Source organism: Alteromonas sp. CyTr2 (assembly GCF_947311905.1).
In the GTDB taxonomy this organism is placed as follows: Bacteria; Pseudomonadota; Gammaproteobacteria; order Enterobacterales; family Alteromonadaceae; genus Alteromonas; species Alteromonas macleodii.
The window spans coordinates 57,672-115,342 of sequence record NZ_CAMZMZ010000005.1; the positions used below are offsets into that span (position 1 = coordinate 57,672).

A 57,671-nucleotide genomic window follows, 5' to 3' on the forward strand; every position below is an offset into this window, starting at 1 on the left:
ACGATCAACGAGCGCTTAGGTGCACAGCCGGAAAATGGCTACGTTATTGCTAAGCCCATTGATGCAGCGTCTGTTCGCGTGTCGGCCCCGCGAGACGTCGGTCAGCGCGTGGGCTTTTTGGCTACCTTAGAAAACTTCGAATTTACACCAGCTGATGCGCCAGCGCGTGTGGTAATAAACAGCCGCACAGGCACCATTGTTATTGGCAGTGACGTTCGCTTGTTACCAGCAGCAATTACTCACGGCGGGCTAACGGTGACCATCTCTGAAAATCAGCAAGTTTCTCAACCTAACGCGTTTGGTGAAGGGCAAACTGCCGTTACCACTCAGTCGATTGTTGATGTCGATTTGGCAGATAGCCGCATGTTTAAGTTTGAGCCAGGCGTTACTCTGGACCAGCTTGTGCGCGCGGTAAATGAGGTGGGCGCTGCGCCGGGCGATTTAATGGCAATTTTGGAAGCATTACGTCAAGCAGGCGCATTGCGTGGAGAGCTCGTTATTATTTAAAACGAGCAAAGAGCATTTACGAGACGTTAGTAAAATAAAGTCACAGCGGAATAAGCACGATGGAATCACTTAGCACAAAAAGTCAGCTTGATATGGCTCGCAATGTCCACGATATGGGCAGCATAAACAAAATGCGTGAAGCCATTGCGTCGGGCGACGAGACGGTATTGCAAGAAGCTGCCCAGCAGTTTGAAGCGATATTTGTGCAAATGATGTTGAAATCAATGCGTAAAGCGCAAGATGCCCTTGCTGACGAAAATAGCCCATTTAATTCACAGCAAGTTAAGTTTTATCGTGATATGCACGACCAACAGCTAGCGACAGACCTCACTTCCGGTGGCGGTTTAGGTCTCGCTGATGTCATTGTTAAACAGTTAGGTCAAACTGAGGATAGCTATACGCCTGCCAGTGTAATCAGAAGTGACGGAGACTTATCATCACTTAACAGAAACCGTGTGTACAACGTAACTGAGGCGCAGGATATTGCCCTTTCTTCACAGTCTATTCGCAGCCAGTCAGCACAAAAAGATGCCATGTTCGAAAGTCCCGAGCAGTTTGTAGAGAGCCTAATGCCAATAGCTGAGAAAGTGGCAGCAAAATACGGAATGGATCCTAAAGCAATAATTTCCCAAGCCGCGGTTGAAACCGGGTGGGGCAAATTTGTTATCCATAAAGCGGATGGGGAAAGCTCGCACAACTTATTTGGCATCAAAGCAAATAAGGGATGGCAAGGAGAGCAGGCTGTAGTCGACACGTTGGAATTTAACAATGGACTACCGCAAAAACAAAAGGCTGCTTTTAGGTCCTACTCGTCAGTAGAAGACGCAATGGAAGACTATGGACGCTTTATCACATCACAGCCTCGCTACAGCCATGCTGTCGAGAATGCTTCTGACGCAGCGCGCTATACCCATGCGCTTCAAGAAGCGGGCTACGCTACCGACCCTGAATACGCGCGCAAGATAATGGCAGTGTATAACAGCGATCGTCTCAGCACGTTAATGCCATAGCATTGGAGATTACATTGTGAGTTCTGTCGATTTATTCTCATTAGCCACCAGTGGTGTTAACGCCAGTAGTAAGCTATTACAAACGACCAGTAACAATATTGCCAACGTCAACACGCCAGGCTATGTTCGCGAGCGCACTGAGCTTCAAAACAGCCAAGTCTTCGGTGTAGAGATCGGCAATACCGAACGTATCATCAACGTATTTGCTCAAAATCAACTGCGTCGTGATATTACATCGGTAGGTGAACTCGAAGCCTTTTCTAGTAAAACTACGGCCATTGATAACCTGTTGGCAAGTGAAGCGAACTCAATTTCAAAAGGACTAAGTGAGTATTTTTCTGCTTTACAAACGGCAGCAGATGACCCAACCAATTTGGCGTCACGCGAACAAGTACTGAGTAAATCTGAGTCTTTGTATAACCGAATGAGAACGTTATCGGATTATATGCTAGAAAAAGAGGAAGAGCTCAACCTAGAGTTCACGTCGATGGTGAATCGAGCAAATACCTTGATTGGTAATATTGGTGACTTGAACCGCAACATAGTTATTGCCAATGGTAACAATACGAGCGATCAACCAAGCGCTCTGCTCAACGAAAGAGACCAAGCTATCGACGAGCTTGCTTCTATCATGGGTATTACGGTTAAAGAGAGCACTACGCAAAATGGTGCTGTAACAATTAACCTGACCTCAGGTGAGTCACTCGTTCTTGAAAACGGTGCATTTAATCTTTTTGAGTTAAGCTCTAGTGCGGATTTAACGACGAAAGAAATTAAGTTAGAAACTGACTTTGGCTCACAAACCAAAAACAACGCATCATTACGAATTTTGGAAAGTGATCTTGGCGGCGCATTGGGTGGGTTGTTTGAGTATCGCAATGAAGTGTTAGGGCCAACAATGCGTGATGTAGGTCAGCTCTCCGTCGCTTTCGCCGATGCAATGAATACTCAAAATAAATTGGGTATGGATTTAGACGGTCAAATCGGCACTAACATTTTCGATATTCCTTCGTTCAGAGGCTTAGCCTACGAAGATACCAATGGCGACTATGTTGTTACTGCGCAGATTACCGAGGGTAAAGGCGCTGAATTAACTGACGCCGATTATAAAATTGAAGTGACGGCAGTTGCTGCAGGCGTTCCCAGCGAAATAGAAATCACATTTTTAAACCCAGATGGCACACCGAAAAAAGATGGTTCAGGTAATGACATTATTTTTTCAAACTTTGCTGTAACCGCTGGTTTTAACGAACTACCTGGTGGCATTGAAATCGACTTTACAGGCAGTGACCCTTACACCGTTGGCAATGAGTTTCTAATTCAACCCACTAAAGACGTGGCTTCAAAAATAAGTCTAGCCACTAATCGCCCCGAAGATTTGGCTTTTGCTAATCCCGTAAGAGCCGGGGCCGATAGCACAAATTTAGGCAGTGCCAATATTGTAGATGTAACAGTGTCAAATACGGAAGTGGGCACTTCTGCCTTTGACGGAGCGGGCGGCCTTTTAAACTCAGCACCAGCTCAAATTAGCTTTACGGCTGCAGATACCTATGAGGTATTAGATGGAAGCGGTACAGTGATAGCAACTGTTACAGGAACAACAAATTTAAATAACCTTATTAGTCAGGCGGGAATAAGCCCAGCCCCTGGTTTTGATTTAAGCTTAGATGGCGTGCCAAAAGCTGGGGATAGTTTCTCGATCAGCTATAACACAGATGGCTTTAACGATAACAGTAATGCGCTTAATTTAGCGGCTATTCAAAACGAAAATACAGTGCAAGTGAGCAGTGAGGCAACGAATACACCACGTACCTTCCAAGATGCTTATGCATCTATGGTTGGCCGAATTGGTGAAGATGCCTCGATGGCAAAAGTAACACTTGCTTCAGCGGAAGCCATGAGGGTTCAATCGCAGAATTGGTTTGAGTCTGTCTCTGGCGTTAGCTTAGACGAAGAAGCCGCAAATTTGATAAAGTATCAACAAAGCTACGCTGCCGCAGCGCGGATTTTGTCTACGGCGCAAGAATTGTTTAATACCATTTTGCAGTCGGTAAGGTAGGTGAGTGATGCGTATATCAACGAATCAAATTTATGATCAAAACATGCGCTCGATTATGCAAAATCAGGGCGATTTGGCAAAGACTCAAGAGCAGTTAGCTTCTGGAAAACGCATTCTCACTCCGAGTGACGACCCAGTTGGTGCGGCAAAAGTATTACGTTTAACTGAAGAAATCGATGAGCTAACCCAATTTCAGCGCAACAATGATCTAGTAACAGGTTCGCTTGAGCAGCAAGAGGCTGTACTGACAAACATTACTAATTCAATTAACCGTGCGAGAACGCTAGTAATACAGGCAGGAAGCGGTGCTCTAGATTCTCCTGACAGAAAGGCTATTGGGGCTGAATTAGAACAAATCAAACTTGAAATATTTGATCTTATGAATACTCAAGATGCCGACGGTAATTATTTGTATGCGGGTTTCCAATCTGGCAATCAGGCGTTTGAATATAACCCCACAGCGACAGGTAACGCTATTACCTTTACCGGTGATGCCGGTGTAAGCTTTGTTCAGCTCTCAAATAGCTCTAAAATTCAGTCAACAAGCAATGGATACGAAGTGTTTGAAAATGTGATCTCACGCTTTAAATTTTCAGTAGACCCTAGTAGTACAGCAATGGTTAATAATGCATCTGTAAAGCAACAGGGAACGTTCGATACGTTTTTCGATAAAAATTACGATCCGGTAAATGCGGCGAACAACGATTATCGCATAAACTTTCTTGCGACGGGACAGGCTGAGCTCGTTAATCAAGGAACTGGCACCGTTGTCGATTCAGTTTCCTATACCTCTGGTCAGTCTTTTACTATAAAAGGAATGGAATTTAACGCTACTGCTGCACTGGGAGACAGCATCGACTTATCGTTTGATGCACCAGAGAAAAAAAGTATGGCGCAGTCCATTCATGAAATCCAAACTATCTTAATGGAATCCACTATAGACAATTCTGCTCTGCAAGAGTCGATAGCTGACGCACTTGTCGGATTAGACAATGGCCTTGAAAAGCTTTCTCTCGAACGAGCCTCTCTGGGAAGTCGATTAAATATTGCTGAAAGTACTTATGAAAGCAATTTAGACATGGAAATTGCAGCCAAGGCACAGCGCTCATCAATTCAAGATGTTGATTATGCTGAAGCGTCAACAGAATTCGCAAAGCAAGAAACGGCATTAAGCGCCGCGCTTGCTACATTCCCTCAGGTTAGTAACTTATCGCTATTTAACTATATCTAGAGGCGTTAATTAGTTAATGCTTCAACGCCGGTTAAGTGTCCCATGTACACTCTCGCTTCGTTGTCGATATGGCTGGAGTAATAAGAGACATAAAGGTTGTCGCCTTCAATCACCAAGCCAGGATAACTTGTGTCTCCTCCGCTTGGCAGCGTTTTTAGTTCAGTAAACATTTTTGTTACGCTATCAGATAGCCATACCTTGGTTGTAAATTGATGTGAGCCCCAATCAACATGTCTTCCTGAAACGATATATAGGTTTTCACTTAACGCCACAGCTGCGGGACTACCAATATAGATACCTAAATCATGCCAGTGCCATTTGGTATATGGTGGTCTCGACGTACCAAATTGTGCTTTCGTTTGGATAACCTTTGTCGTGTTTATCTAAACAAAAAGCCTCTGCCTTATGAACGTGCATTGAGCGCGTTGGGTCGCCCTTATAGAGCGAAACTGAGTTCGCTCGTCGATTTTACGCAAAGCCATAAGATTCTGAATTATAGAAAGTACTGTTCCACGGCCACCAACCGCTTCTACCGTGACTATTCCCTGCAGACCAAGAATAGTCGATGGTTGAGAAAAAAGTCACCATTTTTGTGACTACTATCAAGGAAGGATTTCACATAGGTAGTAAGCATGAGACAAGAGGCATCTTATGAGAACTCCAGATCTCGTAGATCGGAATTATCTTCTCTAATAAATATTCCGTTGCGAACTTGAAACGAATCTTTATCAAGAGTTAATACAATAATCACTCCGTCAGTACTACATGGTCAGTAGCTTGTCGGTAAAAGCACATCAAGGTTTTACGACTTTTGTCGAACGGATTTTCAATTATATCAGTGAAAGCGCAATGGGTTGCACGCTTGGATATGCCCTTTATGATGAACAGCATCAAACTATATTCCACGCGAAATCTCCCTGAAAAACCCATCAGTTATGTCGGTTGTTATCGTCACTTTACGGCAATATCTTACCGCCTATCGGCAAAATATCGTAATTTATCCTAAAGGGAATCTGTTTGATGTCGATACAAATTCTGAGAGAGCCAGTTCATCAATTACCCCTCAGGTTTTGATGACTACTTATACTAAAATTTCGGTTAGCCCGATTGCCAGCCGTCGCTGGATCAAAATGTAGGAGAGACAACATGTCTTTATTTGTCAACACCAACGTATCTTCATTGAATGCCCAGCGTCAGCTTTTTGATGTTGGAAATTCACTAAGTACTTCTTTTGAACGCCTATCTTCAGGCTTCCGCATCAACAGTGCTGCCGATGATGCTGCAGGCCTGCAAATTTCAGATCGTTTAACTTCACAAATTCAAGGGTTAGATCAGGCGAGACGAAATGCTAACGATGGTATTTCAGTTGCACAAACTGCGGAAGGTGCGTTACAAGAGACCACGAATGCACTTCAGCGTATCCGTACTCTTGCCGTTCAGGCACAAAATGGGATCAATAGCACTGCTGACAGAGTGGCTTTGAATGAAGAAGTCACCGCACTTAAAGATGAAATCACACGGATCAGCACAGATACTGAGTTTGGTGGTTTAACGATACTGAGTGGAAGTTTCAACGCTAGTTTCTTAGTTGGTGCCAATGAAAATCAGACAATTGATGTGGCAATCGGAGGAGGTACTGGTTTTAGTGCCGCTAACCTATCGTTGGCAGCCGATGTAACAACATCCGCTAGTGCTACTTCACTTATGACGGAGGTGGATAATGCCATCTCCAGAATAGGTTCAACTAGGGCTGAGCTTGGTGCTATTCAAAATAGATTTCAGTCTACAATCCGAAATCTTAGCAATATATCAGAGAATGTGTCTGCAGCACGTGCACAAATAAGAGATACCGATTTTGCTGCTGAGACCGCTAACTTAACCAGAAACCAGATCATTCAGCAAGCGAGCACAACCGTGCTGTCTCAGGCTAACCAGAGACCTCAAGCGGCGCTATCACTTCTAGGTTAACAATCCCCATAAGTCATGCTAGGAGGTAGTGCTCTAGCAAAAGAAGGTCAGTAGTATGTACTGGCCTTTTTCTATAAGTTATCGATTATACTGATAGCCCGACATAGTCGGCCATATTAATAAGATGTGGGTATTCGTCGCTTCTCCCCCCAAAACCACATCGACTCCAGCTCCCAACCCTGTCTAAGTAAAAAAGTGTATTTTTTTATAAAAAAAGCTCAAGCAATCTCACTTGTCGGACGATAACTATCACAAAGGGGAGATAAAGTTACATATTTCTTATCAAGGTTCAAAAGATAAGGTTAATGTTTATTTTTCTACTTCTTTTTATTACTTTTTTGATTTTTTATTTTCGTTAAAAAACAAATGTTTAAGGTTTTATGTTTTTCAGTATAAGAACATCTAAAGTAATTTTTTGAAAAGCCGATGAATAAAAAGAGTCGATGATTCGCGCTAAGTCTGCTAACTGGCGAGAGTGAAGCCAGGAGGTAGTGAGAGGTTTGATGTCTGAGTACACAAACTCACCAGCTAGCAAAGAGAATAATATTCTCTTTTTAGCAAGCTCTATTGGTAGTGTGCCAATAGAACGTCAGAATATTCTGACATTAAATTTGAAGCATGAATCATACCAAAAAGATTGCGCAAAATAATAATAATAGCGTTAATATTTTAAATAGTTAGGAGAAGAAAATGAGTCTGTTCGTAAATACTAATGTTTCGTCACTAAACGCACAGCGTCAATTGTTTACATCAGGGAATAACTTAAGTACGGCGTTTGAAAGACTGTCATCAGGTTTTCGTATTAATAGTGCAGCAGACGATGCCGCTGGTTTACAAATTTCTGATAGACTTACTTCGCAAATACAGGGGCTGGATCAGGCACAGCGTAATGCTAATGATGGCATATCCCTCGCACAAACGGCTGAGGGCGCATTACAAGAAACTACTAACGCACTTCAACGCATTCGTACTTTGGCTATTCAAGCGCAAAATGGCATTAATAATACTGCTGATAGAGTTGCTTTGAATCAGGAAGTAACTGCACTCAAAGATGAGATTACGCGGATTAGCACAGATACCGAGTTTGGTGGTTTAACGATACTAAGTGGAAGTTTCAATGCTACTTTCTTAGTCGGTGCCAATGAAAATCAGACAATTGACGTTGGTATTGGGGGAGGAACTGGTTTTAGTGCAGCTAATCTATCGTTGACAGACGATGTAACAACATCCGCTGGTGCTAGTGCCCTTATGACGAACGTAGATAATGCTATATCTAGAATAGGTTCAACGAGAGCTGAATTAGGCGCGGTACAAAATAGGTTTCAATCTACAATAAGAAATTTGGCTAATATTTCGGAAAACGTTTCATCGGCAAGAGCGCGTATTAGAGACACTGACTTTGCCGCAGAAACGGCAGAATTGACCCGTAATCAGATATTACAACAAGCTACGACGACAATATTGTCTCAGGCTAATCAGCGTCCCCAAGCTGCATTATCTTTATTAGGCGGTTAATAAGGTAGGCATCTAAAATAATGAAAAGAAGTTGAGAGGTCGTTCCTAATTGAAAATGACGGCCATAAAGGCCGTCATCATACAAAATAGCCTACTAACATAAATCAGAAGTTTTGGTTGAGAGGCCAGCTCATCATAATAAATATTTGTTTGTAGACTTAAACAGAGTTTGCTCAATCTCCTAACTAGAGCAATTTGGCCGGGACATCATGTCTCGGTTTTTTTAATTGTTACCGAAATACCCTGCCAAACGAAAATTTAGTTGAGCATCAACCGCTTCAAATAGAATCTAGCAAAATACGCACCACTTCGACTTAAAATCGGTGGCGTAATATCATCTGCCCGTTCAAAAAAGCAAGTACCGATAATAGTGTAGGTATCTATTGTTGCTCTCTATAAAAAACATACGTTAGCGTAAAGCCACACCTATCGAATCTTGAATGTGTTACTCGACTCATAATGAACATTTATTACTCGTAATAACCCCCTTAAAAATCAGTGAGGTAAGAGTTGATTAGAAAAATAACAAAAAAATGCTAAAGAAGTTGAGAGCGGTGTCGATAACATTGTTGAGGGGTAATTCGCTTTACTTTTAAACGGGAGTTGGGACGGAGTAGTGACCGAGTCAACTCAAACTGAAAGGATTTGACAACGCGAAGTCGTATGTCAGGTCGCCAGGAGGTAATTTATGTCTTTATTTGTAAATACTAATGCGTCGTCATTGAATGCACAGCGTCAGTTATTTGACGTGAGCAACTCGTTAAGTACATCGTTCGAGCGTCTTTCGTCAGGTTTCCGTATCAACAGTGCCGCAGATGATGCTGCGGGCTTGCAGATTTCGGATAGGCTTACATCGCAAATTCAAGGTTTAGATCAAGCTCGTCGTAATGCGAATGACGGAGTTTCTGTTGTGCAAACTGCGGAAGGTGCGTTACAAGAAACCACGAATGCACTTCAGCGCATTCGTACTTTGGCTGTTCAGGCACAAAATGGAATAAATAGCACCGCTGATAGAGCAGCTTTGAACGAAGAGGTGACTGCACTTAAAGACGAAATTACGCGCATTAGCACTGATACTGATTTTGGTGGCCGCACCTTATTGAGTGGGAGCTTCAGCTCTAGCTTCTTAGTTGGTGCCAATGAAAATCAGACAATTGATGTGGCAATCGGAGGAGGTACTGGTTTTAGTGCCGCTAACCTATCGTTGGCAGCCGATGTAACAACATCCGCTAGTGCTACTTCACTTATGACGGAGGTGGATAATGCCATCTCCAGAATAGGTTCAACTAGGGCTGAGCTTGGTGCTATTCAAAATAGATTTCAGTCTACAATTCGAAATTTAGGAAATATTTCCGAAAACATCTCATCTGCAAGAGCGCAAATTAGAGACACCGATTTTGCATCAGAGACCGCCAACCTGACAAGAAATCAAATCATTCAGCAGGCGTCTCTTTCTGTATTAAGCCAGGCAAATCAGCGCCCGCAAGCCGCGTTATCTTTACTTGGTTAAGTTTACTTTCAGATAGTATACTTAAATATAAATGCAACGGGTGTTTACTACTATGTGGGCGCCCGTTTTGTTGTTTGAGTGAGGAGGTTGGTCGATGGATATTAAAAATATTCAAGATGGTCAGGCTATTGCTGCAGCTTTGTCGACTAGAGTTGAAGCTTCAGCTCAATCGCCACAAGTTCAGCAAAATGAAACAAGCGACAGTAATGAGCGCAGTTTACAATCGGTTTCTGAAAGTACTGATAATCAAGGAAACGTAATACAAAATTTGTCTCAAGTTCTTCAAGCTACGTCCGATATAGAGAACAGAGCAGGAAACGAAATGCAGTTGGATGATGCAATATCTCGCGTAGAATCATTTCTACAGGGTCAAAATCGCAACTTAACGTTTTCTATAGACGAAAATACTGAACGTTCGGTGGTTACTGTATTAGACTCTGATTCTGGTGATGTAATAAGGCAAATTCCTTCAGAGGAACTGCTTGTGCTTGCAGAACGTATCCAAGAATTACAGCAAGATGTCGGAAGCCGTGTCGGAGTGTTGATAAATAATCAGGTTTAATAAGAGGTGAAAGATGTCGATAAGTTCTTTAGGTGTAGGCTCGGGCCTAGCGCTCGATGATTTAGTACGACAACTCATTTCAGCTGAGAGGCAGCCTCGAGAAAATCGTCTTAATGCGAGAGAGCAAGCTGTAGACGCGGAAATTTCGGCATTGGGGCAGATTAAGTCTAAAGTGTCTGACTTTCAAAAGGCTGTTGATGAGCTTCGCAGTGGCAGCAGTTTAAATAGTCGTGAGCCAACCATAACTAATCCCTCTGACGATGATGATGTTTTGTCCGCTGATGCGTCAAACTCTGCATTACGCGGGTCGTATGAAATCGTCGTTCAGCAACTAGCCTCGGGCAGTAGAATTACAACTGATGCTGGCGCTTTTACATCAAGTTCAGATGCGCTGCTATCTTCAGGAACCGGGTCTCTTACGTTTAGTATAGGTGCTGACGATAGCTTCACAATTAACGTTGATGACACAACCACTCTTACAGAGCTTCGAGAACTGATTAACAATTCAGAGGATAATTTTGGCGTAACGGCAAACATCATTGAGACAGGTACTGGTGATGGGCCGCGTTTAGTCATATTGTCCGATAAAGTGGGTGATGGTAATAATTTGGTCATAACCAATGACAGCGGAAATGCCGAGTTAGATCGCTTATCTACCACTGGCGGAACAAACAATATCGACGTCAATAATATCCAATCTGCACAAAATGCAATTGCATTTGTTGATGGTATTGAAGTGCAAAGTGCCAGCAATGAATTTGAGAATACAATTCAAAATGTCTCTTTTAAAGTTAACGAAATCTCTCCATCGAATAGTAACGGAGATCAGCTGGCGACCAACTTGACGATTGGCTTTAATAAAGAGGGCGTTGAAGAGGATATCAAGAGTTTTATTAGCAGTTACAACTCGCTTGTTGATGAAATAGAGCGCTTGACACGTTATGGCGCTACATCTGAAGATAGTGATGGTCCACTTGCTGGTGATTCTTTATTACGCGGGTTACAGTTGAATATTAGTACGATTGTTGGTGAAGAGGTCTCGGGCTCTGAGCTAAGTAGCCTCTTTCAGTTAGGGATAGAGCTTAACGAAGAAGGTAGACTTGAAATAGGAACTGAGGACTTTGGTCTTGGTTCTGGTCAAAAACGCTTAGATGAAGCCCTAGAAGACAACTTCGATGATATATCAACACTATTCAACAATGAAAACAATGGTATTGCTGTAAGGCTATACGACTTGGTAGAGCAATACTCTTCGTCTAGCGGTCTTATAAGTCTCAGAGAGCGTAGTGCGCAAGATGAAAAAGACAATGTTGAAACAGCGCGAGAAGCATTAGAACTCAGAATGACAAACTTTGAACAAACCGTGCGTTCAAGGTATGTGAACCTGGATAGAACTATTTCCCAGTTGAACCAAACAGGTTCGGCGTTATTTGCAGCACTTATTTAAAGACTGGAGTTATTATGTCGTTACGTGGAATAAATGCTTATCAAAAGAATAATGTTAAGCAAGCTGTCTCAACAGCTGACCCGCATAAGTTAACACTATTACTGTTGCAAGGTGCCATGGATCGTATTGCCTATGCTAAAGGGGCTATGGAACGAAAAGACTTTGTTAATAAATCAAAGTTTGTGACCAAAGCCACATCAATTGTTATCTACCTAAGAGACACCTTAGACATGAATGTTGGTGGGGAAATAGCGGAAAACCTTTTTGCGTTGTACAACTATATTGTCGAAATTGTTAATGAAGGTCATTTTAATGACGATAAAGCGAAGCTTGATGAAGCATATAGTCTATTAGAACCAATAAGGGACGCATGGATTTCTATACCTGAGAGTGCCAAACTAGAGGCATATCAACAAAAGGAATTGGCTGCATCAAATGAACGATGAGCATTCGATCTGCCTCAATCACTCACTAACACCTGTTTTTCTTCGTGTAATAAACAATAGAATCGAATCGACATTAGTGTCTGATGATGACCAGTCTGCTTTGTTACTGAAACTAGTTGTGTTAAGACACAAGCTAGTGATTAGAGAATTGAATAAAATAACTGCTGAATTTAAACAGCAGTTTGTTACCTTTGAACTAAAGAGAAATAAAAGACTTGAAGAAATAAGTTCAAGTTTGCGTAATGATGCAAAAAATGAGGTAATAAAGCTCAAAAGAGCGAAGCAAGCGGTCGAGAGATACAAATAATAATGCGTAAAGCCATCCAGCTATTCATTGAAGATGAAGAATCACAGTTAGAAAAGGAAGAGGCGCTCCTTCCGGTAGTAACAAAAAACTACACTAAAAGTTTGAAGTGCTTTCAACGTATTGTTCCATCTGTTTATCAATTGCTTGAAAATCATACATTTCAGCATAGTTCTATTTTTGTCAACAAAGATGGTGAATTAGACATCGTTGAGTCTAGCTCAGGTTCGGTATTTTATGGCAAAGATCCCAAAAAGTCGGTAGCGCAACATGTTGAACAGTTTCTGGCCGCCCCACAATCACTTGTGCTTACGCAGCCTGACGGCTCTGCAATAAGTAGCGCAACCTCTTCTCACGAACAAGCTATTATTATATTTGGTATCGGGCTAGGTCAGCACATTCTAGCGCTTATGCAGTCGGCAGATATAAAACACATCATCATTTATGAGCCCAACTTAGACTTATTATTTTGCTCACTTTACACTGCGTTTTGGCCTATCATTTTTAACCTTGCAAAGAGCCAAAATGTTTCGCTTTATTTTCAAGTTCCTAACAATGGAAAGTCGCTGTTTGCAGACTTAAGTGAACTTCATAATGCATTTGGTATTAATTCGCTATGGGTTTATTTTCATTATCACAGCAGTGAATTTGATGATATTAAAGATGAACTATCTTCAAATAATTGGCGCATAGGACGAGATTTAAGACATCATATAAACGAGAAGACGTTTGAAGACTATTTACCAAAGTGGCCACCAGTTGTAACTGATACATCATGGAGCGGTGAAAATTTAAATTATGAAGTATTCACCAATAATTTATCTGCGTTTAAAAAGTACTTCCCAGATATAGCGGAAGAGTTTTCAAACTATATCCCTATAAACTGGGAAGTTGTTGCTAATTCATCTGGCGAAGTAAATTTATTCAACCTTAAATATAAAACTTACTTGTTAGGCGACAAAAGTAAAGAAGAGTCCGAAAACATCTACACAATGTTTAAAGGCAATCCGAGTCGAGATGAATTGGTATTAAACTACTCTGGAGGAAAACTTTATCCTCATTTTCATTATCGAACTGCGGTGAGAATTCAAGACAAATTTAAGAAGGTCACTAAAGAAAGTACGATATTGCACCGTGATATTAAATCACTTCTCCTTTTCGGTGTTGGTAATGGCTACCAATTACAGCGCTTGTTAGATTCTCATGAAATAGGCAAGTTATTTATTTATGAGCCAAATCGAGATTTTTTTTATTCTTCATTATTTTCAATAGATTGGGAAGCATTGCTTGAAAAAATGGATGCCAACGAGAGTAGTATTTATCTTAATGTTGGCGACGATGGCTCAAATTTAGTGGAGGACTTTCTCACCCAGTTTGATAGGGTAGGTAGTTATAATTTGGCAAACATGTTTTTGTTCAAAAGTTATGATAATGATGTGCTTGAACCCACGCTGAATAACTTACGAGAAGAAATAAGACTGGTAATAGGGTTAAGTGATAACTTCGAGAATTCTCGATATATAATTTCGCACAGCAAGTGGGCAGTTGAAAACAATTTCAAGTATTTGTTAAAGAAAGAGATTGCACCTAGCGTCTTGAATGAAGTGCCTATTTTTGTTGTTGGGAACGGCCCTTCCTTGGATTATCTTATCCCTATTTTGAAAGAAGAGCATGCTAATGCGATAGTCATTAGCTGTGGCACAGCATTACAAGTACTGCATAAAAACGATATTGTGCCTGATTATCATGTTGATTTGGAGATAAATAGGTCACCTTATGACTGGTTGATAAGAGTAGATGACAACGAGTACTTGAAAAAAATTAACTTAATTAGCGGAAATGGCGTTCATCCAGACGTGATAAAAGCGTACAAAAATGCCTTTTTGTCCCTAAAAGAGGGAGAGGCTGCAACGCTTATTATAGAGTCTCTGTTTAGCGAACATAAATTTTCCTCGTTAAAATACTCTTATCCTACAGTATCTAACTTTGCGATTGATTGCGCGCTAGAGCTTGGTTTTAAACAAATTTATCTTTTTGGTGTCGATCTTGGGTTTGTCGACCAAAAACACCATCATTCACAACAGTCCGGTTATTACCTCGAAGATGGGAAAGAATTAATTGAATATACAAAGGTCTACAATACATCTTTAACCGTCGAAGGCAATTTTAGGCCATTAGTTAACACTAAACACGAATTTAAAATGTCCAAAACAATTATGGAGCTGGCATTAGAAAATGCCACTCATGATGTCGATGTATACAATTTAAATGACGGTGCCAAAATAAAAGGTACTATTCCGTTGGTACCTGAAAACATGTTGATTTTATCCGACAATCGAAAGAAAAAAAGAGTAATCGACTGGATAGAAAATACGGCACATCAAGTGCTGGACAACGAAGTTTTTTCTAAGCGTTTTCATCAAGAAATAAAAAACAGCGACTTACTTTACGGTTTTAGTTTGCTTGAAGAGGTTATGAGTGTACCTTTTGAGAGCAGAAATGACGCAGAGAAAGCGGTAATACAAAACAGAGAGACTATTATTGAGCTATTTGTAGATGGTAAACCAATTGTTATGTATTACTTACACGGTTCGGTAAACTACATCAATACTATGTTAAACAAAGCGTTGAATATGTCAAACGATGCGGAATGTCTACAGCTGCTCAACGTAATAAGAGAGCAGTGGATGTTGTTTTTAGCTGACGCAAGTATGAGTATGAAAGTTGCGCCTTACGAACTTGACTTCATATCGGGTTGTCCATTAGAGCGTGCTCAGATAAAAGGGCCCGAATATTATAAGGGACATAGATTAGCGGCTTTTAGTGAAAGCGCTGCTCCGGCATTAGCGAAAGCTTCAAACATCCTTGGCATAAATTTCAGCGACTTTTCACCAACCTGTGGCAGGCTTCGCATTGAGTTTTATAAAGCTGGTCATTGCTTTACCTCGCTAAAAAAAGAAAAATTATGTTTAATAGTAACAAGTCTAGGAGATTTTAAAAACTTGTTAGAGAGAGACACTAATGCACTACTTCTCTACCTTCCTCAGTACTTTATTGACGAAAATTACGACTTCGGAGTTTTTGGTAATAAAGATAACTACGTATTTTTTATAGCATTGCTTGCAGCCACTTGCAGTGAGTCAGTTAAAGTTGTAGTGCCTAAACTCCTCGAAAAAAGGTCATTTAATGTTCTGTCTGAACACCTTACTGAGTTTGCCAGCCTATCGAGGTTTATTAGCTACGAATCCCATTACTATACGGCTTTCTCAAGGAAGTATTTGAGTGAAAAAGAGATGGTTAATGGTGTTGATGAACGTTTCAGGTTCTTACCTTCTATCAGAGAAGAAAATCTCTTTTCAATTTTTTGAATCTTACTGATGTGAATATTAATTACTTTTGTCTAGGGCGTGTTGATCTTTGCTGTACATATTTTACTCAACAATACATCGGCAGCCACATTAACATAAATGCCAGCGATACCATGCTGGCATAATTTCGCTCTAACTTATCGTATCTAGTTGAAATGGCTTGATATTGCTTAATTCTTGCAAATGCATTTTCAACCAAATGTCGGTATTTGTATAAGTACCAATCCATGCTTTTTTATCAATATCTTGACCGTAATTCCGTGTAGTAATTACTGGTGTTCCACCGTGGTCACGAACAAAACAGCGGAATGGTTCGCTATCATAGCCTTTATCACAAACGACAGTGTTCACTTCATCAAGCTGTTCAACCAAACTATTCGCATGAACAACATCGTGGCGTTGACCTTCGGATAAGCCGAAACAAATCGGTAATCCTCCACTATTTCAAATATCATTCGATGTTCAGTTTTATCGTAAATACGGCCTGTACTTTTCATAACTTGGAGTAGCAGTTCCCATCGAATATCAGTTAGTATTGTTCTTGGCATGGTTTTGGATATGGCTTTACTTTTGGCGAAGCAAATTATAACCCTTTACCATGCTGATTAAAAAATACTCACGAAAGATCAACGATGGAATGGTCTCCCCCCTCAAACGGCATCGCAATGTGCCAAACTTGGAATTGAACAATCAAGTTAACAAGGTGAAGAGGCCAAGATGGATATTACAACGATTGGGCTGGATTTAGCAAAAAGTGTGAGTCATGTGGTGTGCTGTAATCAGGCAGGCAAGATTGTGCGAAAAAAAATGTTGAGACGAACTCAGATACTGCATTTTTTTAGTGAGCTAGCACCCTGTTTGGTGGGGGTTGAGTCATGTGCCAGTGCGCATTATTGGGCAAGAGAAATAGCGAAGTATGGCCATCAGGTAAAACAAATCGCACCACAGCATGTAAAAGCGTATGTGCGGGGTAATAAGACGGATTTTAATGATGCGCTGGCGATAGCAGAAGCAGTAGTACGCCCCGAGATGCGGTTTGTGCGAACGAAAACGCAAACCCAACAAGATATTCAGGCATTACACGTGATGCGTAAGAAGTGTGAGCGGGATAGAACCGCCAACAGTAATGAAATACGGGGGGTGCTCAATGAGTACGGGATCATCCTTCCGGTAGGCATCAGTCATGTCTATAAATCACTGCCTGAATTATTTGACCGGCAGGTTGAGAATGGTTTGAGTGAATTGTTCAAAGAACTGTTAGAGCGACACTATCAAAAACTTGTAGAGCTGGATGAGCACCTGAACTGGTATACAAAGAAAATTAAACAACTAAGCCAACACGAAGCTTGTAGACGACTACAAAGTATTCCCGGAGTTGGCCCAATTATAGCCAGTGCGCTTTATCAACATATCGGCAATGGCAGTGAGTTTAAGAATGGTCGGGCAGTTTCATCATCATTGGGGCTGGTACCCAAACAACATAGCTCAGGGGGCAAGCATAATTTACAAGGGATTAGTAAGCGTGGAGATAGCTATCTAAGAACCTTACTCATTCATGGTGCCAGGGCTGTCATGCGAGTGAGTAAACATAAAGAGACGCCATTGTCTCAATGGATAAAGCGAATAGAGCAAACGCGGGGGAGAAACAAAGCCGCGGTTGCACTGGCTAATAAATTGGCCCGAATAGCTTGGGCACTACTAGCACAAGGTGGCGATTATCAGCCTGAGTTGACAACCGCTTAAGTTAATAATGAACCAGTTCACTTCCAAGGATTGCTGAATAAACATAACGTGATGACAATACGGTTAAACCGACATATCGAAAACCTGATAGGGCGTGTGGATTATTAATCCGAGTCAACGATAAGGACGATATGGGCGAAGTTCATCGAGGCTCGAAGTGAAAATACTTCAACGAGAAGCCGGATATACGGACGCAAACCATTTTAGTCAAAACAGCATGTTTACTCTTGCAATAACGGGGGAGACCATATACACACCCTAGGGCCTGTTGATCTTTGCTGTACATATTTTGCTCAGCAATGCATAGGTAGCCACATCATTGAAAATGCCAGTGACACCATACTGGCATAATTCCTCGCCAATTTTTCATACCTAGTTGATATTGAACGATAATGTTTAATTCGTGCGAATGCATTTTCAACTAAGTGCCTATATTTATAAAGGCACCAATCGACACTGTTTTTGTCTATATCTTGGCCATAATTGCGTTTCGGTATGACTGAAGTGCCTCCCTTGGCTTCAATATATTCCCGCAAAGAATCACTATCGTACCCTTTGTCGCTGACGAAAATATTTATTTCTTGCAAATGGTCAACCAAACTTTGAGCACGAGTAATGTCGTTTCTTTGGCCTTCCGATAGCTCAAAATATATAGGAAGTCCTCCACTAACCACTGCCAAATGGATTTTCGTAGAATTACCACCTCGGCTCTTACCTATGCATTCATTATCTGATGTCGCAGCACCTGTACTATGCTGATGGACTTTAACAATTGAACCGTCCGCAAAAACCCAGTCATAATCAGCAAGTTTTGCTAACTCATTGAATAACATATTTAATAGACCTTTCTTTGACCACAAATTGAAGCGTCGATAAATAGCACTCCAGCCACCAAACTCTGTGGATAAATCTCGCCAAGGGATACCAGTTCTCAGGCGATAAAGTATTCCTTCAAAGGTCATTCTGTGTTCTGGTTTATTGTAAATGAGGCCAGAGCTCTTCATTACTTGAAGTAGCTTTTGTCACCGCTTATCAGTTAGCATTAGTCTTGGCATGGTATTGAGTTGTTAATTTATTTTTGGCGAAACGAATTATAACGCTTTACCATGCCTGTCAAAAACTAATCACGAAAGATCAACAGCCCTTAGTCTGGGTAATTAGATTTTTTTATTGTTTGTTCAGCCATTTCAACTTGGACAGCTTATGCTGAAACGTCTTTTCATCAAATTCAAGAACGAATAACTATCAAAATACGGCGAAAGCAAAATCATGACTATTCTTAAACAAAATGAAGGTTCGGTGGTGGTGCCTGACTTAGTTGGTGAGCACGGAATGCGTAGCGCAAAGTTTTCTAGCTGGCGCTCAACGTACGGTGGCATGGACACCTCAATGATGAATCAGATGAAAAAGCTGCCTAAAATAAGCGCATCAAAAAATGTACGCTGAAGAGCGTATCAAAGCGGATATTCGCCACAAAATAATCGAGGGAAAGCCCTAAGGCCATTCCAAAACAGCGAGATGGGTGTAAAGTTAGTCAAGCAGCGTCGGTGCAGTATTCGTCTGGCTTGTGCTCGCGTGGAATTAAGTTAAAGTGGCTATCGGTATGTAGCAAAGCAGGCGAGCCAAAATGCATTGATTGCCGAAAAGTTATTGCTGTTAACTACTACTCACGAGCGGTGGGGGCTATATTTTTTGTTGTTGCACAACGTGAAAGCTACACATGGAATTTAAAACGTGTGTATCGCATCTATAAAGAGCTTTAGCTGAACCTGCTTATTGAGCCAAGAAAACGGCTTAAATGAGATAAGCCAGATGCGCTTGGAGCGCCGATTATGCCAACTCTAGCATGGTCAGTGGGCTTATTAAGTGACAGCTTGCAAGAGGCCGTTGTATACGTTCGTTTAGTGTTATTGACGATAACAATCGCGAAGGACTCGCGATCGATGTGGATTTAACGATGCCAAGCGCTCGTGATATCCGGTCGTTAGAGCAAATAATTGGATGGCCAGAAAAAACGGCTACAATTTGACTAAAAAAAGCATAAAATACTCTTCAAAACAATGAGTTGCTTGGGATAATAATCAACAAATTACATTGCTGTATATTCAGTTGGGTAAACCGACGCAAAACGCTCATATTGAAGAGTTTAATCGAACAGCAAGGCATTAATGGTTAGATATTCAGTATTTTGTTTCACATGAAAAGCGCAAACCTTGTCATTGCACAAATCCTAGTACGCGACTATAAGAAATAAGGTTTCAGTAAATCTGAACGAAATTTAAAATCAATAGGGCGAAAAACAATGACCTATAAAACAGAACAAGAACAATTCTGGGCGGGTGAGTTTGGAGATAGCTACAGGCATAGAAACGACTCTGAATCATTGCTCTATTCCAAGGTTGCTATGTGGTCGAAGATGCTGCGTTCGGCTAACAATGTAACATCTGCCCTTGAATTAGGTTGTAATATTGGCTTGAACTTGGTTGCTCTTAAAAAGCTTAAGCCCAGCCTGTCGTTAACCGGATATGAAATAAACAAAAAAGCTGCAGAGCAGGCAAAAAAAGAGCGTGTTGCAGATATTTTTACGGCGTCAATTCTTGAAAAGATACGCAGCAATAAATTCGATCTGACATTTACTGCTGGTGTGCTTATCCATATAAATCCAGAATTTTTACACTGCGTTTATGACAACTTAGTAGAAAACTCTCGTCGTTATGTTCTTGTCGCTGAATATTATAATCCATCTCCTACCGTCATTACTTATCGGGGTGAACAAGATAAGCTATTTAAGCGAGATTTTGCTGGCGACCTGATTGAGCGCTATGGAATGAAACTTGTTGACTATGGTTTTCTGTATAAGCGTGACAACTGGGCGCCACAAGACGACATTACGTGGTTTCTTTTAGAAAAGTAATACACCATTGCTGTTGAGCGAAGAGAATCTTAGTTTTGAATACTCGGGCGTAATAGCATACTAAAAGTTTTGTGATTTTTAGAGCTTCGGGCATGCTGTGAGGTCCAACATGAAAAACGCGATGTTATCTCGTGTCCTTAAATATGAAAATCCAGCGCCAGTGAAAAGCCGCTGGCTTGCTTCATTGTCAATTTTTATACGCGCTATTATTTGTGTAGGCTTCCGAAATTCCCTTTGAAATCTCTCTAACGCCGCCGTTAGGCATCTTTTAGCAAACCCCTTTCCTCTGCAACGTGGATTAAGGTTGATCGATACTTCTGCATAGTGGTAATGCACATCAAAACGAACAAACCCAACAGGGGCGGAATTTTCCAAGTAACACAAAATAAGCAGTTTTTTTTCATCAATAAGGGAATGTTGGAGCCAGTCAATATGCTCATTCCAAGTGACCGCCATTGAGTTTAACGACATGGCAATTGTGTGCGGATCGTTGCGCCACTTAAACAGGTATTCTGCATCATCGCGCGTCACAAAGCGGGTCAACATATGTATTTTCCGTTCCAATAAGGCACTATCGGATAATGCTCCATGAAAGAGGACTGCCTCTCTTTACTGACCGACACACCTGCTTTCCAAGGATATGTTTAAGGTGTTTTATTGGCAGACCAAGACCTGGCCGAATAGCTCGAACGTTCTCTCGCGTGAGTATTTCCCCTTTCTTGATATCTTTAACAATGTAAAGGCTTCGCCTAAGTTTACGCGAGTGTATTTCTGATTCTGTGCATCCGTATGAAATTTTGCCAATAGCCACGCGTGCACGTTTTGTTTCGTCGACTAAGAGAGCAAACTCATCCGCTTCAAGAGAAAATGCCGCGTCTACACCGCCCGCATTTCTGTCTATTACAAAGTGCTTTTCTATAACGGTTGCACCGAGAGCTGTTGCGGCAATTGCAGTACCAATACCCGTGGTATGGTCTGATATCCCTACCTGGCAGTTAAACAATTGCTGTAGGTGCGGGAGTGTTGCTAGGTTTGCGTTTACCGGATCTGCAGGGTACTGGCTGGTGCATTTAAGAAGAATATACTCCTGACAATTGTTCTGCTCAAGTACCTCTACAGCCTCGGCTATCTCAGTAAGGCTTGCCATGCCGGTAGACAATATTACCGGTTTACCCGTCTTAGCGACCTTAGCAATTAATTCATGATCCGTGTTTTCAAATGATGCAATTTTGTAGCATGGAACGTCGAGTGATTCTAAGAAGTCAACCGACGTTTCATCAAAAGGGGTGCTAAATGCAACCATGCCTCTTTCTTTCGCCCTTTCAAATATCGCTTTATGCCATTTCCAAGGAGTATGTGCTTTTTCGTACAGCTCATAGAGCGAGCGGCCCTGCCAAAGGCTTTGTTTGTCATCGATAAAAAACTCACTATCCTTAATGTCGATAGTCATAGTGTCGGCGGTATAGGTTTGTAGTTTAAGAGCACGAACACCTGCGTCGGCGGCAGCGTCTACCATTTCTAATGCAAGTGTTAAGTTTTGGTTATGGTTACCCGATAACTCAGCAATAATGAACGGAGGTTCATCTTTACCTATATTAAATGGTCCGATCTTTATGGTGTTCACTTTCTCTCTCATGCTTGTTCTAAAGATAAAGGCTGTAGTAGTGACAAAACGTGTTTGCTCACGCAAGGAGTACCACTGTGTCGAGGGACTATATTACCAGCGCATTCAGACATGGCCTTTAATTTGGACGGTGATTGTAATAACGACACGAGAGTTCTTGCAACGTCAGTTACAGACACCTGATCCCAAAATCCGAGATATTTGCATACGTTTTCTTTCGATAAACATCGCGTTGTTTCAACTTGGTTTTCTGCCACGCATATAACGAGAGCTGGGAGCGTTGAGATACAGCGTTCCCAGTGCATTGAACCACCCGCACCAACCATTAGCGACGCTTTTTTCATAAGCTCCGCTATTCGGTCACAATCTATATGTAAACGTATGTTGTGCTTAGTAATCAAGTTTATTTGACTGACCTTAGCTATCACATCTCTTTTCGCTTGATGGCCACTTCCAATAACGATATCGACCTGTAATTGAACTTCTTTAATCGACGCGATAGCGTCAAGCGTTAAAGATGTCATGTTAGAGGGGTCACTGCCGCCAAAACAAACTAGCACTCGTACTGGATTACGCTTCATAAAATCCTGAGTTGGTTGTTCATAAAACTCCTGTCGCAATAATGCGTACTCTGGGCCGAGCAGCATTTTGCATTTAGGTGGAACTAACATTTCGTATCTATTACCTTTATCGAAAAAGTTGACATCCAGTAGTAAGTCACAATAGTGAGGGCGACTTGCTAAGTCATCGATAACCATCACTTTTGCGCCAGTTAACGAAAGTTTTTGTTCGAATGTTTCATCTAGTTGGTAATGATCAACTATCCATAAATCAGCGTCTACATGCCCAACATCGCTATCAATATGCTGCACAACTTCATGATTGAGGTTACAGGGGCCATAACGTTCTTGTAACAGCGTCGATTTTTGAGAGTTTACAAAAGTGATGCGATGGAGAGTGCCAGATGCGTCCAACAAATTTTGAATGCCCTTGGCTAATGTAAGGCATCGCATAACATGACCTGTGCCTATTTCTGAGTTTGCGTCCACTCTAAAAGCAATTTTTAAGATTAGCGCTCTCCCATTTCTTTCAGTATTTTGAACATCACTTCTGCACGCTTCCAGTCCTCGAATGTATCAATATCTTGAACTAGATGGGAAGGAAGCTTTAACATTCGTGAGTGTTCGGAAAATATTGCTTTAGACGTGTCTAACCACGTTGATGCTTGCGCAGCATAAAGTTGCCCAGCATCATGATAAGCATGTGGTAGATCCTGAGAACGCTTGTTGATATCTACAGCGCTACAGGGCCGGATGTTACCAATTTCATCCTCCAGTAAGGCTCTTTGTATAGGAAAGGAAAAACGATGGGCGGTAAACACGTAATCCGCTTTTGTTTGTTGCAGCAACTCTACCGATTGATCTAATAGCTGCGCAGTGACGAAAGGCGCGGTAGCATATAGACATAAACAGTATTCAACGTTATTTTTAAGGGCTATGTAGTCACTTAGCGCAGAGCGGATAACTGGAGTGGTACCTGTCATATCATCAGCGAGAGATTTATCTCGCATAAAAGGAATTTCGGCTCCATATTCTTTTGCAACGTTTGCGATCTCAGAGTCATCGGTTGAGACGATGACTCTATCTATTAACTTGCTGTTTATTGCAGATTCAATTGAGTAAGCAATAATTGGTTTTCCGCAAAAGCGAGTAATATTTTTCCTTGGAATGCGTTTGCTTCCGCCTCTAGCGGGAATTATAGCGATATTCATTTTTTTGGATATTCACTTTTAAAAAACATCTCAGACACTCACACACTTGGGTATCAAAGTTATAATGCCAAAATTATTCGTCGAGTTCGTCAAGCAATGTGATTAGTTTATCGACAATAAGGTCAACTTGTGAAGATGTTAAATCTGGAAACATAGGTAAGGTGATTGCTTGTTGGTAATATTGCTCTGCGTTAGGAAAGTCTCCAGCGTTAAATCCTAATGCCTCATAATATGGCTGAGTATGAATGGGAATGTAGTGCAAATGTGCGAAGATTCCTGCGTTTCTAAGACGCTCAATAACTGTCTTTTTTTGTTCCTGACTAATATCCAATATACGAACGACATACAGATGATAGCTAGAGTAGCTTTGGCCACTAACAATTAGAGGGAGAATTCGCGGGCAAGACTTGAATAGTTCATCGTACCTTTTAGCGATTGAATTCCGTTTTTCTATAAATACTGAGAGCTTTTTGACTTGGCTAACCCCTAGCGCTCCCTCAATATCGTTCATTCGGTAATTATAGCCAAGACTAACTTGTTGGTAATACCAAGGACCATGAGAAGGTTTCGTCATTGACTCTTTAGCATTAGTGACACCATGGCTTCTGCCCATCCGCATTGATTCTACTAGTGCTGGATCATTTGTCATTGCCATTCCACCTTCCATGGTGGTTATGATCTTTACTGGGTGAAAACTAAAAACGCAAATGTCGGAATATTTACAACTACCTACTAAGCTACTTTTGTACTTTGCTCCCACGGCATGAGATGCATCTTCAATGACTCGAAACCCATAGTGCGACGCAAGAGTGGCTATACTCTCCATATCACACGATTGCCCTGCAAAATGCACAGGAATTAAGACTTTTGGTAGTGTGTTTGTTTCTTTTGCCTTTCTCAGTTTGTTTCTTAACGCAGTTATACACATGTTGCCGGTTTCAAGATCAATGTCTACAAAGTCGACGATAGCATTGCAGTAAAGAGCGCAGTTTGACGAGGCTACAAATGAGTTAGGGGATGTCCAAACTCGATCCCCTTCTCCCACCGATAGTGCTAAGCAAGCCAAATGTAACGCTGAAGTAGCGCTATTAACAGCAACAGCATATCTCGCTCCGCAGTATTCAGACATCGCTTCTTCGAACAGAGGAACTTTGGGACCTTGGGTAAGCCAATCAGATGTTAGTGTTTCAACAACCGCTTTGATATCTTCATCATCTATATGCTGTTTGCCATAAGGAATCATCACTTACCTTCCTGATCAAACGTCAATATTTCATCTACCGTAAGAAAATGAGAGTTTGTGTCTGACACGTATTCAAAACCATCAACTACTGAATTTCCCTTTTCACCGAGAGCGTTAGTTTTGAAGTCGTTGCTTCTATTAAAAAATTTGATAGCTGGCGCAATGACAAAGTGATCGTCATATTCGAAAGTGTGAAAGGCCATGTCGCCAGGGCACATCATTTCGTGAAGTTTCTCGCCAGGTCGAATACCCACTATCTTAATTGGTACACCTGGTGCCATGGCTTCGGCTAAATCGGTAATTCTAATTGACGGTATTTTGGGCACAAATATTTCGCCACCCATCATGCGCTCGAAATTCTTCAAAACAAAGTCGACGCCCTGCTGAAGTGTTATCCAAAATCGCGTCATATCTTTATGCGTAACCGGAATATGGTCAGTGCCTTCTTCAATGAGCTTATTGAAAAATGGAACAACCGAGCCTCTAGAGCCCACTACATTTCCGTATCTCACTACAGAAAATCGAGGTCTGCCCGCGCCAACCATATTATTTGCTGCAACAAACAGCTTATCGGAAGCGAGCTTAGTCGCACCGTACAAATTAACGGGGTTAGCTGCTTTGTCGGTCGACAGCGCGATAACTTTGCTTATCGAGTTATCAATAGCTGCGTTTATAACGTTTTCAGCGCCATCGATATTAGTGCGGATGCACTCCGTGGGATTATATTCAGCAGCCGGAACTTGTTTCATGGCTGCAGCATGGATAACGTAGTCTACCCCTTGCATTGCGCGCGTAAGGCGGTCTTTATCTCGCACATCACCGATAAAGTAGCGCATGCAGGGTGCATTAAATTTCTGTTGCATTTCGAACTGTTTTAGCTCGTCACGCGAATAGATAATTAGGCGCTTGGGGTTATAGCGTGATAACAAATTTTCGGTGTATTTATGACCGAACGAACCTGTACCACCTGTTATCAATATAGACTTGCCGTCAAACATAGATCGCCCACGATTTTTATGATTATCGTTTAAATATATCATGTGTCGGCAACAATGCCATAAACCATTAGTTTTTAACGAGTCTTCCTTAAATAAAAAAAGTGAAATACTCAACAGTAACGATACCGTTAAGCCGTTGGGTATTCATTTTCATACTATTTAAAAAAACAGTCACTGGTTATTCTTCTGTCTATTTACTACACTATATTTAGTGAAAGTTTAATAGGGTAGCCTCATGATTAAAATAGGTTCCGATTCAGGTAACTCGCTTATTGGTCAAATCCAAGAAAAGCAAAATAACCTGTTTGAGAAGCTTGCCAGCGGTAAGAAAATTAACAATGCATCTGACGGCGCAGCAGCCCAGCAAATCATCGACCGGTTAACGTCTGAAGTAGAAGGCAACCGCCAGGCTATTAATAACGTTTACGACGGAATTTCGGTGGCGCAGGTTGCAGAGGGTGGTTTAGGTAGAATCAACGACGATGTGAATCGCATTCGCGAACTTACCTTACAATCTGGCAATGGTGTTTTGAGCAGTGGTGATCGCCGTGCTATTCAATCTGAAATCACTCAGCTGCAAGAAAGCATCTCGCAAACTATCGAGCAGACGAATTTTGCTGGCAAGCCGTTACTATCTGAAATTGGCTCACTTGAATTCCAATCAGGTTCAAGTGCGGGTCAATCAATTAGTGTCAACACACAGGATGTTGCTGCTCAGCTAAACGATGTACTGGCTATCGATATTACATCGGGAACCAGCATTGAAGATGCGCTAGGTGCAACTGATGCTGCAATTGAAACGCTTGGTAACGCGCGAGGCGATTTAGGTGCTACCCAAAACCGTTTCGAAAGTGCGGCGCGTTCTCTTACTCAAGCTAACGTGAACACCGCTGAAGCGCGTAGCCGCATTCAAGATCTTGATTTTGCTCAAGCTGTGTCACAGCAGGCGTCAAACGATGTGCTGGGTCAGGCGGCGCTAACCGTTCAAGCGCAAGCGAATCAGCAGCAAAGTCAGGTTTTATCGTTGTTGAGTTAAACCAACATACGTTAATTTTGCTAAAATTAATCGAAAGAAGCAGGGTAACCTGCTTTTTTTATTGATACATTTCCGAAAACAGCGGTTGCGCTCCGATCTTTTGTCGTTACAATTTATAAATGCGCTAAACTGTAAATAATAACAAAGCGTTCTCGGGGAATTGATGAAGAACATTTTGCTGGTTAGTGACAACCAGGAACTTATTCAAAACTTGGAAACTATCGTTACCTTCATGGGAGAATCGTGTCAATCGCGAGGCTTTAGTGATTGCGAAAGGTATTTGCAAGATAGTGGGGCTGATGCTGTTCTTATAGAGCACATATCGCCAGCCATAGTCAGCGGACTGGTTGAGAAGTTTCCTCACATACCATTTGTAGCATTGGTTGAAAATAATAGCCAAGCATCAGCAGGTTGTAATCTCGTTAGCGTTATTGCAACGCCATTAACCTATCCCGTTTTGACCCAAGCTATCCATCGTTGCCAAGAATACTCAAGGCGCAAACCGAGCTTGTCTCGTACATCGGGAACAAAGACGCGACTGTTTAGAAGCCTTATTGGTAAAAGCGAACAAATACAAATAGTTCGTCGATTAGTTGAACAGGTTGCTCCAACTGATGCCACTGTCTTGATTCTAGGTGAGTCTGGAACAGGTAAAGAGGTCGTTGCACGTAATGTTCACTTCTTATCTGAACGCAAAGACGGGCCATTTATTCCGGTAAACTGCGGTGCCATTCCTGGCGAGCTGCTAGAAAGCGAGCTATTTGGTCACGAAAAAGGGGCGTTTACTGGCGCAATCAGCGCACGTAAAGGCCGTTTTGAGTTAGCGGAAGGCGGTACGTTGTTTCTGGATGAAATCGGCGATATGCCGCTTCAGATGCAGGTTAAATTATTGCGCGTGTTACAAGAGCGTACCTTCGAGCGCGTAGGTGGCAACAAACCCCTTCAGTGTAACGTACGCATCATCGCCGCGACGCACCGCAATTTGGAAACCATGATCAATGAAGACAAGTTCCGTGAGGACTTGTATTACCGACTCAACGTATTCCCGATTGATAGTCCTGCACTCAGACAAAGAAAAGACGATATCCCCTTACTGCTCCAAGAGCTAAATAGCCGTATCCAAGGTGATGGGGTGGAAGGTGTGCGCTTTACCGAGCAAGCGATCGCCTCGTTAATGGAGCACGAATGGGCAGGCAACGTTCGTGAGCTGTCTAACTTGGTTGAACGCTTAACAATTCTTTATCCTGGTCAAATCGTTGATATCGCCGATTTACCTGAGAAATATCAATACGGTGATGTACAGGCTTACGAGCCTGATTATCCAGAAGAAATTCTTGAGCGTGAAGCATTCAATGCACTCTTTGCTGAAGCGGCCGCGCAAGAGCCAGAAGAAGACCTTAACGAGCAAAGCCATGAGGGTCTGAACGGAATGGTTTCTTCATCTTTACCTGAAGAAGGGGTTAATCTCAAAGAGTACCTTTCTGAGTTGGAAGTAAACCTCATTCGACAGGCGTTAGACAATCAAGATTGGGTGGTGGCTCGAGCTGCCGACAAACTTGGTATGCGCAGAACAACGCTTGTCGAGAAAATGCGGAAGTACGATATTCAACGTACTGAAGAAGCGTAATGTCAGGTAATTGACGTTGCGCTTTCCTCTATAATTTCATCCTATCTAACTGAAATATAAGCCAATGATGAATTGGCACATCTTCTGCTTTATCTAAGTCATAGTTTAACAGCGTCTGCAATTTGACGAGGGCAATATGGCTTTTGACAGCACACCACAATCAACTGAGTACTCAGCATCAAGCTATGCGTTAGATAGTATTGATAATGCTATATCTCGTGATGAATACGACCCCTCAAGCAGTGACGATATTTCGTCTTTACGGTTGCAGGCGAGTCGACTTGAACACTTACTTCAGGTAATGCCTGCGGGCGTTATCGTTATAGACGGCAAAGGGATCGTACGCCAAGCCAATGAACAAGCGAAAGCACTGTTAGGTGAACCGCTGGAAGAGGAAGTGTGGCGAAGTATTATCACGCGCTCATTCAAGCCTCGCGCTGACGACGGCCACGAAGTCTCACTTGTTGACGGTCGCCGAGTGAAGCTTTCTATCACGCCATTAGAAAATGAGCCTGGGCAATTAATTGTTATTACCGACTTAACCGAAACGCGGCAGCTGCAAGCACGCGTGAGTCATATGCAGCGCCTGTCTTCTCTCGGAAAAATGGTGGCATCCCTTGCTCACCAAATTCGTACGCCTCTTTCTGCGGCCATGCTCTATGCGTCTAATTTAACGCGCAAAGGCTTGGGACAAGAAGCACAAACTCAATTTGCAAACAAGCTAACTGACAGGCTTAAAGAGCTAGAGAGTCAGGTTAACGACATGCTGCTTTTCGCTAAGTCAGGGGAAGAACAAGTGGTCAGCCAAATTAGCTTGGGAGAGTTGTTTACTTCAATTGAAGGCAGTGCCCAAACCATGACGGCTCAAGCACAGCAAACGCTAACTTTTAGCGGCTTCGATAAAAACGTATCTATTACCGGTAATCTTACAGCGCTTCAAGGCGCGTTATTAAACCTTGTTCACAACGCGAGCCAAGTTACTCCGAAAGGGGAGTGCGTGCACGTAGAAACTGCAGTGTCTGATGAACGTTTGCATGTGGCCATTATAGATAAAGGTCCTGGCGTACCGGATAAACTCAAAAACAAAATTTTTGAACCGTTTTTCACAACTAAAACTCATGGCACGGGCCTTGGTCTTGCGGTGGTTAAATCCGTCGTAAACGCCCACAACGGTTTGCTTAGCGTATCAAATATGCCAGAAGGTGGGGCGTGCTTTAGTGTGTCTTTGCCGTGTGTGGTGAACGCTCAATCTTCACAAACATTGACTCATGTTGCGTAGGTCATAGGAGAGAATAATGTCTAAAACTACCATTTTAATTGTTGAAGATGACGCAGGATTACGCGAAGCACTCCTAGACACCCTTCTGTTAGGTAACTATGAGGTTGTTGCCGCTGACTGTGCTGAAGAAGCGTTGATGGTGCTGTCTTCGCGCTCCGTCGATTTAGTGGTAAGCGATATTCAAATGGGCGAAATGAGCGGTTTAACGCTACTTAAAAGTATCAAAACTAAGTACCCCAATATGCCGGTGCTGTTGATGACAGCTTATGCCACTATTGATGATGCCGTGCAGGCAATGCGCGATGGCGCTACAGACTATCTATCAAAACCGTTTGCCCCAGAAGTACTGCTTAATTTAGTGGGACGCTACGCGCCGGCTCAAAAAATAGAGTCTCGCACGCCTATTGTTGCTGACCCTTCAAGCTTGAAGTTACTTGAGCTTTCTCGCAAAGTCGCGAAGTCCGACGCCACTGTGATGGTAATGGGACCAAGCGGTTCGGGTAAAGAAGTGCTGTCTCGCTATATTCACGATCAGTCGCCGCGAAGTGATGCGCCATTTGTCGCCATCAACTGTGCAGCCATACCAGAGAACATGCTAGAAGCGACCTTGTTTGGTTACGAAAAAGGTGCGTTCACCGGCGCAATCCAAGCGTGCCCGGGTAAATTTGAACAAGCCCAAGACGGTACGCTGTTACTTGATGAAATAACCGAGATGGATTTGGCGCTTCAAGCTAAACTGCTACGCGTGTTACAAGAGCGCGAAGTAGAGCGTCTTGGCGGACGTAAAACCGTTAAGCTCAACGTCCGTGTTATTGCTACAAGTAACCGAGATTTGAGAAAAGCAGTGGATGCGGGAGAGTTCAGAGAAGATTTGTACTACCGCTTAAATGTATTCCCTATTGAGTGGCGCCCGCTATCGGAACGTCCGGGTGATATTGTCCCTCTCGCCGATCATCTGGTTCAGCGTCACGCTAGTTCTCAAGGGCTGGGTACTATCAGGTTAAGCGCAGCAGCACGCAATAAGCTGTCACAATACAGCTGGCCAGGGAACGTTCGCGAACTAGAAAACGTGGTTCAACGGGCGCTTATTTTATGTGAACACAATGAAATCGACGCCAGCGATTTAATGATTGACGAAGACATGACGGCACCTGTTGAAACACTGCAAGAGCATGTTGAAGAAAATAGGTTAGGGTCTGAGCTGCGCTACCAAGAACACCAAATTATCCTCGATACATTGGTGTCGTGTAACGGCAAGCGTAAAGATGTGGCAGAAAAGCTCGGTATTAGTCCAAGAACCCTTCGTTACAAATTAGCGCGCATGCGCGAAGACGGTATTGAAGTGCCCGCATAAGGTCGCTTTCTACACTTTCGGTTTCCTCGTCCTTATCCGTCGCCTCTGTAGTAAAGAAGGCGGCGGTTTTTTGTTGCTCACACTAAGCTAAACGCCATAAATTTGGCTAACCCTCTCCCTTTTAACGTATCCTGTTGATATATATGGCTTTTTAAAGTTGGCAAGCCCTTTGCTAAATCCCCTCTATACATAAGTTATACGCCGATGTTCAGGCGGTCTCGAAAAAGCACTAGGAGTGGTTATGGACGTTAAAGCCAATAGTTTGTATCAAGAAATGCAGAACATGATTGGGCAAACTCGTCTTCAAGTTAATGAGCCTCAACAGCAGCCGCTTAGTGAAGTTAATAGCTCGGCAAGTGATTTCTCGACCATGTTAAAGAATGCGGTAGATGGTGTAAACGGCATGCAGCTCGAATCTAAAGACGCGCAGCAGCGTTTTGAAATGGGCGACCCTAACTTAAGCCTAGCTCAAGTTATGCTGACGAAAGAAAAGGCAGGCATTGCTTTTGAAGCCACTGTTCAAGTGCGTAACAAAGTACTTGAAGCCTATAAAACAATAATGAATATGCCGGTGTAGGTGGAGTAGGTTATGGCTGAAGCTACAGGTACAAACCTTACGGTTCCTGATCAAAATCAAGCAGTGGACAATGAGCCAGAAAACAAATCTGGTTTTATGGACACTTTAGGTAGCGCAGATATGATGCGCCAAATGGCCCTTGTGGTTGTTTTGGTAATCTGCGTCGCCATCGCTATTTTTATTCTTATCTGGTCGCAAGAACCTGATTACCGTCCACTTGCGAAAATGGAAACCCAAGAGCTTATTGAAACCCTCGATTATATGGATGCGAACCAAATCGACTATAAGCTTGAAGGCAATATTGTTTACGTAAGAAGTGACGAATTCCAAAACATCCGTTTAGGCATGACCCGCCAAGGGTTAACAAAGGCCTCTGATGCCGGTACCGATATCATTATGCAGGATATGGGGTTTGGTGTGAGCCAGCGTGTTGAGATGGAGCGTTTAAAACACGCCCGCGAGCAACAAATCGCGGCTACCATCGAAGATATCGCAAGCATTCAAAAAGCCCGTGTCTTGTTAGCTATGCCTAAAGAGAACGTATTTGCGCGAAGAGAGAAGAAAGCGTCGGCAACCGTTGTGCTAACGGCTAAGCGCGGTGCCGTTATTGCCGGTGAAGAGGTTGATGCTGTTGTCGATATTGTGGCGTCTGCAGTGCAAAACATGGAGCCGTCTAAGGTAACCGTAACAGACAGCAATGGTCGTCTGCTTAACTCAGGCTCTCAAGATTCTATGAGTGCTCGTGCCAGAAAAGAATACGAGATTGAGCGCCAGCGTGAGCAAGAGTACTTAGAAAAAATTGACGCGATACTGATTCCAGTATTGGGCATAGGTAACTACACAGCACAAGCTGACGTTACCATGGACTTTACAGCTATGGAACAAACACAGCGTAGCTACAACCCTGATTTACCTGCGGTTCGCAGTGAAATGATAATGGAAGAAAACAGCGTAGGTGGCGGTGTTGGAGGTATTCCTGGTGCACTGTCTAATCAACCTCCATTAGATTCTAACATTCCAGAAAATGCAGTGGGCGGCAGTCAACAAACTATGCCTGGGCGCACAGCAAAAGAGTCTACGCGCAACTACGAACTTGATACCACTATCAGTCATACCAAGAAACAGACAGGGGTTATTCGCAGATTAAGTGTATCTGTGGCGGTGGACTATACCCAAGTTGCGGGTGAAGACGGTGCGATGACGCCAACACCGCGTAAACAAGAAGAGATTCTCAACATACGTAGGCTTTTACAGGGCGGCATTGGCTTTGACGTTACCCGTGGTGATTCGTTAGAAGTTGTAAGCGTGCCCTTTACTCGGATGGACGCAGGGGAAATTGAAGACGCGACTATTTGGGAGCAGCCCGGATTTCTACCAATTCTAAAGCTAGTTGTTGGTGGCTTGGTTATAATAGTGCTTATCATCTTCGTGATTCGTCCTATGCTACGTCGTCTTATTAATCCTGATGAGTCGAACGACGCCGATGAATTTGATGCAGACGAGGGCTTAGATTTAGGCGATGACACCATTAGCATGTTAACGTCTGACTTTGATGAAGGACAGGTAGGTTTTGCGCCAGATGGTTCACTCATGCTGCCTGACCTGCACAAAGATGAAGATGTACTTAAAGCCGTACGTGCCCTTGTGGCCAATGAACCTGAGTTATCAGCCCAAGTAGTGAAGGGCTGGTTAATGCAAGACGAGTAGTGAGATAAGATTATGGCTGAAGAACTTGCCAATGTTGACGAGCCGTCATACGACGTCAGTAAATTAGAAGGCGTAGAAAAAGCGGCCATCTTGCTGCTGAGTCTTTCTGAAGAAGACGCCGCCCAGATATTGAAACACTTAGAGCCCAAGCAAGTACAAAAGCTCGGTACTGAAATGGCAAAAGTGGACGATATGACGCAAACCAAAATTACGGCGGTTCATAAGCACTTTATCGAAGAAATTCAGAATTACAGTACCATTGGCTTCCAAAGCCAAGACTTTGTTAAACGTGCGCTCACAGCCGCGTTAGGTGAAGATAAGGCCGCAAACCTAATTGATCAAATCCTGATGGGAAGCGGTGCAAAAGGCCTAGACTCATTGAAGTGGATGGATTCTAAGCAAGTAGCCAGCATTATTCGCAATGAGCACCCGCAGATTCAAACTATCGTATTGTCTTATTTAGAGCCTGAACAAAGTGCTGAAATATTGGCGCAGTTCCCTGAAAAAGTGCGACTCGACTTGCTAATGCGTATAGCAAATCTAGAGGAAGTTCAGCCGGCTGCACTACAAGAGCTGAACGAAATCATGGAGAAACAGTTTGCAGGTCAAGCGGGTACACAAGCAGCCAAAATGGGCGGCCTGAAGTCTGCAGCGAACATTATGAACTACCTAGATACCGCGATAGAAGGTCAGTTGATGGATGCTATTCGCGAGCAAGACGAAGAGATGAGCCAGCAAATTCAAGACCTGATGTTTGTATTCGACAATTTAGTCGATGTAGACGACAAGGGTATTCAGGCCATACTGCGCGAAGTACAGCAAGACGCGCTGCTTAAAGCCATTAAAGGTGCTGACGAAGAGCTTAAAGACAAAATTATGCGCAATATGTCTAAGCGTGCTGCTGAAATGCTTAATGATGATTTGGAAGCGCTCGGTCCTGTGCGTATTAGTGAAGTGGAAACAGCGCAGAAAGAGATCCTTTCTGTTGCCCGTCGACTTTCTGACTCTGGTGAAATCATGCTTGGTGGTGGCGGTGGCGAAGAGTTCCTGTAGGAACGCTAGTCCCGTCACTCATTTAGCCTAGGTAAATATATGACTGCCAAAAAAAGTTTCAGCGAAAACGAAGTAAATGAAGCTAAAAAATGGGACCTACCTTTCGTTGATGACCCCACTGCACCCCGAGAAAACGAGCCGACCAACGCGTTAAACAAACGTTCGGACTGGAAGTATGAACCGCCTGAAGTTGAGGAAGAGATTAAGCCGCCTACCGCTGAAGAAATAGAAGCTATACGTCAGGCTGCTTATGATGAAGGTTATCAGGAAGGCAAAGAAAAAGGTTTTGAAGAAGGAAAAGCGCAAGGTCTTGAAGCAGGTTTAGCGGAAGGTAAAGAGCAAGGTCACACCGAAGGGCTTGAACAAGGGCTTGAAGAAGGCCGCCAGCAAATGACGGCACAAGCCGAAGTGTGGCAAATACTTGCTGAAAAATTTCACGACCCACTCTCGCAAGCCAACGATGAAACCCGAGATCAATTGGTAAAACTCGCCGTTACTCTTGCAAAAGCAGTTATTAAAACAGAGGTAAGTACTAACCAACAGGTTATAATGCAGGCGTTAAGCGAAGGTATTAAGGCGCTACCAATTAATCAAGCTGACTATCAAATTCATATGAATCCTGAAGATATTGAATTGGTAAAAGAGCATTTTGGTGAAGAGGAAATGACCAAAAAAGGCTGGAATTTGGTTGAAGCACCAGCAATGGAACGCGGTGGCTGTGACATTACCACTGCGCAAAATGCCGTAGATGTGTCGATTGAGCGTCGATGCCGCGACGTTATCGATAAGTTTCTTTTAAACCAAGGTTTATCTGATGACTAGCCCTTGGCATGCCCATTTTGAATCACTTACTAAACAAGTGACATCGCCACCCGTTGTTGCGGCGGGAAAATTAGTCCGGGGCATAGGGCTTACCCTTGAAGCTGTAGGTTGCCAGCTGCCGGTGGGCAGTCAATGTTTAGTGCAAACCATCGAAGGCGAAATAGAAGCTGAAGTGGTTGGCTTTGGTGATGATATTACCTATTTGATGCCCACTGAAGCGGTTCGCGGTATTGTGCCAGGGAGTCGCGTTATGCCGTTAAACCGGCAAAGCGGTTTGCCGGTAGGTATGGGACTGTTGGGACGTGTAGTCGATGGCAACGGTCAGCCACTTGACGGACTGGGTGAAATCAATGCCGAAGCGCGAGCTCCCACTACGCGTCCTCCTATGAACCCGCTCATTCGCCGTCCAATCAACACCCCTATGGATGTTGGCGTACGTGCCATCAATGCGTTAAATACGGTTGGCGTTGGTCAGCGTATGGGGCTTTTTGCAGGAAGTGGCGTGGGTAAAAGTGTGCTACTTGGCATGATGACCCGAGGCTGTGAAGCCGATGTGGTCGTGGTTGGGCTTGTAGGTGAGCGTGGCCGAGAAGTAAAAGAGTTTATCCACGAAATACTGACAGAAGAAGAACGCCAACGGGCGGTTGTAGTGGCAGCGCCAGCCGATACTTCACCGCTTATGCGTTTAAAGGGCTGTGAGACGGCGGTAACTATCGCTGAATATTTTCGTGATAAAGGCATGAAAGTACTGCTGCTGATTGATTCTTTAACACGCTATGCCATGGCGCAGCGCGAGATTGCGTTGGCTGTGGGTGAGCCACCGGCCACAAAAGGTTATCCACCTTCGGTATTTGCTCGGCTTCCCGCTTTGGTTGAGCGTGCAGGTAACGGTAGCGAGCGCCAAGGCTCTATCACGGCTTTTTATACGGTGCTAACCGAAGGTGACGATTTGCAAGACCCCATTGCCGACGCCGCTCGCGCTATATTAGATGGTCACGTGGTGTTGTCGCGAACCCTTGCCGATAGCGGTCATTACCCTGCTATTGATATTGAGGCGTCAATAAGCCGTGTAATGCCTATGGTCGTGAGCGAAGAACATCAATTGATGGCGCGTCGTATTCGACAAGTTTATTCAAACTACAAACAAAACCAAGACCTCATTTCTATTGGCGCTTATGCGAAAGGTTCAGACCCGCGTATTGATCTGGCTATTCGCGCAGAGCCTGCAATCAACGCTTTATTGCAGCAAGGGATGAAACAAGTCATACCGTATGACGAGAGCTTAGAAGGCATGGCTGCACTGGCTAAAGGGCTGGGGCAAGGCTAATGTATAGTGCTGCAATGCAAGTTAGCTTGCCTATGATCCAGAAGTCGTCAACTTTTCAAAAGGTATCGCATAATGTCTAAACAACTAGAACGTTTAGCCGAATTCGAGCGCGAAAAAGAGCAGCGAGAAGCCCGATACTACAAACAGGCCCAACAGAACGTTAATCAGCAAAAGCAAAAGCTAACCAGTCTTGAGCAGTACCGCATTGACTACATAAAAGGTATTCAACAAACCGGTCAAGCAGGTGTTACCGCCACCTATTATCAGCAGCATTTATCCTTCGTTGGAAAACTGGATAAAGCGTGCGAACAACAGATGCAAGTGATTGCTCGTGCACAAATGGCGGCGGATCAGCGAAAGCAACTTTGGCTAAAGCAACAACAAAAAGTGAAAGCTGTTACCTTGTTGCTAGATAAGAAAAAGTTGGCAGAGCAGAAAAAAGAAGCCAGAGCTGAGCAGGCCATGATGGATGAGTTTGCTACCCAACGATTTTTCAGAGCTAAGCGCTCGCCTTTCTGATAATTAGTCGAGCCTCTGCCACTTTGGCTCAACCCTTGCAAAAACCATTTCATAATGTACTAGCGCGACGTAATTACTTTGCAATCGCTACAACGGAAAATCATCGTTTCTTTGAGTTTCATCACACAGTATAGCGTTTGAAATTCAGCGAGGGCGACTAAGGGCCGTAGCGAAAAATCATAGCGATACATGCTGACTAAGTAATGCTAAGTGATTGTAATTAAAGTAAGCGTTGGTGGGTTTGCGATGAAATGGCATCAAGTTTTTTGTAATAAAACGCCACGTGAATCATTCGCATCACGATACGTCTTCTTGGTGAAAGACGATTTAAATGTAGGACGGTAGGACAATATGCAACAAGTTGCCGCACATAAAACAGACATTGCCGCATTACCATTCTCTGCTTCTGGTACGGCGAAAGCCATTGGAACGGGTATCGGAACTCAGCAACAAGCGAACAATGAAAATAACCAAGCATTTAACCGACTTTATCAAGACGCGAAAACGACCAAGTCAGATTTTGTTTTAAACGAAAAAGAAGATCAGGTTGCTCAATCTCGAACAGCAAACCGTTCGGACAGAGCGGCTCCCCAATCTTCAGTCTCCAGTGACACGATCAAAAATGGTAAAGACCGCGATGCGGGACATACGGATTTACCTGTTCGTGACGAAGTGACAGATATTCCAGCTGAGTCTGAAGCTGACTCTCATAATGCAAATCAAAAAGAAAATGCAACGCTTGGTGCACACGAGGTTGCGCAAGGTTCAGCAACGACAACGCAGCCTTCAACTGACGGTGAAAATACCAATCTCGTTATTGACGACGCTGAAGGCGCCGTAGAACAAAAAAACGTGACCGACGCGCAGTATGTCATTGGAGAAGGCGGCAGGAAAGATGCCGAGGCTGGCGTTATTACCTCACCTGGCACGCCAGATGGAAAGCCAAGCAAAGACGACGGGGAGCCAGACTGGATTGCCTACGTTGAGACGGTAGCCAATCGTTTTGGAAAAAGTGATGAATCTTCAGGTGAATCAGGTACCACAGAAGATAAGGGTATCTCTGAAGCTGCAGGCGAGGCAGTTAACGTCGTATCTATAAAAGAAAGCGGAAAACTTTGGAAGCTTCCGGAGGATGTGGATGCGAGCGATATGCCATCGGTCATGGCTCATCTTTTGTCGCAACTTAATAGTAACAATGATGGTGAATTAGCCATCGAATCCCTGTCGTCTGAAGCACAACAAACACTCACTGCACTAACTTCACTTCTTATTGGTGGCAACGCTAACAATCAACAGAGTGGAAGTGATAGTGAAGCAAACAATGCGTCTTCAAATGCGCAAACCGATATCAATACTAATTTAGATAAAAAAGTAAAAAATGACAATGAGCTTTCAGCATTAATTGCCAAGCTCATGCAAACTGAGCACACAGAAAATCCCGAAAAAGGTCTAGCGTCAGACACTGAAGCCGCAAATGCATTAAGCGGTATGTTAGAAACGTTAAATGGGCTATCTGAAAGCGGTAAAAAATCGGCCGATGAATCGCTCGTACTAAGTCTACTAGCAGATGAACTTAACAATATTCAGGCCAAATCTCTTGATGACAATCTCGCCGAGGCTCAAGAGTTATTGGCCGAGTTAACTTCAGAGGCAGCTGTTGTCGGCAGCGTGGCGGTAAATACAGCAGCATCAAACGACGCTAAATCAGTATCGTCTGAGGGGCTGTCAAACGTTGATAACAGCGGCGAGCAAACCAAGGTAGTTGATTCTTTTGGTGCTACAGAAATTTCAAGCGACCTGCTTTCAGCGATAAGTGAGCTATCGCCACAAAGCGCGCAAAAGGCAACAGAAGCGTTTGCAGAGCGTGTAGTCGCGGCTCTGCCTGGTGGTGCACAGCAACAAGCGGTGAAGGCTAACATTATCGCTGGCATTAACGAGTTTCAGCAACAAGTCCAGCAAGGTAGAGAGCCTGGCATTGATTTATCAACTATTGTTGCCGATGCCGCAAAAGATGCTGCGGTAAGTGCTGATGTGGTTGCTTCAATGACAGCGCGTGTAGACGGTCAAGCCAGTCAATTCTTAAATTTGATGACGCAAACTCAAGCAAGTGCTCAACACGCTATTGCTGGATTGGTTAATCCAACTGAATCGGTTATGCAGGAAAACTCTCAGCTTCGCGCTGAAGCGTCAAAAACTCAGCAGCAGTTTGAAGGTTTTGATAAAGCGGTCAATATTCATAAGAGCGACGGCCAGCAGCAGCTTGGTGAGAAAATTCGCTGGATGGTTAATGCGCGAAATACCATGGCTGAAATTCGCTTAGATCCTCCCGAGCTTGGCAGTATGCAGGTGAGAGTAAATGTGGCGGGTGACGCTGCAAGCGTGAGCTTTGTTGTGCAATCACAGCAAGCTAAAGATGCGTTGGCCGATGCTATGCCTAAGCTAAGGGATATGCTCTCAGAACAAGGTATTGAGTTAGGCGACGCCCAAGTTAGGAAAGATAATTCTTCTGGTCAAGAAAATGGCCAGCAACTTGCAGGAAACAGTCACCAAGGTCAGGGAGCTGGGGATCGTGGAGAAAATGACGGTGTAGACGACACGGATGGCATGCGGGTTATTGAGCAGTCGATTTCGCGCGCGGACAAGGGCGGCATAGACTTTTACGCTTAACCACATCCCGTATGAATTATTACCAATAGGTCGCATAGAGAGAATACGTAAACGCTGCTATGTTTTGAATGAAAGGAGTGAGCAGTAGGTGATATTAGAGGGTAATAGGAAGCGTGAAGACGCAAAAAATTACCCGTACACATATTGTTTTCCTCAAATAATGGCATTGCCATTTTTGACGGAACCTTGATAATACGTTTTTTCCGAGCATTACTGACGAGTTACACATGGCTGAAGAAGAATTACAAGTAGAAGAAGGCGGTAAAAAGAAAGGCAAAATGATGTTGATCATCATTATCGCTGTGGTTCTTTTAGGAGGCGGTGCAGCTGCCTATTTCTTATTGTTTGCAGGCGGTGATGAGCCAGCAGCCGAACAGCTTGCAGAGACTGATGCCGCCGCAGCGGCTGCGAGCGCACCAGCATCAGCAGCAGGGAAAGCTGAAATGGGCACTGCGCTTTACGTAGCGATGCCGCGACCATTTGTTTTTAACGTGCCGGGTGCAGGAAGAGACAGGTTGGTTCAGATAAAAGTGCAGTTGCTTGTGCGCGGTTCTGACAATGAAGAGCTGGCGAAGACGCATATACCGCTAATTGAAGGGACATTACTACAGGCTTTTAGTACTTCAAACGCAGACGATCTGGTTACCGAAGCCGGTAAAATTGAGCTTCGCGAGCAGGCAGTAACTGAAGTACAAAAAGCATTAAAGGACATTACGGGCAGCGATGTAGTTGAGCGCGTATTGTTCACTGGGTTTGTCATGCAGTAATGCATTGACTAAGTAAGGTAGAAGACGGTGAGTGATTTATTATCTCAAGATGAAATCGATGCCCTATTACACGGGGTAGATGATGTAGAAGAAGAAGAGGTCGGCGGCAGCGACTCTGATGCTTCTACGCTCGAGTACGACTTCTCCTCGCAAGACAGAATTGTGCGTGGGCGTATGCCTACGCTTGAAATAGTTAATGAACGTTTCGCACGTCACATGCGTGTGAGTTTGTTCAACATGATGCGACGTTCAGCTGAAGTATCGATTAACGGTATTCAGATGATCAAGTTTGGCGAATATATTCATACGTTATTTGTTCCAACGAGTTTGAACATGGTGCGTTTCCGTCCGCTTAAAGGCACGGGACTTATCACCATGGAAGCCCGCTTGGTATTTATTCTGGTAGACAACTTCTTTGGCGGTGATGGACGTTATCATGCGAAGATTGAGGGCCGAGAGTTTACGCCTACCGAGCGCCGTATTATCCAGATGCTGCTTAAAATAATCTTTGAAGATTATAAAGAAGCCTGGGCACCGGTCATGGATGTGTCGTTTGAATATTTGGACTCAGAAGTTAACCCTGCGATGGCGAACATTGTGAGCCCGACCGAGGTTGTAGTTATTAGCTCGTTTCATATCGAGCTAGATGGTGGCGGTGGCGACTTCCACGTGTCCTTGCCATACTCAATGTTAGAGCCCATTCGCGAATTGCTTGATGCGGGTGTTCAAAGCGATAAAGAAGATACAGACTTACGTTGGAGTAAGGCCCTTCGCGATGAAATCATGGACGTTAAAGTAGCGTTAACTACGCATATGCTAGACGTTGATGTACCGCTTCGCGATGTGATGGAGTTTAAACCTGGCGATATCATACCTGTGGAGATGCCAGAAACCATCACAGTATTAATTGAAGATTTACCCACGTTCAGGGCTAAATTAGGTCGCAGTCGCGACAATTTGGCACTGAAAATTGTAGAGAAGATTGCAAGACCGACTTCAGTGAAGTCTGAGCTACAGTTATTAACCCGCGGTGGGCGCATTATTGATAATGACGCAGAACTGCAAGTACTCGAAGAAGACCTGTAAGGTAGAGGGGAGTTCCCATGAGTGAAGACGGTATGGACGATTGGGCAGCGGCAATGGCCGAACAAGCCGAATCTGAAGCGGAACAAGAGGCTGGCGATAACGAAGACGTACAAGTTGCTGAACTTGACGAATTAACTGACGACGCGCCGATTACGCAAGAAGAAAAGAAAAAGCTAGATACCATTCTAGATATACCTGTGACTATTTCGATGGAAGTCGGTCGTAGTCAAATAAGTATCCGAAATCTGCTACAGTTGAACCAGGGTTCTGTGGTGGAGCTGGATCGTGTTGCCGGTGAGCCACTAGATGTATTAGTTAATGGCACGTTGATTGCTCATGGAGAAGTAGTAGTGGTCAACGACAAATTCGGTATTCGATTAACGGATGTTATTAGTCAAATTGAGAGAATCAAGAAGCTCAGATAAAACTTCTTATAAAGTAAGGGGTTGCGCAATGCTGCCCCTTTTATTTAGCCAGATAGCCGTCGCGCAGTCGACCCAGTCAATCACCAATCCCACGTCGGTACTGTCAATTTTCCTTTCTTTACTTGTCGTTGTTGGCGTCATTTTCGCTCTCGCTTATGTGATGCGTCGATTTAATGTCACTGCGATGGGTGGAAATCAAATGAAAGTCGCGGCCAGCATGGTTGTTGGCACAAAAGAAAAAATCATGGTGATTCAGGTAGGTGAAGAGCAGCACCTCATTGGTGTAACCAGTCACAACATCTCTCATTTAAGCAAATTAGATAAGAATCTCGATGTGCCTGTGAAAGGTGTGAACAAAACCACAGGCGAGCAACAAAATGGTGCCGATGCGTTTAAACAAAAACTTGTTGCTGCTATGGCGGGAAAGCTCAACCCGAATATAGAAAAGAATAAAACAAAGGAAGAGTCGAGAGATGCGTAAGTTTGCCTGGCTACTTTTAATACTGCCCTTATTACTTCTCGTTGAGCCCGCCTATGCTCAACAGGGGATTTCTGCAGTCACGGTGACAACCAATCAAGATGGTTCTCAAGACTACACCATGACGCTTCAAGCGCTGTTTATCATGACAGCGCTAAGCCTTATTCCTGCGTTTATCATGATGATGACCTCTTTCACGCGTATTATTGTGGTGTTGTCTATTTTGCGTCAGGCGATTGGCTTACAGCAATCACCGTCAAACCAGATACTCATTGGCGTTAGTTTGTTTCTATCCATGTTTATTATGGCGCCGGTGTTTGAAGAGGTGAACGAGCGAGCTTTACAGCCCTATCTTAACGAGCAGCTCACCAGTTTAGACGCTCTTGAGCAAGCCAAAGGGCCTATGCGCGCGTTTATGCTTTCTCAAACACGGGTAAAAGACTTAGAAACGTTTGTACGGATAGCCGGAGACGAAGGAAAATACGCTGACACCAATGAAGTACCGCTAACCATCCTAATTCCGGCTTTTGTAACCAGTGAACTTAAAACCGCGTTTCAAATCGGTTTTATGCTATTTATTCCCTTTCTCATCATTGACTTGGTGGTAGCGTCTATATTGATGGCTATGGGTATGATGATGCTTTCACCTATGATTGTATCCTTACCGTTTAAGCTCATGTTGTTCGTGTTGGTTGATGGATGGAACTTGATTTTCGGCACGTTGGCGACCAGCTTCGGCATGGGCGTCTAGGAGGGCTTATGTCACCAGAAGTCTTTGTAGAAATACTGCGAGAAGCCATGTTCATGGTTATTGTGTTGGTATCTGCGGTGATTGTTCCAAGCTTGATCGTAGGTCTAGTTGTTGCTGTTTTTCAGGCGGCGACCAGTATCAACGAACAGACAATGAGTTTCTTGCCCCGCTTACTTGTAACGCTTCTCGCGCTGAGTTGGGGCGGAAACTGGTTGGTGCAACAGCTTATGGACTTTACTTTCAGAATGGTTGATATGATCCCGCAGGTTGTGGGATAGAAGGCTAAAGCTGTGGAAGTCGAACTTGCGACCATCAATCAATTTCTAGCAGACATGCTGCTGCCGTTTATGCGCATTAGCGGCTTATTCGTGGCCATGATTGGCTTGAGTGCTAAATCCATTCCGCCGCAGGTAAGAGCCTTGTTGGGTATAATGCTCACGCTCATTATCATGCCGGTAGTGCCCCCGTCACCCATAGAAAATTTGGTGGATGTGGGCACATTTTTAATCGTTATTCAGCAGTTGCTAATAGGCATTGCTATTGGTTTTATATCAATGATGGTGCTCAATACCTTCGTGCTTGCAGGTCAAATTATAGCAATGCAAACCGGTTTGGGGTTTGCGTCAATCGTTGACCCGGTAAACGGTATTAACGTGCCCGCAGTCGGCCAGTTTTATCTGATACTAGCGACCTTATTGTTTTGGACCTTGGATGGGCATTTGTCCATGATCCAAATGATAGTCATGAGCTTTGAGGCGTTTCCTATAGGCGAAGCATGGTGGACCGGTGAACAGTTCCGCGATATTGCCCATTGGGCAGGCTGGATGTTTATATCGGCAGTGACCCTTTCCCTTGCGCCAATCGTCTCGCTGCTTATCGTGAACTTGGCGTTTGGCGTAATGACTAAAGCTGCACCACAGCTAAACATTTTTAGTATTGGTTTTTCCATTGCTCAGGTAATGGGATTACTGATTATTTGGATAACACTTGATAACTTTACTGCACACTTCGAAACCCAATGGTTTAGAGCCGAACAGTTTATGTGTGAACTATTGAATATTTGTTCGTAGGAAAACATGGCAGATTCAAGCGAAAAAACAGAAGACCCCACGGGGAAAAAACTCGAAGATGCCCGAAAAAAAGGGCAGCTAGCCCGTTCCCGTGAACTCTCTACGACCCTAGTACTTATCATAAGTGCTTTTATGTTTTTGTTTGTGGGCGGGTGGATTGCTGAATCTGTTTTTAAACTTACTCAGAGAATGTTCATTCTCTCTCGTGACGAAACCTATGACATAACCCACATGTTTGGCGCATGGGGTGAAGCTTTTTCGGCGGTAGGTCCTGCCGTGCTGCTATACATGGTTGTGGCAATGATAGCGGGCATTTATGGCTCTATTGCGCTTGGTGGTTTTAACTTTACCTGGGAAGGGGCAAAACCTAAGGGTTCCAAAATGAGCCCTATTCAAGGCTTCAAACGCATGTTCGGCATGAACGGCTTGGTTGAGTTACTCAAGTCTATAGCGAAAGTGGTGATCATAATTGGCATGGCCATCGGAGCGTTACTGTTCTTTGAAGATGAAGCGCTCCACCTTGATATGGAGCTTTATCCGGGAAACATTTTTCACGCACTCGACATGCTTAAGTGGGCGTTTCTTATTCTGGTGTGCGGCATGATCCCTATCGCGCTCATTGATGTGCCTTATCAAATGTATAAGCACAACAAAGAAATGAAGATGACCAAGCAAGAGGTTAAAGACGAACGGAAAAATGCGGAAGGCGACCCTATGGTTAAAGGCCGAATTCGCCGTCTACAATATCAGGCTGCAACCAAGCGCATGATGCAAGAAGTACCACAAGCAGACGTAGTGGTGACTAACCCGACCCATTTCTCGGTTGCTATCAAGTATGATGAGAAGGGAGTGAGGGCGCCGGTTGTGGTCGCTAAAGGTGCTGATGAGCTAGCGATGCACATCAGAAAAATTGCTACCGCCAACGATGTGCCGTTGATCCCTTCTCCCATGCTTGCACGCGCCATTTTCTACTCCACTGAAGTGGACGATGAAATTCCTAACGCCTTATTTATGGCGGTAGCGCAGGTGCTCGCACATGTTTATCAGTTAAAAGCGCATAGAGCAGGTAAGGGCAAACGTCCTAAGCCACTTAAACGGGATTTGCCTATCCCACCAGAGTACCGACACTAACCTAACCGCTAAATGGGTTAAAATTGACTTTGAAGGTGGGACATAGGTATGTGCCCCGAACCAGCTAGCAAATTCTCCACACGCTGTCCGTAAGTTAGGTTGTTTAGATGCATGAGCTACATGACTAAAAGTCAGCATGATGACAAGGCTGACCCAACAAAACGTTGCAACACGGTTTTGTAGTACTACCATGAATAATCCTTTTAAAATGAAGAGTAGGCCCTAGGAATAGTGACGTAATTAAAAACTGTTCGTATGTTCCTCAGATACAAAATCTTAATCGCTCTATACAAGTCACTGTAGACAGTAATCACGCATGATTACAGCTCAGATTTGGATAACTTTTGCGTAAAACACAAAGCTGGCACGTTAGTTGAAAACTCACTAGAAGATTCACATAAAGCGTCAATTTTCTGATAGAGAGACACCAAGCTATGCAGTTATCCGGTTATCTTCAGCGATTCGATAAAAATCAGCTGCAAAATTTTACCAGTGGTTTAGGCGCACCCATCGTCCTTTTGGCAATTATGGGCATGGTTATATTGCCTATGCCGCCATTCTTACTGGACGTGCTGTTTAGCTTTAATATTGCGTTGTCGCTAGTCATTATCTTGGTGGCTGTACTTACCCAGCGTCCAGTAGATTTCGGCATTTTTCCCTTGGTGTTACTTATCGCTACCGTTTTGAGATTAGCGCTTAACGTGGCTTCTACTCGCGTTGTTTTACTTTACGGGCATGAAGGCGGCGATGCAGCAGGTAAAGTTATCGAAGCCTTCGGTGAGGTCGTGATTGGTGGTAACTACGCCGTAGGTATTGTTGTTTTCGCCATTCTTCTTATTATCAACTTCAAAGTTGTAACCGCAGGCGCAGGACGTATTTCAGAAGTAAGCGCTCGCTTTACGTTAGATGCTATGCCCGGTAAGCAAATGGCCATAGATGCTGATTTAAATGCAGGGTATATAGATCAAGACCAAGCACGTAAACGCCGTGAAGAGATTACCGCAGAAGCGGATTTTTACGGGTCGATGGACGGTGCGTCAAAATTTGTAAAGGGTGATGCGGTCGCAGGCCTTTTCATCATGCTGATTAATATTGTCGGTGGTCTTTTTATTGGCATGATTCAGCACGGGCTTTCATTCGGTAACGCTATAGAAATCTACACCATATTGACCATCGGTGATGGTTTGGTGGCGCAAATTCCTTCATTATTACTTTCGGTCGCTACAGCCATTATCGTTACTCGTGAAAACGAGACCCAGGAAATGGGCAAAGAAATCCGCGGTCAGCTTGGTAATAATCAAGCTCTTTATATAGCCTCGGGCGTTCTATTTGTGATGGGTATCATTCCTGGGATGCCTCATATCGCATTCTTAGGCTTCTCATTCTTGATTGCAGGCTTTGCTTACTGGCAGTCGGTCCAAGAAAAGAGAAAGGCCGCAGAGCCCAAAGTGCCAGACAATGTGGTAAAAGATGAATCGGTTGCGCCTGAAGTGAAAGAGCTTGGCTGGGATGATGTTCAGCAGGTAGATACCATCGGATTGGAAGTGGGCTATCGTTTAATTCCTCTTGTCGATAAATCCCAAGGTGGCGAGTTGTTGACGCGCATTAAAGGCGTACGTAAGAAACTATCGCAAGAGCTGGGTTTCCTTATTCCGCCTGTCCACATTCGCGATAACTTGGATTTAGAGCCCAACACTTACACCATCGCTATGCTAGGCGTAACGATTGGGGATTCCATCATCAGTCACGATGAAGAACTTGCTATTAATCCAGGGCAAGTGTTCGGTAAATTAGAAGGGCGTGCCACTAAAGACCCCGCGTTTGGCTTAGACGCAGTATGGATTAAGCCCAACAAACGGGAGCATGCACAAACCCTTGGGTACACAGTTGTAGACGCTGCGACCGTTGTAGCGACCCATTTAAGCCAATTACTTTCTAACAATGCATATCAATTATTAGGGCACGAGGAAGCGCAACAACTTCTTGATATGCTTGCCAAACAGCATCCGAAACTGGTTGAAGGGTTAGTACCAGACATCCTTCCGCTAAGCACCGTCGTGAAAGTACTGCAAACCTTATTGTTTGAAGGCGTGCCTATTCGCGATATGCGTACAATCGTGCAAACACTCAGTGAGTACGGCACGCGCAGCCAAGACCCCGATGTTTTAGTGTCCGCAGTGCGTATTGCCCTTAAACGTTTAATTGTCCAAGAAATTACTCAAGGTGCAAAAGAGATACCTGTCATAACCTTGGCGCCAGAGTTGGAACAGATGTTGCACCAGTCACTTCAAGCAGGTGGCGAAGATGGCGCTGGCATAGAACCAGGCCTGGCAGACAAGCTGCAAAAATCATTGCAGCAAGCCAGTCAGCAGCAAGAGTTAGAAGGAGAGCCTGCAGTACTCCTTACCTCAGGCATGCTACGACCCGTTCTGTCTCGCTTCTTAAAATATTCGGTTGTTGGGCTTCATGTTCTGTCTTACCAAGAAGTGCCTGACGACAAACAAATAAAAATAGTCAGTTCGGTCGGTCAATAATCTGACACTGGGTGATTGGAGAGGTTGCAATGAAAATTAGACGTTTCTTCGGCAAAGATATGCGTGAGGCGTTAAGCCAAGTTAAAGCTGAATTGGGCAGTGACGCTGTGATCATGTCAAATCGCAAAGTCGCTGACGGTATTGAGCTTGTCGCAGCCTACGACAAAGAACCTGAAGCGAAGTTGTTTACGCCGAAAGCGTCTCCACAAGCCGCTGCAAAAACACCTGGTCAAAAGGCAGTGCCTAGCTTGAGCGAAATCATTGGTGACGACGGTCCTGATAGCCTTAAAGCACTGCTAGAAAAGCAGCACGGTGGAAATAATGGCGTAGCGAGTCCCGCGCAACCCAACCAACCAATGACAGCGAATGCTAAGCACGCCAATGAAATTGCTTCGCACTTAGACTTCTCAGAAGCCTTTATTGACGACGTAGAAGCACAGCAGTCTTCTCATGAACCAGTTCGTCAGAACGCTTTCCCAGAGCATCAAGCGTCAAGTATGGATGATACCTCTGTGACGCAGTCAGCGGAGCTTGCGCAAATCAAGGAAGAGCTAGCGTCTCTTCGCGATGTATTGCAATATCAAGTGGCCGACTTGATGGAAGCTAAGAACAAACGTCAAAAACCTGTTCATCAATATCTAATCACCCGTTTAACCGATATGGGGTTAAGCAACGCGTTAGCGAAACAGCTTATTAGCTATACGCCGTCACATTACAACGAACGAGATGCATGGGTATATCTTCTTAACCTATTGGCTAATCGCATAAATGTGACAGGAAACGATATACTTAGCGCACAAGGTGCTGTTGCATTAGTAGGACCAACAGGTACCGGTAAAACAACTACCGTTGCGAAACTTGCTGCCCGCTATGCGCAAAAATACGGTGCAGAGTCGGTTGCGATGATTACCATCGATACGTATAGAATTGCCGCCTATGAGCAGCTAGCGACATACGGAAAGATTATTGGCTGCACGGTGAGAAAAGCGCAGACTAGTGAAGAACTTGCGGATTTATTATTCCAACTTCGTCATAAGCGACTAGTATTGATTGATACGGCTGGATTTAGTCAAAGAGACAGTCGATTAATTAAACAAATTAAGCAGTTTGATAACGGACAAATGCCAAATGTTAAAAAATATTTGGTAGCGCAAGCAAATACGCAATATCCTGCTTTGCAGAGAATCATTCAAGCGTATGATGATATTGAACTAAGTGGCTGTATTTTCACAAAGTTAGATGAGTGCTACTCTTTAGGAGAGGTGCTTAGTGCAGCGGTTGAATACCAATTACCGGTTAGTTATGTCACCGATGGTCAAAAAGTACCTGAAGACATTAAGATTGCAGAAGCGAAATCTTTGGTTTCCGCTGCTGCAAAGCTTTATAAAAAGTACGGTTTGAATCATACTAGTGGTAACAACGCAATTAAAACAGCATAAGCAGTATGATTGACGACCAAGCGAGTAGCTTAAGAAAAATGAAGCAATCACGGTTAATCAAAGTAATCGCCGTCACCGGTGGCAAAGGTGGCGTAGGTAAAACAAACATTACATTGAACACCGCTATCGCCATGGCGAAGCAAGGTAAACGTGTAATGGTTCTCGATGCGGACCTCGGTCTTGCTAACGTAGACGTTATGTTAGGTTTGCGTGTTGAGAAAAACTTATCCCACGTGCTTTCCGGCGAATGTACACTTGATGAAGTATTAGTGACCGGTCCGCACGGAATAAAGATCGCCCCTGCCACATCAGGCACGCAGTCGATGGCAGAATTGTCGCCAACGCAACACGCTGGCCTAATTCGTGCCTTTAGTGAGCTGCGCTCGCAAATTGACGTGCTAATCGTTGATACAGCGGCAGGTATTTCAGACATGGTGTTGAGCTTTTCAAAAGCCTCACAAGACATCATGGTCGTTGTGTGTGACGAGCCTACTTCATTGACAGATGCGTATGCATTGATAAAAATTCTGAATAGAGAGCACGGTGTTTTCCGCTTCAAAGTTGTGGCTAATATGGTGCGCGACGTGCGAGAAGGCCAAGAGCTATTTAGTAAATTAAGCAAAGTGACAGGGCGTTTTTTAGATGTTGCACTAGAATTAGTGGCGACAGTACCGTTTGACGAGAACATTCGTAAAGCAGTGCGTAAACAAACAGCCATTGTCGATGCTTACCCAGGTTCACCGGCAGCCGTTGCAATAACACAGTTGGCGAGTAAAGCCTTAACATGGCCTATTCCAGCGCAGCCAGGTGGCCATTTAGAGTTTTTCATTGAACAATTAGTTGCAGAAAAAGCCGTAGGAAGTCAGCGTTGAACAGCAAGGCAGCCGCTTATCAACAACAAACCGATAAAGCGCAGTTAGTCGAAAGACATGCGCCATTGGTTAAGCGTATAGCGCATCACTTGATAGCGCGATTGCCGGCTAGTGTTCTTGTAGACGATTTAATTCAATCAGGCATGATTGGATTATTAGAAGCCGCGCGAAACTTTGATGGTTCAAAAGGAGCCAGCTTTGAAACGTTTGCCGGCATTCGCATTCGCGGTGCTATGCTAGACGAAATTCGCAAAGGGGATTGGACACCGCGTTCAGTTCATCGAAATGGCCGAGCGATCACTGAAGCAATTTCGCAAGTAGAAAGCGAAACAGGCCGCGATGCTAGAGATTCTGATATTGCTGATAAGCTTAATGTAAGCTTGCAGGACTATCACCAAATGCTTAATGAAGTAAATGCCGGAAAGCTGGTAGGTATTGAAGATTTAGGTGTGTCAGAAGATGTTATTTCGACAGAGCAAAATCGAGGTAGCGACGCACCACTGGAAGATTTAATGCAAGGCGCTTTCCAAAAAGCGCTTGCCCATGCAATTACGACATTACCTGAAAGAGAAGCGATTGTTCTTTCGCTGTATTATGATGAAGAGCTGAACCTAAGAGAAATTGGTGAGGTTCTTGATGTAAGTGAATCGAGAGTCAGTCAAATTCACAGTCAGGCCATGTTAAAACTCAAATCACGAATGAAGTCGTGGCAAGCTGACGAAGAATAGAAATTAATAACAATTAACCCCTCACTGGAGGCTATTTTGGACAAAAGCATGAAAATTCTCGTGGTCGATGATTTTTCTACCATGAGACGTATCATCAAAAACCTACTTAAAGATTTGGGTTTTTCCAACATCCAGGAAGCGGATGACGGAAGTACTGCATTGCCTATGTTGCAGCAAGGTGATTTCGATTTCGTAGTTACCGATTGGAACATGCCTGGTATGCAGGGTATTGACTTGCTTCGCGCGATTAGAGCCGATGACAAGCTCAAGCACCTACCAGTGCTTATGGTTACTGCTGAAGCGAAGAAAGAGCAAATTGTTGCCGCCGCGCAAGCAGGTGTTAATGGCTACGTTGTTAAGCCGTTCACTGCAGCAACACTTAAAGAAAAATTAGATAAAATATTCGAACGTTTAGGTTGATCCAGACGCTCACCAGAGAAATGAGGTTTACTGGATGTCAACGAATGTAAACGTTCCAATTTCGTTGGAAGAAGCAAAACAGCTTGTCACCTACCTTGAAGAGGGTGACAACGCTTCAGCCAATGCCCTATTAGAAGCGGCCTCAATGAAAGAAAACGTTGAGTTATTTGCCGAAGTAGGGAAACTGACGCGTCAGCTCCATGACGCGCTGAATAATTTCCAAATAGACGACCGCATTAAAAATCTCGCGACCGATGATATTCCCGATGCACAATCCCGCCTAACCTACGTAATTGAAGAAACTGAAAAAGCTGCTAATACTACTATGGATGCCGTTGAAGCGAGCATGCCTATAGCTGAAATGCTGTCGGCGCGCATCGAAAAGGTTATGCCTGAGTGGAAGAAGCTGATGAATCGCCAAATAGAGTTGGGTGAATTCAAGGCTTTATGCGCAGACTTAGACGAATTGTTGGAAGAAGGTTCGGCACAGTCAGCTAAACTTACACAGTTACTTACAGAAGTATTGATGGCTCAAGGTTATCAAGACTTAACTGGTCAGGTTATTCGCCGCGTTATCGACTTGGTTAAAGAAGTGGAAGACAGCTTAGTTAACATGCTTACCATGTTTGGTGAACGCGACGGTGCAGAACAAACTAAACCATCTAGCGTTAAGGCCGATAAGGTTGATGGTGTAGAGGCAGAAGGCCCTATCATTGATGCCGATAAGCGCGACGACGTCGTGTCAGGCCAAGATGATGTAGATGATCTTCTGTCTAGCTTAGGTTTTTAGGGGAGCGGGCGCATGTCGTTTGATGTTGACGAGGATATATTACAGGACTTTCTAGTTGAGGCTGGAGAGATACTTGAACAATTACAAGAACAGCTCGTTGATCTTGAGAACAATCCTGAAGATGCGGATTTGCTGAATGCAATTTTCCGTGGTTATCACACAGTTAAAGGGGGAGCAGGGTTCCTGTCTCTTACCGAGTTAGTAGAAATTTGTCACGGTGCGGAAAACGTCTTTGACGTAATGCGTAACGGTCAACGAACACTAACCCCTGAACTGATGGATATTATTCTGCAAGCCACAGATGTGGTGGTTGAAATGTTTGAACGAGTGAAAGCTCGGGATCCATTAGAGCCAGCAGATGCACACCTAGTAGACTTGTTACACAAACTAAGTCGCCCGGAATCTCCAGATGAGAATATTTTTGGTGAACAAAGCGCGCCGGTGTCAGAACCTGAGCCCGCGATTGAAGAGCCAGAATTAGTTGTTGAAGAGCCTACTGCACAGGCACCAAGTTCTGGTGATAGCGGCGGTATTGACGAAATCACTGAAGATGAGTTTGAAGCGCTGCTTGATGAGCTTCATGGCTCTGGGGCACCAGGACAGTCCTCAGCGGCTAAAAGCGAACCTGCAAAGGCTGCTGCACCTGCTGCCGCTAGTGATAACGACGATATCACCGACGAAGAATTTGAAGCGCTGCTCGATGATTTACATGGCAAAGGCAAGTTTGGTGGTGAAGAAGCTGCGCCAAAGGCAAATGCACCAGCTCCAGCTCCAGCACCAGTTACGCCGAGTGAAGCTGGTGATGAAGAAATCACCGATGACGAATTTGAAGCACTGCTTGACCAACTGCATGGCTCAGGGCAAGGGCCTACCAAGCAGGGAGCCGTTTCAAAGGCGCCAGAGCCTCCTGTAGATAAGGCAGCAACAGAAGCGGTTCAAAAAGCGAAACAAGCAGCGCCAGCTGCGCCAAAAGCGACGCCTGCTCCTAGCGCCGCAGCGCCAGCTAAAGCAAGCACACCTGCTGCACCAAAAGCAGCGCCTAAAAAAGATGAGAAGAAGGCGGCACCAGCTGCGCCTCCTGCTGAGACTACAGTACGTGTAGATACCAAGCGCCTTGACCAAATTATGAACATGGTGGGTGAACTCGTACTAGTGAGAAACAGGCTAATAAGCTTGGGTATCAACAGTAACGACGAAAGCATGTCCAAAGCCATTGCCAACTTAGATGTGGTAACGGGCGACTTGCAAGGTGCGGTAATGAAAACCCGCATGCAACCTATCAAGAAGGTGTTTGGTCGTTTCCCTCGCGTTGTTCGAGACCTCGCTAGAAGCTTGAAGAAAGAAATAACCCTTGAGCTTGTGGGTGAGGAAACTGATTTAGATAAAAACCTGGTTGAAGCACTGGCCGATCCACTTGTGCATTTGGTGAGAAACTCCGTCGACCATGGTATTGAAATGCCTGATGATCGTGCTGCAGCGGGTAAACCGCGCATGGGTACGGTTCAGCTATCGGCATCTCAAGAAGGCGATCATATTCTTCTAACCATCGAAGATGATGGTAAAGGAATGGATCCTGAAAAGCTTAAAGAAATTGCTATTAGTCGCGGTGTACTAGACGCAGATGCAGCTGCACGGATGTCGGATGTTGAAGCGTTTAACTTGATATTCGCGCCAGGGTTCTCAACCAAAACAGAAATTAGTGATATTTCTGGCCGCGGTGTGGGCATGGACGTGGTTAAGACTAAAATTAACCAACTTAACGGCACCGTGAACATAGATTCACAGCTAGGAAAAGGCACGCGACTGGATATCAAAGTTCCGCTAACGCTAGCCATTCTTCCGACGCTAATGATTGTTGTAGGAAAACAAACCTTTGCGTTACCATTAGGTGCGGTGAACGAAATAATAAATATGGACATCAAAAAGACCAACACGGTCGATGGCCAGCTAACAATGATAGTTCGTTCAAAAGCAATTCCGTTGTTCTTCCTTGGTGAATGGTTGATTCGAGGTCCCAAAAACATCGATAGAGAAAAGGGACACGTTGTTGTAGTGCAAATTGGTACACAACAAGTAGGATTCGTAGTAGACGCGCTAATAGGCCAAGAAGAAGTGGTTATTAAACCTCTTGATGCATTATTGCAAGGCACGCCTGGTATGGCGGGAGCCACGATTACGTCAGACGGTGGAATTGCACTAATTTTAGATATTCCGAGCCTGCTTAAACGGTATGCGCGTAAACCCATCAAGTAAGGCGATGAATTAACAGGAATAATAATCCATGGTCTTTAAAGTCCTTGTCGTGGACGACTCGACTTTTTATCGTCGTCGAGTAAAAGAAATACTCGATGGCGATAGGGAACTTGAAGTTGTTGGGGAAGCGAGAAATGGGCGCGATGCACTTGAAAAAGCAGAAGCGCTTAAGCCGGATGTGATAACGATGGATGTTGAAATGCCTGTCATGGACGGCATTTCAGCTGTAAAGGCCATAATGGACAAACGGCCTACACCTATTCTTATGTTTTCTTCGCTTACGCATCATGGTGCGCAAGCGACATTAGATGCGTTAGAAGCGGGCGCGCTCGATTTCTTACCGAAGAAATTTGAAGATATCGCGCAGGACAGAAAAGACGCATCGCGCTTGTTGTGTACAAAAGTACGCTTAATAGCGCGTCGTGGTATTGGTCTTAAGCGTCCGTCGTTTCGCTCTACAGAGGCAAGAAAGCTTCCTGATAATGCGCCAAAGCAGGCGTTTTTTAAAACATCAGGGTTGCTATCAGGGCATAAAGACGCAGCCAAACAACCAACCGTTTCGTCTGTAAGAGCGACGGGAAAGCACTACAAGTGTTTGGCAATTGGGGCTTCTACAGGCGGGCCTGTGGCGCTTCAAAAAGTGTTGTCTCCTTTACCTGCAGAGTTTCCATACCCCATTTTGCTTGTACAACACATGCCTGGAACATTTACTACGGCATTTGCACAGCGTTTAGACACAAACTGTAAGATTAGAGTAAAAGAAGCCGAGCACGGCGACATTCTAAAGCCAGGTCATGCGTATCTTGCTCCCGGTGGGAAGCAAATGTTGCTAGAAACCATAGGTGCGAATAAACGCATTGCCATTGTTGATGCAAGTGCGAGTGACAAGGTGAATTATAAGCCCAGTGTTGATCTCACTTTCAGTTCTCTGGCTAAAGCTTATGGTGGGGATGTATTAGGAATTATATTAACGGGTATGGGAGCTGACGGCAGAGAAGGATGCCGAATGCTCAAGGAAAAAGGCGCAACGATTTGGGCTCAAGACCAAGATTCCTGTGTTGTGTACGGTATGCCTCAAGCCGTAGCCGTTGCCAATATATCCAGTAAAAATATAAACATTGATGATATGAGCAGTTGCGTTCAAACCGAAATGCGATAGCAGTTTGAACAGTAATGGAACAGCAAATATGAAAGTGTGGACAGTAGCGAATCAGAAAGGTGGTGTAGGAAAGACTACCACTACGGTGAGCCTTGGCGGCTTGCTTGCACAGCAAGGCAAGCGAGTGCTCATGATTGATACTGATCCACATGCATCGCTGAGTTATTACTTCGGTATCGATGCAGAAGCGTCAAGTCATTCAGTTTACGATATTTTTATTAAGTCTAATGACATTACGGCCGATAATGTTATGGATTGTCTGTGCCCGACAAAGTTAGACAACTTATATGTGCTTCCTGCAACAATGGCGCTCGCGACCTTAGATAGAACGATGGGTAGCGAACAAGGTATGGGCTTAGTCCTAAAAAAAGCGTTGGCAAAAATAGCAGGAGAATTTGATGTTGCTATCATCGATTGCCCTCCAGTGCTTGGGGTGCTGATGGTTAACGCTCTTGCAGCGTGTGACAAGGTTATCGTGCCTACCCAAACGGAGTATCTGGCGCTTAAAGGGCTAGACAGAATGATTCGTACCATGGAAATTATGGGACGTTCGTTGGACAAATCCTTTGATACTGTGATTATTCCAACTATGTTTGATAAGCGCACTAACGCGGCGCTTGCATCGCGAAAGCGCTTAATGAATGACTATGGTGAGCGCGTGTGGGAAGGGGTTATTCCCGTCGATACGCACTTCAGGGATGCAAGTTTAGTACAGCTTCCCATTTCCGCAGCGTACCCCAAAACACGTGGTGTGTCTGCGTACGAGAAACTATTAGCGGTATTGGAGAAATAACGAGAACATGAGCAAGCAATCGCCTTTTGCCCGTGAAGAAGTGATGGAGGCATACCTTGATAGCCTCCTCAAAGAGCCAGAAGCACCGGAAGATGTGACTGCGCGCACGGCAAAATTGCTCGAGCAGGCTTCTCAGCAGATGGCTGAAACGGCACTTGCTTCTACCGCCAATGAAAGTGAGCCGCAATCGAATGAACAAGAAGTGATAGCGGAAAAGGTTACATCGTTAATTGAAACGCAAAAAGCAGAGACAATTGAAGATGAACAGCAACAGTCTCACGCAGAAACTTTAGTAGAAAATGAACAAGAAGCTGCGTTAAACCGCGCTGAAAAAACAAAAGTTCCACTAAAGGATACTCTCGGTTTTCGCTTTCAGGCGCTATTCTTTGAGGTTGCAGGGTTAACACTTGCGGTGCCTTTGACGTCGCTAGGTGGGATCCACCAAATTGAGAAGATTGGCCCTTTATTTGGAAAACCTGATTGGTTTATGGGTGTAATGTTGCACAGAGAGTCTAAACTAAGTGTTGTTGACTCTGCAAAATGGGTAATGCCAGAAAAATATGACGAAAACCTCGCACAATCGCTTAACTACCGATATCTTATAATGTTAGGGGAAAGTGCGTGGGGTCTGGCTAGTGAAAAGCTAGTCAATACGGTCAATTTGACTACCGATGATGTTAAATGGCGCGAGTCCACAGGTAAGCGTCCCTGGTTAGCAGGGATGGTTAAAGAAAAAATGTGCGCGTTAATTGACGTTGAAGAATTAATATCTATGCTTAACAAAGGC

General features: G+C 44.0%; 51 protein-coding genes and 2 pseudogenes (2 of these 53 cut by a window edge). 44 read left to right on the forward strand and 9 right to left on the reverse strand.

All coding sequences use genetic code 11. The features are described 5' to 3' along the window. The 4 genes in view from QME20_RS04785 to flgL are tightly spaced (at most 59 nt apart) and all read left to right on the forward strand, a layout consistent with a single transcriptional unit that may run on beyond the window. Positions 1 to 507 carry the 3' portion of a flagellar basal body P-ring protein FlgI gene (locus QME20_RS04785; protein WP_014948600.1) on the forward strand. 606 nt of this gene lie to the left of the window's left edge, so only the last 507 of its 1,113 coding nucleotides appear in the window; its start codon lies off the left edge, out of view; its stop codon occupies positions 505 to 507. 59 nt (positions 508 to 566) lie between these two features. Next, positions 567 to 1,517 carry a flagellar assembly peptidoglycan hydrolase FlgJ gene (gene flgJ, locus QME20_RS04790; protein ID WP_014975878.1) on the forward strand — a complete coding sequence of 317 codons (951 nt, stop codon included), beginning with the start codon at positions 567 to 569 and terminating at the stop codon, positions 1,515 to 1,517. A 16-nt stretch (positions 1,518 to 1,533) separates the two neighbouring features. Beyond that, entirely contained in the window at positions 1,534 to 3,576 is a 2,043-nt protein-coding gene (gene flgK, locus QME20_RS04795) for a flagellar hook-associated protein FlgK (RefSeq protein ID WP_281715534.1), read from the forward strand. Positions 3,577 to 3,583: 7 nt separating this feature from the next. Then, positions 3,584 to 4,807, forward strand: coding sequence for a flagellar hook-associated protein FlgL (gene flgL, locus QME20_RS04800; protein WP_281715546.1), 1,224 nt, complete (start codon positions 3,584 to 3,586; stop codon positions 4,805 to 4,807). Between the two features lie 5 nt (positions 4,808 to 4,812). Here the strand turns inward: flgL and QME20_RS04805 are convergent, their stop codons facing one another. Then, positions 4,813 to 5,079: a hypothetical protein gene (locus QME20_RS04805; RefSeq protein WP_281715535.1), complete on the reverse strand. Its 267-nt coding sequence runs from the start codon at positions 5,077 to 5,079 to the stop codon at positions 4,813 to 4,815. A gap of 874 nt (positions 5,080 to 5,953) precedes the next feature. Between QME20_RS04805 and QME20_RS04810 the strand changes: the two genes are divergently transcribed. The 8 genes from QME20_RS04810 (at position 5,954) to QME20_RS04845 (ending at position 15,927) form a co-directional block, all read left to right on the forward strand. After that, entirely contained in the window at positions 5,954 to 6,775 is an 822-nt protein-coding gene (locus tag QME20_RS04810; protein WP_281715536.1) for a flagellin, read from the forward strand. Between the two features lie 690 nt (positions 6,776 to 7,465). Further along, entirely contained in the window at positions 7,466 to 8,290 is an 825-nt protein-coding gene (locus QME20_RS04815; RefSeq protein ID WP_239220416.1) for a flagellin, read from the forward strand. A gap of 688 nt (positions 8,291 to 8,978) precedes the next feature. Continuing rightward, complete coding sequence (locus QME20_RS04820; protein ID WP_281715537.1) at positions 8,979 to 9,800, forward strand: flagellin; 822 nt, start codon at positions 8,979 to 8,981, stop codon at positions 9,798 to 9,800. Between the two features lie 94 nt (positions 9,801 to 9,894). Continuing rightward, a complete protein-coding gene (locus QME20_RS04825) occupies positions 9,895 to 10,362 on the forward strand; it encodes a flagellar protein FlaG (protein WP_239220418.1) in 468 nt (155 codons plus the stop codon). A 13-nt stretch (positions 10,363 to 10,375) separates the two neighbouring features. Next, positions 10,376 to 11,809, forward strand: a complete 1,434-nt coding sequence (fliD, locus tag QME20_RS04830) for a flagellar filament capping protein FliD (RefSeq protein ID WP_239220419.1) — start codon at positions 10,376 to 10,378, stop codon at positions 11,807 to 11,809. A gap of 14 nt (positions 11,810 to 11,823) precedes the next feature. After that, positions 11,824 to 12,255 carry a flagellar export chaperone FliS gene (gene fliS / locus QME20_RS04835; RefSeq protein WP_239220420.1) on the forward strand — a complete coding sequence of 144 codons (432 nt, stop codon included), beginning with the start codon at positions 11,824 to 11,826 and terminating at the stop codon, positions 12,253 to 12,255. Between the two features lie 76 nt (positions 12,256 to 12,331). Continuing rightward, on the forward strand, positions 12,332 to 12,562 hold the full coding sequence (locus QME20_RS04840) for a hypothetical protein (protein WP_239220421.1): 231 nt from the start codon (positions 12,332 to 12,334) through the stop codon (positions 12,560 to 12,562). A gap of 2 nt (positions 12,563 to 12,564) precedes the next feature. Next, on the forward strand, positions 12,565 to 15,927 hold the full coding sequence (locus QME20_RS04845) for a 6-hydroxymethylpterin diphosphokinase MptE-like protein (RefSeq protein ID WP_239220422.1): 3,363 nt from the start codon (positions 12,565 to 12,567) through the stop codon (positions 15,925 to 15,927). Between the two features lie 67 nt (positions 15,928 to 15,994). On the opposite strand, the pseudogene QME20_RS04850 reads toward QME20_RS04845, so the two are convergent. Next, positions 15,995 to 16,475 (reverse strand): annotated as a pseudogene (locus tag QME20_RS04850) (transposase). Positions 16,476 to 16,644: 169 nt separating this feature from the next. Here QME20_RS04850 and QME20_RS04855 point away from each other — a divergent pair. Beyond that, a complete protein-coding gene (locus QME20_RS04855) occupies positions 16,645 to 17,670 on the forward strand; it encodes an IS110 family transposase (protein WP_281715538.1) in 1,026 nt (341 codons plus the stop codon). Between the two features lie 293 nt (positions 17,671 to 17,963). Here QME20_RS04855 and QME20_RS04860 read toward each other — a convergent pair whose 3' ends face one another. Beyond that, complete coding sequence (locus tag QME20_RS04860; RefSeq protein ID WP_281715539.1) at positions 17,964 to 18,674, reverse strand: IS5 family transposase; 711 nt, start codon at positions 18,672 to 18,674, stop codon at positions 17,964 to 17,966. 256 nt (positions 18,675 to 18,930) lie between these two features. Between QME20_RS04860 and QME20_RS04865 the strand changes: the two are divergent. Both QME20_RS04865 and QME20_RS04870 read left to right on the forward strand, forming a co-directional pair. Next, positions 18,931 to 19,116, forward strand: a pseudogene (locus tag QME20_RS04865) (hypothetical protein); the annotation flags it as partial. A gap of 856 nt (positions 19,117 to 19,972) precedes the next feature. Next, a complete protein-coding gene (locus tag QME20_RS04870; RefSeq protein WP_239218668.1) occupies positions 19,973 to 20,584 on the forward strand; it encodes a pseudaminic acid biosynthesis-associated methylase in 612 nt (203 codons plus the stop codon). 78 nt (positions 20,585 to 20,662) lie between these two features. On the opposite strand, the gene QME20_RS04875 is transcribed toward QME20_RS04870, so the two are convergent. From QME20_RS04875 to pseB, 6 genes are all read right to left on the reverse strand, one after another. Beyond that, positions 20,663 to 21,130 (reverse strand): GNAT family N-acetyltransferase, encoded by a 468-nt coding sequence (locus QME20_RS04875; RefSeq protein WP_239218666.1) that lies wholly within the window; start codon positions 21,128 to 21,130, stop codon positions 20,663 to 20,665. A 25-nt stretch (positions 21,131 to 21,155) separates the two neighbouring features. Beyond that, the gene (pseI, locus tag QME20_RS04880) at positions 21,156 to 22,208 is read right to left on the reverse strand and encodes a pseudaminic acid synthase (protein WP_239218664.1); all 1,053 of its coding nucleotides are present in this window, start codon (positions 22,206 to 22,208) and stop codon (positions 21,156 to 21,158) included. A gap of 8 nt (positions 22,209 to 22,216) precedes the next feature. Continuing rightward, positions 22,217 to 23,341: a UDP-2,4-diacetamido-2,4,6-trideoxy-beta-L-altropyranose hydrolase gene (gene pseG, locus QME20_RS04885; RefSeq protein WP_348648741.1), complete on the reverse strand. Its 1,125-nt coding sequence runs from the start codon at positions 23,339 to 23,341 to the stop codon at positions 22,217 to 22,219. After that, a complete protein-coding gene (gene pseF, locus QME20_RS04890; protein WP_239218650.1) occupies positions 23,278 to 23,979 on the reverse strand; it encodes a pseudaminic acid cytidylyltransferase in 702 nt (233 codons plus the stop codon). Before pseF ends, pseG begins: the two co-directional genes overlap by 64 nt. A gap of 73 nt (positions 23,980 to 24,052) precedes the next feature. Further along, positions 24,053 to 25,222 carry a UDP-4-amino-4,6-dideoxy-N-acetyl-beta-L-altrosamine transaminase gene (pseC, locus tag QME20_RS04895; protein WP_239218674.1) on the reverse strand — a complete coding sequence of 390 codons (1,170 nt, stop codon included), beginning with the start codon at positions 25,220 to 25,222 and terminating at the stop codon, positions 24,053 to 24,055. Then, positions 25,222 to 26,220: a UDP-N-acetylglucosamine 4,6-dehydratase (inverting) gene (gene pseB, locus QME20_RS04900; protein ID WP_239218648.1), complete on the reverse strand. Its 999-nt coding sequence runs from the start codon at positions 26,218 to 26,220 to the stop codon at positions 25,222 to 25,224. The genes pseC and pseB overlap by 1 nt, the downstream gene beginning before the upstream one ends. A gap of 235 nt (positions 26,221 to 26,455) precedes the next feature. Here pseB and QME20_RS04905 point away from each other — a divergent pair, with 235 nt between their 5' ends. The 29 genes from QME20_RS04905 to QME20_RS05045 all read left to right on the forward strand — a co-directional run. Next, on the forward strand, positions 26,456 to 27,256 hold the full coding sequence (locus QME20_RS04905) for a flagellin (protein WP_281715540.1): 801 nt from the start codon (positions 26,456 to 26,458) through the stop codon (positions 27,254 to 27,256). 163 nt (positions 27,257 to 27,419) lie between these two features. Next, entirely contained in the window at positions 27,420 to 28,883 is a 1,464-nt protein-coding gene (locus QME20_RS04910) for a sigma-54 dependent transcriptional regulator (protein WP_239218636.1), read from the forward strand. 136 nt (positions 28,884 to 29,019) lie between these two features. Beyond that, the gene (locus tag QME20_RS04915; protein ID WP_039224851.1) at positions 29,020 to 30,162 is read left to right on the forward strand and encodes an ATP-binding protein; all 1,143 of its coding nucleotides are present in this window, start codon (positions 29,020 to 29,022) and stop codon (positions 30,160 to 30,162) included. Between the two features lie 16 nt (positions 30,163 to 30,178). Beyond that, positions 30,179 to 31,516, forward strand: coding sequence for a sigma-54 dependent transcriptional regulator (locus QME20_RS04920; RefSeq protein WP_281715541.1), 1,338 nt, complete (start codon positions 30,179 to 30,181; stop codon positions 31,514 to 31,516). A gap of 241 nt (positions 31,517 to 31,757) precedes the next feature. Beyond that, positions 31,758 to 32,093 (forward strand): flagellar hook-basal body complex protein FliE, encoded by a 336-nt coding sequence (fliE, locus tag QME20_RS04925; RefSeq protein WP_014948630.1) that lies wholly within the window; start codon positions 31,758 to 31,760, stop codon positions 32,091 to 32,093. Positions 32,094 to 32,105: 12 nt separating this feature from the next. Next, the gene (gene fliF / locus QME20_RS04930) at positions 32,106 to 33,800 is read left to right on the forward strand and encodes a flagellar basal-body MS-ring/collar protein FliF (RefSeq protein ID WP_281715542.1); all 1,695 of its coding nucleotides are present in this window, start codon (positions 32,106 to 32,108) and stop codon (positions 33,798 to 33,800) included. Between the two features lie 12 nt (positions 33,801 to 33,812). Next, a complete protein-coding gene (gene fliG, locus QME20_RS04935; protein ID WP_014975903.1) occupies positions 33,813 to 34,853 on the forward strand; it encodes a flagellar motor switch protein FliG in 1,041 nt (346 codons plus the stop codon). Positions 34,854 to 34,892: 39 nt separating this feature from the next. After that, positions 34,893 to 35,675, forward strand: a complete 783-nt coding sequence (gene fliH / locus QME20_RS04940; RefSeq protein WP_281715543.1) for a flagellar assembly protein FliH — start codon at positions 34,893 to 34,895, stop codon at positions 35,673 to 35,675. Further along, entirely contained in the window at positions 35,668 to 37,002 is a 1,335-nt protein-coding gene (gene fliI, locus QME20_RS04945; RefSeq protein WP_014948634.1) for a flagellar protein export ATPase FliI, read from the forward strand. The genes fliH and fliI overlap by 8 nt, the downstream gene beginning before the upstream one ends. Before the next feature lie 72 nt (positions 37,003 to 37,074). Next, on the forward strand, positions 37,075 to 37,521 hold the full coding sequence (gene fliJ / locus QME20_RS04950; RefSeq protein WP_014948635.1) for a flagellar export protein FliJ: 447 nt from the start codon (positions 37,075 to 37,077) through the stop codon (positions 37,519 to 37,521). Between the two features lie 351 nt (positions 37,522 to 37,872). After that, a complete protein-coding gene (locus tag QME20_RS04955; RefSeq protein WP_281715544.1) occupies positions 37,873 to 40,188 on the forward strand; it encodes a flagellar hook-length control protein FliK in 2,316 nt (771 codons plus the stop codon). A 227-nt stretch (positions 40,189 to 40,415) separates the two neighbouring features. Next, complete coding sequence (fliL, locus tag QME20_RS04960) at positions 40,416 to 40,955, forward strand: flagellar basal body-associated protein FliL (RefSeq protein WP_014948637.1); 540 nt, start codon at positions 40,416 to 40,418, stop codon at positions 40,953 to 40,955. Between the two features lie 27 nt (positions 40,956 to 40,982). Further along, on the forward strand, positions 40,983 to 42,041 hold the full coding sequence (gene fliM / locus QME20_RS04965; RefSeq protein ID WP_014948638.1) for a flagellar motor switch protein FliM: 1,059 nt from the start codon (positions 40,983 to 40,985) through the stop codon (positions 42,039 to 42,041). A 17-nt stretch (positions 42,042 to 42,058) separates the two neighbouring features. Next, the gene (gene fliN, locus QME20_RS04970) at positions 42,059 to 42,466 is read left to right on the forward strand and encodes a flagellar motor switch protein FliN (protein WP_014948639.1); all 408 of its coding nucleotides are present in this window, start codon (positions 42,059 to 42,061) and stop codon (positions 42,464 to 42,466) included. 28 nt (positions 42,467 to 42,494) lie between these two features. Further along, positions 42,495 to 42,947 carry a flagellar biosynthetic protein FliO gene (fliO, locus tag QME20_RS04975; RefSeq protein WP_014948640.1) on the forward strand — a complete coding sequence of 151 codons (453 nt, stop codon included), beginning with the start codon at positions 42,495 to 42,497 and terminating at the stop codon, positions 42,945 to 42,947. Then, positions 42,940 to 43,695 (forward strand): flagellar type III secretion system pore protein FliP, encoded by a 756-nt coding sequence (fliP, locus tag QME20_RS04980; RefSeq protein ID WP_014948641.1) that lies wholly within the window; start codon positions 42,940 to 42,942, stop codon positions 43,693 to 43,695. Before fliO ends, fliP begins: the two co-directional genes overlap by 8 nt. A gap of 8 nt (positions 43,696 to 43,703) precedes the next feature. Beyond that, the gene (gene fliQ, locus QME20_RS04985; RefSeq protein WP_012517675.1) at positions 43,704 to 43,973 is read left to right on the forward strand and encodes a flagellar biosynthesis protein FliQ; all 270 of its coding nucleotides are present in this window, start codon (positions 43,704 to 43,706) and stop codon (positions 43,971 to 43,973) included. Positions 43,974 to 43,985: 12 nt separating this feature from the next. Next, entirely contained in the window at positions 43,986 to 44,765 is a 780-nt protein-coding gene (fliR, locus tag QME20_RS04990; protein WP_014978604.1) for a flagellar biosynthetic protein FliR, read from the forward strand. Between the two features lie 6 nt (positions 44,766 to 44,771). Then, a complete protein-coding gene (gene flhB, locus QME20_RS04995) occupies positions 44,772 to 45,896 on the forward strand; it encodes a flagellar biosynthesis protein FlhB (RefSeq protein WP_049588038.1) in 1,125 nt (374 codons plus the stop codon). A 434-nt stretch (positions 45,897 to 46,330) separates the two neighbouring features. Then, a complete protein-coding gene (flhA, locus tag QME20_RS05000; protein ID WP_039224872.1) occupies positions 46,331 to 48,430 on the forward strand; it encodes a flagellar biosynthesis protein FlhA in 2,100 nt (699 codons plus the stop codon). A gap of 29 nt (positions 48,431 to 48,459) precedes the next feature. Then, a complete protein-coding gene (flhF, locus tag QME20_RS05005; protein ID WP_014948647.1) occupies positions 48,460 to 49,869 on the forward strand; it encodes a flagellar biosynthesis protein FlhF in 1,410 nt (469 codons plus the stop codon). Positions 49,870 to 49,874: 5 nt separating this feature from the next. After that, complete coding sequence (locus tag QME20_RS05010) at positions 49,875 to 50,741, forward strand: MinD/ParA family protein (RefSeq protein WP_014948648.1); 867 nt, start codon at positions 49,875 to 49,877, stop codon at positions 50,739 to 50,741. Beyond that, a complete protein-coding gene (locus QME20_RS05015) occupies positions 50,738 to 51,469 on the forward strand; it encodes an RNA polymerase sigma factor FliA (RefSeq protein WP_014948649.1) in 732 nt (243 codons plus the stop codon). The genes QME20_RS05010 and QME20_RS05015 overlap by 4 nt, the downstream gene beginning before the upstream one ends. Before the next feature lie 36 nt (positions 51,470 to 51,505). Next, entirely contained in the window at positions 51,506 to 51,889 is a 384-nt protein-coding gene (cheY, locus tag QME20_RS05020) for a chemotaxis response regulator CheY (protein WP_012517682.1), read from the forward strand. A 34-nt stretch (positions 51,890 to 51,923) separates the two neighbouring features. Beyond that, positions 51,924 to 52,679 carry a protein phosphatase CheZ gene (locus QME20_RS05025; RefSeq protein ID WP_014948650.1) on the forward strand — a complete coding sequence of 252 codons (756 nt, stop codon included), beginning with the start codon at positions 51,924 to 51,926 and terminating at the stop codon, positions 52,677 to 52,679. A 12-nt stretch (positions 52,680 to 52,691) separates the two neighbouring features. After that, positions 52,692 to 54,932: a chemotaxis protein CheA gene (locus QME20_RS05030; protein WP_239238621.1), complete on the forward strand. Its 2,241-nt coding sequence runs from the start codon at positions 52,692 to 52,694 to the stop codon at positions 54,930 to 54,932. Between the two features lie 28 nt (positions 54,933 to 54,960). Then, positions 54,961 to 56,091, forward strand: a complete 1,131-nt coding sequence (locus QME20_RS05035; protein ID WP_014948651.1) for a chemotaxis response regulator protein-glutamate methylesterase — start codon at positions 54,961 to 54,963, stop codon at positions 56,089 to 56,091. A gap of 28 nt (positions 56,092 to 56,119) precedes the next feature. Then, entirely contained in the window at positions 56,120 to 56,884 is a 765-nt protein-coding gene (locus QME20_RS05040) for a ParA family protein (protein ID WP_014948652.1), read from the forward strand. 7 nt (positions 56,885 to 56,891) lie between these two features. After that, positions 56,892 to 57,671, forward strand: the 5' portion of a protein-coding gene (locus QME20_RS05045; RefSeq protein ID WP_281715545.1) for a chemotaxis protein CheW. Its footprint extends 27 nt past the window's final position; the window shows 780 of its 807 coding nt (coding positions 1–780); it begins with the start codon at positions 56,892 to 56,894; the stop codon falls past the right edge of the window.

Excerpts from the sequence above, each read along its gene's own strand:
- flgJ (WP_014975878.1), top strand. The coding sequence starts at position 567 with ATGGAATCACTTAGCACAAAAAGTCAGCTTGATATGGCTCGCAATGTC.
- flgL (WP_281715546.1), top strand. The coding sequence starts at position 3,584 with ATGCGTATATCAACGAATCAAATTTATGATCAAAACATGCGCTCGATT.
- QME20_RS04810 (WP_281715536.1), top strand. The coding sequence starts at position 5,954 with ATGTCTTTATTTGTCAACACCAACGTATCTTCATTGAATGCCCAGCGT.
- QME20_RS04815 (WP_239220416.1), top strand. The coding sequence starts at position 7,466 with ATGAGTCTGTTCGTAAATACTAATGTTTCGTCACTAAACGCACAGCGT.
- QME20_RS04820 (WP_281715537.1), top strand. The coding sequence starts at position 8,979 with ATGTCTTTATTTGTAAATACTAATGCGTCGTCATTGAATGCACAGCGT.
- QME20_RS04825 (WP_239220418.1), top strand. The coding sequence starts at position 9,895 with ATGGATATTAAAAATATTCAAGATGGTCAGGCTATTGCTGCAGCTTTG.
- fliD (WP_239220419.1), top strand. The coding sequence starts at position 10,376 with ATGTCGATAAGTTCTTTAGGTGTAGGCTCGGGCCTAGCGCTCGATGAT.
- fliS (WP_239220420.1), top strand. The coding sequence starts at position 11,824 with ATGTCGTTACGTGGAATAAATGCTTATCAAAAGAATAATGTTAAGCAA.
- QME20_RS04845 (WP_239220422.1), top strand. The coding sequence starts at position 12,565 with ATGCGTAAAGCCATCCAGCTATTCATTGAAGATGAAGAATCACAGTTA.
- QME20_RS04855 (WP_281715538.1), top strand. The coding sequence starts at position 16,645 with ATGGATATTACAACGATTGGGCTGGATTTAGCAAAAAGTGTGAGTCAT.
- QME20_RS04860 (WP_281715539.1), bottom strand. The coding sequence starts at position 18,674 with ATGAAGAGCTCTGGCCTCATTTACAATAAACCAGAACACAGAATGACC.
- QME20_RS04870 (WP_239218668.1), top strand. The coding sequence starts at position 19,973 with ATGACCTATAAAACAGAACAAGAACAATTCTGGGCGGGTGAGTTTGGA.
- QME20_RS04875 (WP_239218666.1), bottom strand. The coding sequence starts at position 21,130 with ATGTTGACCCGCTTTGTGACGCGCGATGATGCAGAATACCTGTTTAAG.
- pseF (WP_239218650.1), bottom strand. The coding sequence starts at position 23,979 with ATGAATATCGCTATAATTCCCGCTAGAGGCGGAAGCAAACGCATTCCA.
- pseC (WP_239218674.1), bottom strand. The coding sequence starts at position 25,222 with ATGATTCCTTATGGCAAACAGCATATAGATGATGAAGATATCAAAGCG.
- pseB (WP_239218648.1), bottom strand. The coding sequence starts at position 26,220 with ATGTTTGACGGCAAGTCTATATTGATAACAGGTGGTACAGGTTCGTTC.
- QME20_RS04905 (WP_281715540.1), top strand. The coding sequence starts at position 26,456 with ATGATTAAAATAGGTTCCGATTCAGGTAACTCGCTTATTGGTCAAATC.
- QME20_RS04910 (WP_239218636.1), top strand. The coding sequence starts at position 27,420 with ATGAAGAACATTTTGCTGGTTAGTGACAACCAGGAACTTATTCAAAAC.
- QME20_RS04915 (WP_039224851.1), top strand. The coding sequence starts at position 29,020 with ATGGCTTTTGACAGCACACCACAATCAACTGAGTACTCAGCATCAAGC.
- QME20_RS04920 (WP_281715541.1), top strand. The coding sequence starts at position 30,179 with ATGTCTAAAACTACCATTTTAATTGTTGAAGATGACGCAGGATTACGC.
- fliE (WP_014948630.1), top strand. The coding sequence starts at position 31,758 with ATGGACGTTAAAGCCAATAGTTTGTATCAAGAAATGCAGAACATGATT.
- fliF (WP_281715542.1), top strand. The coding sequence starts at position 32,106 with ATGGCTGAAGCTACAGGTACAAACCTTACGGTTCCTGATCAAAATCAA.
- fliG (WP_014975903.1), top strand. The coding sequence starts at position 33,813 with ATGGCTGAAGAACTTGCCAATGTTGACGAGCCGTCATACGACGTCAGT.
- fliH (WP_281715543.1), top strand. The coding sequence starts at position 34,893 with ATGACTGCCAAAAAAAGTTTCAGCGAAAACGAAGTAAATGAAGCTAAA.
- fliI (WP_014948634.1), top strand. The coding sequence starts at position 35,668 with ATGACTAGCCCTTGGCATGCCCATTTTGAATCACTTACTAAACAAGTG.
- fliJ (WP_014948635.1), top strand. The coding sequence starts at position 37,075 with ATGTCTAAACAACTAGAACGTTTAGCCGAATTCGAGCGCGAAAAAGAG.
- QME20_RS04955 (WP_281715544.1), top strand. The coding sequence starts at position 37,873 with ATGCAACAAGTTGCCGCACATAAAACAGACATTGCCGCATTACCATTC.
- fliL (WP_014948637.1), top strand. The coding sequence starts at position 40,416 with ATGGCTGAAGAAGAATTACAAGTAGAAGAAGGCGGTAAAAAGAAAGGC.
- fliN (WP_014948639.1), top strand. The coding sequence starts at position 42,059 with ATGAGTGAAGACGGTATGGACGATTGGGCAGCGGCAATGGCCGAACAA.
- fliO (WP_014948640.1), top strand. The coding sequence starts at position 42,495 with ATGCTGCCCCTTTTATTTAGCCAGATAGCCGTCGCGCAGTCGACCCAG.
- fliP (WP_014948641.1), top strand. The coding sequence starts at position 42,940 with ATGCGTAAGTTTGCCTGGCTACTTTTAATACTGCCCTTATTACTTCTC.
- fliQ (WP_012517675.1), top strand. The coding sequence starts at position 43,704 with ATGTCACCAGAAGTCTTTGTAGAAATACTGCGAGAAGCCATGTTCATG.
- flhB (WP_049588038.1), top strand. The coding sequence starts at position 44,772 with ATGGCAGATTCAAGCGAAAAAACAGAAGACCCCACGGGGAAAAAACTC.
- flhA (WP_039224872.1), top strand. The coding sequence starts at position 46,331 with ATGCAGTTATCCGGTTATCTTCAGCGATTCGATAAAAATCAGCTGCAA.
- flhF (WP_014948647.1), top strand. The coding sequence starts at position 48,460 with ATGAAAATTAGACGTTTCTTCGGCAAAGATATGCGTGAGGCGTTAAGC.
- QME20_RS05010 (WP_014948648.1), top strand. The coding sequence starts at position 49,875 with ATGATTGACGACCAAGCGAGTAGCTTAAGAAAAATGAAGCAATCACGG.
- QME20_RS05025 (WP_014948650.1), top strand. The coding sequence starts at position 51,924 with ATGTCAACGAATGTAAACGTTCCAATTTCGTTGGAAGAAGCAAAACAG.
- QME20_RS05030 (WP_239238621.1), top strand. The coding sequence starts at position 52,692 with ATGTCGTTTGATGTTGACGAGGATATATTACAGGACTTTCTAGTTGAG.
- QME20_RS05035 (WP_014948651.1), top strand. The coding sequence starts at position 54,961 with ATGGTCTTTAAAGTCCTTGTCGTGGACGACTCGACTTTTTATCGTCGT.
- QME20_RS05040 (WP_014948652.1), top strand. The coding sequence starts at position 56,120 with ATGAAAGTGTGGACAGTAGCGAATCAGAAAGGTGGTGTAGGAAAGACT.